This is a genomic window from Streptomyces sp. NPDC001515, assembly GCF_053597115.1.
On record NZ_JBSFHN010000040.1, the window covers coordinates 1 to 56,684 of the forward strand.

56 protein-coding genes and 1 pseudogene are annotated in these 56,684 nt (G+C 69.8%); 11 read left to right on the forward strand and 46 right to left on the reverse strand.

Annotated features, from left to right (window positions below; all coding sequences use genetic code 11):
- Positions 1-455: pseudogene (locus tag ACWCXC_RS31915) on the reverse strand (hypothetical protein); the annotation flags it as partial.
- A gap of 44 nt (positions 456-499) precedes the next feature.
- Here ACWCXC_RS31915 and ACWCXC_RS31920 point away from each other — a divergent pair.
- A complete protein-coding gene (locus ACWCXC_RS31920) occupies positions 500-928 on the forward strand; it encodes an NUDIX domain-containing protein (RefSeq protein WP_450891305.1) in 429 nt (142 codons plus the stop codon).
- Here the strand turns inward: ACWCXC_RS31920 and ACWCXC_RS31925 are convergent.
- Together ACWCXC_RS31925 and ACWCXC_RS31930 are read right to left on the reverse strand one after the other, a co-directional pair.
- The gene (locus ACWCXC_RS31925; protein WP_450891306.1) at positions 923-2,800 is read right to left on the reverse strand and encodes a hypothetical protein; all 1,878 of its coding nucleotides are present in this window, start codon (positions 2,798-2,800) and stop codon (positions 923-925) included. The genes ACWCXC_RS31920 and ACWCXC_RS31925 overlap by 6 nt on opposite strands.
- A gap of 4 nt (positions 2,801-2,804) precedes the next feature.
- Positions 2,805-3,293, reverse strand: coding sequence for an ATP-binding protein (locus ACWCXC_RS31930; protein WP_450891307.1), 489 nt, complete (start codon positions 3,291-3,293; stop codon positions 2,805-2,807).
- A gap of 200 nt (positions 3,294-3,493) precedes the next feature.
- On the opposite strand from ACWCXC_RS31930, the gene ACWCXC_RS31935 reads away from it, so the two are divergent.
- Together ACWCXC_RS31935 and ACWCXC_RS31940 are read left to right on the forward strand one after the other, a co-directional pair.
- Positions 3,494-4,426 carry a helix-turn-helix domain-containing protein gene (locus ACWCXC_RS31935; RefSeq protein WP_450891308.1) on the forward strand — a complete coding sequence of 311 codons (933 nt, stop codon included), beginning with the start codon at positions 3,494-3,496 and terminating at the stop codon, positions 4,424-4,426.
- Positions 4,423-4,644 (forward strand): DUF397 domain-containing protein, encoded by a 222-nt coding sequence (locus ACWCXC_RS31940; RefSeq protein ID WP_383651149.1) that lies wholly within the window; start codon positions 4,423-4,425, stop codon positions 4,642-4,644. The genes ACWCXC_RS31935 and ACWCXC_RS31940 overlap by 4 nt, the downstream gene beginning before the upstream one ends.
- A gap of 106 nt (positions 4,645-4,750) precedes the next feature.
- Here ACWCXC_RS31940 and ACWCXC_RS31945 read toward each other — a convergent pair whose 3' ends face one another.
- Complete coding sequence (locus tag ACWCXC_RS31945) at positions 4,751-5,446, reverse strand: HNH endonuclease family protein (RefSeq protein ID WP_383651157.1); 696 nt, start codon at positions 5,444-5,446, stop codon at positions 4,751-4,753.
- Between the two features lie 466 nt (positions 5,447-5,912).
- On the opposite strand from ACWCXC_RS31945, the gene ACWCXC_RS31950 reads away from it, so the two are divergent.
- The 3 genes from ACWCXC_RS31950 (at position 5,913) to ACWCXC_RS31960 (ending at position 7,821) form a co-directional block, all read left to right on the forward strand.
- On the forward strand, positions 5,913-6,173 hold the full coding sequence (locus ACWCXC_RS31950; protein ID WP_450891309.1) for a hypothetical protein: 261 nt from the start codon (positions 5,913-5,915) through the stop codon (positions 6,171-6,173).
- A gap of 163 nt (positions 6,174-6,336) precedes the next feature.
- Positions 6,337-6,816, forward strand: a complete 480-nt coding sequence (locus ACWCXC_RS31955) for a hypothetical protein (RefSeq protein ID WP_383651147.1) — start codon at positions 6,337-6,339, stop codon at positions 6,814-6,816.
- 198 nt (positions 6,817-7,014) lie between these two features.
- The gene (locus ACWCXC_RS31960; RefSeq protein WP_383651146.1) at positions 7,015-7,821 is read left to right on the forward strand and encodes an SAM-dependent methyltransferase; all 807 of its coding nucleotides are present in this window, start codon (positions 7,015-7,017) and stop codon (positions 7,819-7,821) included.
- A gap of 1 nt (position 7,822) precedes the next feature.
- Here ACWCXC_RS31960 and ACWCXC_RS31965 read toward each other — a convergent pair whose 3' ends face one another.
- The 15 genes from ACWCXC_RS31965 to ACWCXC_RS32035 all read right to left on the reverse strand — a co-directional run bounded on the left by ACWCXC_RS31965 (position 7,823) and on the right by ACWCXC_RS32035 (position 24,286).
- Complete coding sequence (locus tag ACWCXC_RS31965; protein WP_383651145.1) at positions 7,823-8,809, reverse strand: helix-turn-helix domain-containing protein; 987 nt, start codon at positions 8,807-8,809, stop codon at positions 7,823-7,825.
- An 88-nt stretch (positions 8,810-8,897) separates the two neighbouring features.
- On the reverse strand, positions 8,898-9,134 hold the full coding sequence (locus ACWCXC_RS31970) for a DUF397 domain-containing protein (protein ID WP_383651144.1): 237 nt from the start codon (positions 9,132-9,134) through the stop codon (positions 8,898-8,900).
- Between the two features lie 366 nt (positions 9,135-9,500).
- Positions 9,501-10,658: a DUF317 domain-containing protein gene (locus ACWCXC_RS31975; RefSeq protein ID WP_450891310.1), complete on the reverse strand. Its 1,158-nt coding sequence runs from the start codon at positions 10,656-10,658 to the stop codon at positions 9,501-9,503.
- A 240-nt stretch (positions 10,659-10,898) separates the two neighbouring features.
- Complete coding sequence (locus ACWCXC_RS31980) at positions 10,899-12,017, reverse strand: DnaB-like helicase N-terminal domain-containing protein (RefSeq protein WP_383651142.1); 1,119 nt, start codon at positions 12,015-12,017, stop codon at positions 10,899-10,901.
- Positions 12,017-13,210, reverse strand: coding sequence for a DNA cytosine methyltransferase (locus ACWCXC_RS31985; RefSeq protein WP_383651141.1), 1,194 nt, complete (start codon positions 13,208-13,210; stop codon positions 12,017-12,019). The genes ACWCXC_RS31980 and ACWCXC_RS31985 overlap by 1 nt, the downstream gene beginning before the upstream one ends.
- Positions 13,211-13,389: 179 nt before the next feature.
- Complete coding sequence (locus tag ACWCXC_RS31990) at positions 13,390-13,974, reverse strand: hypothetical protein (RefSeq protein WP_450891311.1); 585 nt, start codon at positions 13,972-13,974, stop codon at positions 13,390-13,392.
- A 115-nt stretch (positions 13,975-14,089) separates the two neighbouring features.
- On the reverse strand, positions 14,090-14,728 hold the full coding sequence (locus ACWCXC_RS31995) for a 2'-5' RNA ligase family protein (RefSeq protein WP_450891312.1): 639 nt from the start codon (positions 14,726-14,728) through the stop codon (positions 14,090-14,092).
- Between the two features lie 148 nt (positions 14,729-14,876).
- Complete coding sequence (locus tag ACWCXC_RS32000; protein WP_450891352.1) at positions 14,877-15,749, reverse strand: hypothetical protein; 873 nt, start codon at positions 15,747-15,749, stop codon at positions 14,877-14,879.
- 560 nt (positions 15,750-16,309) lie between these two features.
- Positions 16,310-17,023 (reverse strand): DUF317 domain-containing protein, encoded by a 714-nt coding sequence (locus ACWCXC_RS32005; protein WP_383651138.1) that lies wholly within the window; start codon positions 17,021-17,023, stop codon positions 16,310-16,312.
- 207 nt (positions 17,024-17,230) lie between these two features.
- Positions 17,231-18,007, reverse strand: a complete 777-nt coding sequence (locus ACWCXC_RS32010) for a hypothetical protein (RefSeq protein ID WP_450891313.1) — start codon at positions 18,005-18,007, stop codon at positions 17,231-17,233.
- A gap of 181 nt (positions 18,008-18,188) precedes the next feature.
- A complete protein-coding gene (locus ACWCXC_RS32015; protein ID WP_450891314.1) occupies positions 18,189-19,976 on the reverse strand; it encodes a type IV secretory system conjugative DNA transfer family protein in 1,788 nt (595 codons plus the stop codon).
- Positions 19,977-20,016: 40 nt separating this feature from the next.
- On the reverse strand, positions 20,017-20,775 hold the full coding sequence (locus ACWCXC_RS32020) for a DUF317 domain-containing protein (RefSeq protein WP_450891315.1): 759 nt from the start codon (positions 20,773-20,775) through the stop codon (positions 20,017-20,019).
- Positions 20,776-21,347: 572 nt separating this feature from the next.
- Positions 21,348-22,184, reverse strand: a complete 837-nt coding sequence (locus ACWCXC_RS32025; protein WP_450891316.1) for a DUF317 domain-containing protein — start codon at positions 22,182-22,184, stop codon at positions 21,348-21,350.
- 90 nt (positions 22,185-22,274) lie between these two features.
- Complete coding sequence (locus ACWCXC_RS32030) at positions 22,275-23,000, reverse strand: recombinase family protein (protein WP_450891317.1); 726 nt, start codon at positions 22,998-23,000, stop codon at positions 22,275-22,277.
- A gap of 395 nt (positions 23,001-23,395) precedes the next feature.
- Complete coding sequence (locus ACWCXC_RS32035) at positions 23,396-24,286, reverse strand: helix-turn-helix transcriptional regulator (protein ID WP_450891318.1); 891 nt, start codon at positions 24,284-24,286, stop codon at positions 23,396-23,398.
- A gap of 213 nt (positions 24,287-24,499) precedes the next feature.
- Here ACWCXC_RS32035 and ACWCXC_RS32040 point away from each other — a divergent pair, with 213 nt between their 5' ends.
- The 4 genes from ACWCXC_RS32040 to ACWCXC_RS32055 all read left to right on the forward strand — a co-directional run bounded on the left by ACWCXC_RS32040 (position 24,500) and on the right by ACWCXC_RS32055 (position 27,348).
- Positions 24,500-25,516 (forward strand): zinc-dependent alcohol dehydrogenase family protein, encoded by a 1,017-nt coding sequence (locus ACWCXC_RS32040; RefSeq protein ID WP_423524912.1) that lies wholly within the window; start codon positions 24,500-24,502, stop codon positions 25,514-25,516.
- Between the two features lie 33 nt (positions 25,517-25,549).
- Positions 25,550-25,957: a (R)-mandelonitrile lyase gene (locus tag ACWCXC_RS32045; RefSeq protein ID WP_351730953.1), complete on the forward strand. Its 408-nt coding sequence runs from the start codon at positions 25,550-25,552 to the stop codon at positions 25,955-25,957.
- 67 nt (positions 25,958-26,024) lie between these two features.
- The gene (locus tag ACWCXC_RS32050) at positions 26,025-26,543 is read left to right on the forward strand and encodes a cyclophilin-like fold protein (RefSeq protein ID WP_450891319.1); all 519 of its coding nucleotides are present in this window, start codon (positions 26,025-26,027) and stop codon (positions 26,541-26,543) included.
- Positions 26,544-26,580: 37 nt separating this feature from the next.
- Positions 26,581-27,348, forward strand: a complete 768-nt coding sequence (locus ACWCXC_RS32055) for an SDR family NAD(P)-dependent oxidoreductase (RefSeq protein WP_351730947.1) — start codon at positions 26,581-26,583, stop codon at positions 27,346-27,348.
- 55 nt (positions 27,349-27,403) lie between these two features.
- On the opposite strand, the gene ACWCXC_RS32060 is transcribed toward ACWCXC_RS32055, so the two are convergent.
- The 5 genes from ACWCXC_RS32060 to ACWCXC_RS32080 form a co-directional block, all read right to left on the reverse strand.
- Complete coding sequence (locus ACWCXC_RS32060; RefSeq protein ID WP_376250057.1) at positions 27,404-28,519, reverse strand: MBL fold metallo-hydrolase; 1,116 nt, start codon at positions 28,517-28,519, stop codon at positions 27,404-27,406.
- 60 nt (positions 28,520-28,579) lie between these two features.
- The gene (locus tag ACWCXC_RS32065; protein WP_450891320.1) at positions 28,580-29,596 is read right to left on the reverse strand and encodes an alpha/beta hydrolase; all 1,017 of its coding nucleotides are present in this window, start codon (positions 29,594-29,596) and stop codon (positions 28,580-28,582) included.
- Positions 29,597-29,697: 101 nt separating this feature from the next.
- Complete coding sequence (locus ACWCXC_RS32070; RefSeq protein WP_376250058.1) at positions 29,698-30,375, reverse strand: NAD-dependent epimerase/dehydratase family protein; 678 nt, start codon at positions 30,373-30,375, stop codon at positions 29,698-29,700.
- Positions 30,376-30,437: 62 nt separating this feature from the next.
- Positions 30,438-31,364 (reverse strand): SDR family NAD(P)-dependent oxidoreductase, encoded by a 927-nt coding sequence (locus ACWCXC_RS32075; protein ID WP_376250059.1) that lies wholly within the window; start codon positions 31,362-31,364, stop codon positions 30,438-30,440.
- 108 nt (positions 31,365-31,472) lie between these two features.
- Positions 31,473-32,288, reverse strand: a complete 816-nt coding sequence (locus tag ACWCXC_RS32080) for an SDR family oxidoreductase (RefSeq protein ID WP_351730932.1) — start codon at positions 32,286-32,288, stop codon at positions 31,473-31,475.
- 122 nt (positions 32,289-32,410) lie between these two features.
- Between ACWCXC_RS32080 and ACWCXC_RS32085 the strand changes: the two genes are divergently transcribed.
- Positions 32,411-32,989, forward strand: a complete 579-nt coding sequence (locus tag ACWCXC_RS32085) for a TetR/AcrR family transcriptional regulator (RefSeq protein ID WP_376250061.1) — start codon at positions 32,411-32,413, stop codon at positions 32,987-32,989.
- 42 nt (positions 32,990-33,031) lie between these two features.
- Here ACWCXC_RS32085 and ACWCXC_RS32090 read toward each other — a convergent pair whose 3' ends face one another.
- The 22 genes from ACWCXC_RS32090 to ACWCXC_RS32195 form a co-directional block, all read right to left on the reverse strand.
- Positions 33,032-36,169: a Tn3 family transposase gene (locus ACWCXC_RS32090; RefSeq protein WP_450891321.1), complete on the reverse strand. Its 3,138-nt coding sequence runs from the start codon at positions 36,167-36,169 to the stop codon at positions 33,032-33,034.
- 226 nt (positions 36,170-36,395) lie between these two features.
- On the reverse strand, positions 36,396-37,199 hold the full coding sequence (locus ACWCXC_RS32095; protein ID WP_450891322.1) for a DUF317 domain-containing protein: 804 nt from the start codon (positions 37,197-37,199) through the stop codon (positions 36,396-36,398).
- The gene (locus tag ACWCXC_RS32100; protein WP_450891323.1) at positions 37,196-37,579 is read right to left on the reverse strand and encodes a hypothetical protein; all 384 of its coding nucleotides are present in this window, start codon (positions 37,577-37,579) and stop codon (positions 37,196-37,198) included. Before ACWCXC_RS32100 ends, ACWCXC_RS32095 begins: the two co-directional genes overlap by 4 nt.
- Positions 37,580-37,855: 276 nt before the next feature.
- Positions 37,856-38,608, reverse strand: coding sequence for a hypothetical protein (locus ACWCXC_RS32105; protein ID WP_450891324.1), 753 nt, complete (start codon positions 38,606-38,608; stop codon positions 37,856-37,858).
- A gap of 189 nt (positions 38,609-38,797) precedes the next feature.
- Entirely contained in the window at positions 38,798-39,637 is an 840-nt protein-coding gene (locus ACWCXC_RS32110; RefSeq protein WP_450891325.1) for a relaxase/mobilization nuclease, read from the reverse strand.
- The gene (locus tag ACWCXC_RS32115; protein ID WP_450891326.1) at positions 39,634-40,068 is read right to left on the reverse strand and encodes a hypothetical protein; all 435 of its coding nucleotides are present in this window, start codon (positions 40,066-40,068) and stop codon (positions 39,634-39,636) included. Before ACWCXC_RS32115 ends, ACWCXC_RS32110 begins: the two co-directional genes overlap by 4 nt.
- 92 nt (positions 40,069-40,160) lie before the next feature.
- Entirely contained in the window at positions 40,161-40,658 is a 498-nt protein-coding gene (locus ACWCXC_RS32120) for a hypothetical protein (RefSeq protein ID WP_450891327.1), read from the reverse strand.
- A gap of 34 nt (positions 40,659-40,692) precedes the next feature.
- Positions 40,693-42,492 carry a hypothetical protein gene (locus ACWCXC_RS32125; RefSeq protein WP_450891328.1) on the reverse strand — a complete coding sequence of 600 codons (1,800 nt, stop codon included), beginning with the start codon at positions 42,490-42,492 and terminating at the stop codon, positions 40,693-40,695.
- Positions 42,489-43,631: an AAA family ATPase gene (locus tag ACWCXC_RS32130; RefSeq protein ID WP_450891353.1), complete on the reverse strand. Its 1,143-nt coding sequence runs from the start codon at positions 43,629-43,631 to the stop codon at positions 42,489-42,491. The genes ACWCXC_RS32125 and ACWCXC_RS32130 overlap by 4 nt, the downstream gene beginning before the upstream one ends.
- Positions 43,632-43,825: 194 nt before the next feature.
- Positions 43,826-44,047 (reverse strand): hypothetical protein, encoded by a 222-nt coding sequence (locus tag ACWCXC_RS32135; protein ID WP_450891329.1) that lies wholly within the window; start codon positions 44,045-44,047, stop codon positions 43,826-43,828.
- Between the two features lie 36 nt (positions 44,048-44,083).
- Complete coding sequence (locus ACWCXC_RS32140; RefSeq protein ID WP_450891330.1) at positions 44,084-45,397, reverse strand: MFS transporter; 1,314 nt, start codon at positions 45,395-45,397, stop codon at positions 44,084-44,086.
- An 18-nt stretch (positions 45,398-45,415) separates the two neighbouring features.
- Complete coding sequence (locus ACWCXC_RS32145; RefSeq protein ID WP_450891331.1) at positions 45,416-46,600, reverse strand: hypothetical protein; 1,185 nt, start codon at positions 46,598-46,600, stop codon at positions 45,416-45,418.
- 516 nt (positions 46,601-47,116) lie between these two features.
- Complete coding sequence (locus tag ACWCXC_RS32150; RefSeq protein ID WP_450891332.1) at positions 47,117-47,704, reverse strand: hypothetical protein; 588 nt, start codon at positions 47,702-47,704, stop codon at positions 47,117-47,119.
- Positions 47,705-47,727: 23 nt separating this feature from the next.
- Positions 47,728-48,312: a hypothetical protein gene (locus tag ACWCXC_RS32155; RefSeq protein ID WP_450891333.1), complete on the reverse strand. Its 585-nt coding sequence runs from the start codon at positions 48,310-48,312 to the stop codon at positions 47,728-47,730.
- A gap of 27 nt (positions 48,313-48,339) precedes the next feature.
- Positions 48,340-48,906 (reverse strand): hypothetical protein, encoded by a 567-nt coding sequence (locus ACWCXC_RS32160; RefSeq protein WP_450891334.1) that lies wholly within the window; start codon positions 48,904-48,906, stop codon positions 48,340-48,342.
- A 28-nt stretch (positions 48,907-48,934) separates the two neighbouring features.
- Positions 48,935-50,449, reverse strand: a complete 1,515-nt coding sequence (locus ACWCXC_RS32165) for an ATP-binding protein (RefSeq protein WP_450891335.1) — start codon at positions 50,447-50,449, stop codon at positions 48,935-48,937.
- A 28-nt stretch (positions 50,450-50,477) separates the two neighbouring features.
- Positions 50,478-50,939 (reverse strand): DUF6238 family protein, encoded by a 462-nt coding sequence (locus tag ACWCXC_RS32170; protein WP_383651119.1) that lies wholly within the window; start codon positions 50,937-50,939, stop codon positions 50,478-50,480.
- 58 nt (positions 50,940-50,997) lie between these two features.
- Positions 50,998-52,470 (reverse strand): SCO6880 family protein, encoded by a 1,473-nt coding sequence (locus tag ACWCXC_RS32175; RefSeq protein ID WP_383651154.1) that lies wholly within the window; start codon positions 52,468-52,470, stop codon positions 50,998-51,000.
- Positions 52,471-52,545: 75 nt separating this feature from the next.
- Positions 52,546-53,919 carry an SCO6881 family protein gene (locus tag ACWCXC_RS32180; RefSeq protein ID WP_450891336.1) on the reverse strand — a complete coding sequence of 458 codons (1,374 nt, stop codon included), beginning with the start codon at positions 53,917-53,919 and terminating at the stop codon, positions 52,546-52,548.
- 38 nt (positions 53,920-53,957) lie between these two features.
- Positions 53,958-54,644: a hypothetical protein gene (locus ACWCXC_RS32185; protein ID WP_383651117.1), complete on the reverse strand. Its 687-nt coding sequence runs from the start codon at positions 54,642-54,644 to the stop codon at positions 53,958-53,960.
- Entirely contained in the window at positions 54,644-54,958 is a 315-nt protein-coding gene (locus tag ACWCXC_RS32190; protein WP_383651116.1) for a DUF6112 family protein, read from the reverse strand. The genes ACWCXC_RS32185 and ACWCXC_RS32190 overlap by 1 nt, the downstream gene beginning before the upstream one ends.
- 138 nt (positions 54,959-55,096) lie before the next feature.
- Entirely contained in the window at positions 55,097-56,212 is a 1,116-nt protein-coding gene (locus tag ACWCXC_RS32195) for a C40 family peptidase (protein WP_450891337.1), read from the reverse strand.
- Positions 56,213-56,684: the final 472 nt, after the last annotated feature.

A 56,684-nucleotide genomic window follows, 5' to 3' on the forward strand; every position in this document is an offset into this window, starting at 1 on the left:
ACATCCTGAAAGATCTCCCACAGCCTGTCCGGCACCAGACGCAGAACTATGTCCATGCCGGGAGCAACGATCCAGCACCAATCGAGACACCGTCTTAGTACGGAGGTGACGTCCGCGTAGCGCCCGTGCTGGGCGATGAAGTCGAGCTGGAGGTCCTCGCCGGGCACCGGTGATGGAGGGGTCTGGTCGGTGAGTCGATGGTATTGAGCGAGAGCGCCGGGTATGAGGACCTGACGGGTCCACCCGATCAGCGCTGTGTAGTAGGGGTGATGGACTACCACGGCCTGCTTGCTGCCGAGAGTGGTCACCTCGTCCACGATGTGTGCCAGACCGGGCCGTCCGTGAACGGGGCGCAGTTCCTTGGGCAGGTACGGGGACCAGGAGCCCACCCTGGTGCCGAGTCCTCCGGCGGCGATTACCACCGGAGCTGCGGCTGGGACTGAGGTCTGTTTCACCGTTGTGTCCTTCGGGTGCGGCTTGCGCGCGATAGCGTCGACGGATGCATGTACGTGTGACGGGCATCGTCATTGAGGACGGCCAGATTCTGCTGTTGGACCAGGACACCGACGGCCCCCGGAGTTGGTCTCTGCCGGGGGGCAAGGTCGAGGACGGTGAGGGCCTGGACGAGGCGCTGGTCAGGGAAATGAAGGAGGAGACCGGCGTCGAGGTCGAGGTCGGCCGGCTGCTGTATCTGTGTGACAACCAGAAGGCTCATGTCACTCACATCACCTTCGAGGCCCGCCGAGTCGGCGGGCATCTGGGGGCGGTCAAGGAGGGCGCCGATACGAGGCCGATTCGCAGCGTCGAGTTCGTGCCCCTCGACGATCTGCCGGGCCGGGGCTTCAGCGAGACGTTCATGAAGCTCGCCCGGGACGGATTCCCGGGCGCAGGGTCCTATATGGGACCGAAGTCCGCGATCGGACTATGACCCCACGGTCAGGGCGCTGAGGATCATCCGGTCGAGGGAGCCCGGCGTGGTGGGTGCGGAACTGTCGGCGACGTCGACCCACTGGTTGAGGCGGTGCGCGAGTTCCCACGCTCCGAGCCGGGCCGCGTCGGTGGTGCCGGCGTCGCGGACCAGGCGGACACCGACGCCCCGCGAGGAACCCAGAAGGTAGCGCGATCGGATGGCAGTGACAGCCTGCTTGGTTCCAGGGGTGTTCCAGGCGGCACCGAACAAGTATCGCTGCACCGGCTGCGAGGCCGGCTGGTCGGGGCCGTCACTGCACCAGATCTGCACGTTGCCGATCAGGTGATGCACGGTACGCCCGCCGAGACCGGGTTCGGCTACCGGGCAGCTGTCTCCGAGGAGGTAGTCGCTGTTGTGCGCCCGTGCGCCCTGGGTCGCGTGGAGCGCCTCGGCGCGGGTGGGCAGGCGGGCACCGCACCATGCGGCCATGAGAGCCGCTCCGATCCACGTGACCCAGTACGCCGGGTGCAACTCGTATCCCGGGCTGATCCGCCAGCGCCGCTCGGTCGGCATGTAGTGGAGCCGCCCGCCGCGTTCGTGCGGCATGGGGCACACCAGCAGGTGAGTGCCCAGCCGGGAGTTCGCAGCGCCACCCTCGTGGAGCAGGTTCAGCATCTCGGCCATTTCGGCATTGCTGACGAGTACGTTGCGCCACATGGCGTTCGCGGTGGGGACGTACTGAGGTTTCGGAGCGCACTCCGAGACCGGCACGGTCCGGACTCGACGTACGGGGAGGGCCATCGGGGGACGAACCTCGTACAGGTCGCCGCCGGAGAGCCATTCGGACGCCGCGGCCGTGGTCTTCGGCGGCAGGAGCTGGCGGGCCCGCAGCAGGGTCTGGCCGACCGACTGTGTCAGCAACTCTACGTATGGAGACGCCAGTTCGGCCACCAGGGCGTCCTTGCGCGCCGTGGTCGCGAACGTCGGGTCGGCAGACGGTGCGCTCGGGCCGGTGGCCCGCGCCGCCTCTTCGGGCTTCTGGGCGGGGATCCCGAGGAAGCCGTTCAGCCGCGACTGTACCTGGGCAGGGTCGGTGACGTGCTGCTCGTACGGGACGACCAGGAGAGGCCGGGGTCCGGCTTCCGGGTCGTGAAGGGCGCGGGCCAGTAGCACCGTGTTCACGACGATTAGGCGACCTAGGGCGGTTGACGGGTCGGGGTCGTCCTGAGGAAGCAGGGGAGCGAAGACGGAGCGCCAGCGTGGGGCGCGGGCGGTGGCTGCGACCTGTGCGTAGCGGTCGCTGTAGTGCCACCGGGACCACAGGGAGCCGCGGACGAACGAGGACAGGACGCCGACCGGAGCACGGGTCAGGACGATGGCCGGAGAGTGCGGCAGCATTCCCAGGACGGTGTCGGCGGCGAAGAAGAGGTTGGTCTCCTTGACCAAGTGCCGCGGCCGGCCGTGCAGGTCGCTCAGTGCGCATAACAGGTGGTGCCAGCCCAGGCCGCTGAGTCCGGTCCCGTGAAGGCTGGGCGGGACTCGGTTGCCGGGCGAGAGCGGGTGCTCGCGTCCTAACTGCTGGCGGAAGGGCTCGTTGTGCTGCGGCATCACGTCTCGTACGGAGTCGGAGAACCAGTTCGATCCGACACGCTCGAAGATGCCCAGGGCCAGGACGGGCGGCATGGCGGATCCTCCGGACTGCTTGGTGAGGCGGGCCAGCCGTGCGGCGACGCTCGCGATCGTGCCGTCCAGCGGAATGCCGGCCTGCGGTAATCCGCCACGTGCGGGCGTCGAGAGGGCGAGGCTGTAGTCGTTCTCGTCGGCTCGTGAGTGGTTGCCGGCGGCCGGTGAAGTGCTGTGCCCGGTCGGATCGGATGGAGAGGTGGTCACTGGGTCACTCCTTGATGGTGGTGGCGTTGGTGGTGCAGGGGTCGGTCGCGGGAACACGGCAGATGATCTGTTTGCCGACAGGGGTGATGCGTGTCTGCCAGCCAGGCGAGAGCAGGTCGATCAGGCCGAGACCTCGACCGGTTTCCGCGTCCTCGTCGTCCAGGGCGGTCAAGCGCCGCCTGGGCATACGGTTCGGCTCAGGATCGTGGACCTTGACCGAGACGCAGGTTTTCTCGGCACCGATCTCCACGACCAGCGGGACCAGGTCACCGCAAGCACGTACCGCGTTGCCTACCAGTTCGGAGGCCACCAGTTGCGCGCTCTCCACCGCTTCCTGCCCGACGCCGGCCAGCTTGAGCGTTGTGCCGGTCATGTCGCGCAACCGTTGTAGATGCTCCGCGCAGGCGCACATGTGCACGACGAATCCGCGGTCTGTCGTCATCAGGTAGAACCCGGGGGCGGTCTCCGTCACCGTCTCCGCCATGAGCGTCATGGCTTCCTCCGTGGTGCAGCATGCGGCCACACGTCGAGATCTCGCGCACACCGTGTTCCCGCCAGCTTGAGTACGGTGACGCGTCCTTGGGGAGGAGCATGCACCGTTTGAAGCTCAACTCGCAATATTGTCACCCGAGTTTGCGTTTTAGGCTCGGTGTTCTATCGACTTGCGCCCTGGAGCGGTGAAAGACTGCGCCCATGCCGAACGCGCGACCCGTACCCACCGTGCGCCGCCGTCGCCTGGGTGAGGCGCTGCGGCAGTTCCGCATCCAGGCAGGGCCCGGAGCCAAAGGGCTCACCCTTGAGGAGGCCGTCGAGGAGGTCATCCGGCGAGACAAGCAAGCCGGCGGCGACGGCGGCACGTGGGCCCCGTCGAAGCTGTCTCGGATCGAAACCGCCAAGGCCCGCATCCGCCCGGCCGAGGTCACCCAGCTCCTCACGGCATACGGCCTGGACGCCAAGCAGGACGATGGCATCTTCACGGCCCTGGAAGGCCTGGCCAAGCATGCCAGCCAGCAGGGTTGGTGGCAGACCTACAGAGGGGTCGTCTCCCCGGCCTATGCCGACTACATCTCTCTCGAGTCCGACGCGGAAGGCATCAGGATCTGGTCGCCGCAGCTCATACCCGGGCTGCTGCAGACCGCGGCGTACGCCCGCGAGACGATCACCGTGAACGCCACGACCCGCACCCCGGAGGAGGTCGTGGCTCTGGCCGAGGTTCGTATGGCGCGCCAGGCCGTACTCTCCCGGCCGGAACGGCCCCTGAAACTACGGGCGATCATCGACGAGCGTGTTCTCCACCAGCGGGTCGCGACCCGGCCCACACTCATGCGAGACCAGTTGCGGCGCCTGCTCGATGCCGCCGACCTGCCGAACGTCACGCTTCAGATCATGCCGCTGACCTCATCCCTGCATCCGGGCACCAGCGGTGGCTTCAGCCTGGTCGGATTCCCCGACCCCATGCCCGACGTCGTCCTGCTGGAGAACCTGGTCGGAGCGTCCTATGTTGAGGCTGACGGGGAGGCCCGGATCTATTCCGATGCCTTCGAGCAGGTCGTTGCCTCTGCCCTCCCCAGCGACATGTCGCTGGCGCTGATCACCCGCATACTGGAAGAAGGAAACGGCAAGTGAACAATGAAAAGGGCGAGTTGCGTGCTCCCGATCTCGCCACCGCCCACTGGATGAAGTCCAGCTACAGCGCCGGAGAGAACGACTGCGTGGAGATCGCCATCCTGCCCGGCGGCGCCAGGGCCGTACGCGACTCCAAGCACCCCGAGCGCGAACCTTTGTGCTCCACCGCGTCCGCGTGGGCAGCCTTCGTTCAAGGCGTACTCGGCGGAGAGGTCTAGGCAGCCCTGGCCCCGTCGTGAGTGATCGCGAGAGCCCTGCCGCACGTGTAGCGGCAGGGCTCTCGGCATCAGGAAAGGGTTCTAGCAGGCCCGGTGGGGTTTGCCGTTACACGGATGCTGGCACGTAGCGGACATGGGTTGCAGGGCATTCCTGGGCGAGCGCGAGGAGGGCGTCGCGCTCAGTTTCGTCGGCGGCGAGGTCCCAGCGGAGCTTCGTGCCGACCCAGGTGGCGGCGTAGGTGCAGTGGTATGAGGTATCCGAGGGCAGCCACTCGGCTGGGTCCTTGTCGGCCTTGGACCGGTTGGAGGCCGCGGTGACGGCGATCAGGGTGTCGGGGCTGTCCTGGTCATTCGCGTACGCCTCACGCCGGGCCGCGCTCCACGGAACCTGCTCGGAGTCGTAGACCTCGGCGAGCGGGACGAAGTGGTCAACGTCGAGACGGGCCGCATCGGTGACCACGACGTTGTCGTACCTGCTGAGCCAGGAACCGCCCGTCAGCGCGCACCGCTCGCCGACCTGGGGCGCTTCGACGGCCTCGGCGAGGATGGTCTCCTTGCGGGTATTGCAGCCGTCGGTGCTGTTCAGACCCTTGTTCCAGTGCTTGTAGAGAGACCGGCTGTATCCCGCCCGGTGTTCGGCGGCGATGGGCAGGTGGTCGATGGCCTCGGCGAGCGGCATCAGTACCGCGGGTGACGGGCCGGGTGCCGCCGGCCGTGAGCGAGCTGCTTCGGCAGGCAGGGATGTCGCGAGGACGGTCAGGGCGGCGAGAGCGAGGGCGGGCAGGGTGCGCCGCATCGTCATGGTGATCACGAATGGCGTTCTAGAGCGAATCCCAGCAACCGGGAAGCGCCCACCAGGGATGATCACCCGGATGGCGGGTGCTTTTCACCGCAGAGAGGCGCTGAGTCGAATTCCATCGCCGATTACGCCCAGCGGCATCAGTTCGCTCGAACAGGTGACGTTGTCAACCGATGGTGCTCCCGGTTTTCATTGGCTGCCGCTGATTACTACCCCGATTCGGTCATATGCGATCAGTTAGTGATCGGGCGTGACTGCGGTGTGACGGAGATGGATTGTTGTGGCGAATGTGACTGCATGCTTTCCGGATTTTTGCCGTCCGTTTTCATCGGTCTCATCCGGCCCGGCGAGGGGCGGGGCTGGGCTAGCTTCCGGGGGAAGGCGCGGAAAAGGGGCTCCGAAGTTGAGTGGTGTCGGCGTCGGAGCCCCTCTCGCCGTGCCGGATCAACAACACGCAAGGAGCAGGTAATTGATTCAGCACGTCCGCCGGGTGATCGATTGGGTCATTCCGGCAAATACTGAGGCTAGCATTCCGCTCGCGGCCCTCGTGCAAACTTCCATCAGCGGTGCCTTCCAGGCGACGCTCCGCCTCGGCTCACTCCTCCAGGTGGGACTCGTCTCGGCGGCCCTTCACGCCGATCCGCTTCACCCGCAGGCGCTCATGATGCTCGCGGCGACCGCCTGGGCCGACCGCAGCACCGTGTCGTACCTCAAGGTGTGGCACGGCTGAGATCGGTGAACCGGACGCCGGCCACCTCCTGTTCGGGTGGCGGCCGGCGTAACCGGCCTCGCGGGCCGGGCCGTTCCTCCCGAACGGCGCCACACCCTCGCTGGGTTGCCGCCGCCGGGGCGGCATCGCTCCACGACTGCTTCGCGTATGGAAGGCAAGCATCATGCCGACGCGCGCCGAATGCGCCCTGGCTCAAGCGGTTCACCCCGTCCACGCCCCCGACGAAGCGGCTCGGGCGGGTAGAGGGCTGCGATTCCTCGCCTACGAGGCGTTCTGCCGGGACCACTGGACCGCATACCGGGCCTTCGGGGCGGCGGCGGCCGGATCCGCCCGCCTCGGCGCAGACATAGCCCGCAGCGCGCTGCGCGACCTGGCCGCTCAGTGGGACGCGACTCTCCAGGCCGCCGCCCCGGCCGCATTGGCGTGGGGCCTGCTCTCAGCCAAGTGTGATCCGCACCACAGGCCCTCCGTGCGGCGTCTGCGCAGTGTCCTTGCGCCGCGCGAGGTTGACGCCCTCCTGCTGCACTATCGCGTCGGGCTGTCTGCTCCCGAATCCGCCCGCACCATGGGGTTGGACGGTCCCGGATTCGAGTTGCTCCGCACTCGCGCGCTGCGCGGCATCACCCGGTCGAAGTGCTGGTGAATATGCCGCTGGTGAATTCGTGACCGGTTGCGCCGGGAGTGCGCCGGGGTGTGGATACGGTTTGGCCTGGCTGATTCGCGTTGGCATGTTTCGCCCGTTCGTGGATGCGGGTAGCCCCCGTGTCGGCGGCCCTCCTAGCATGGGCGATCCGCCGTCAGGGAGCTGTGACGCCTCCCGGGAGGTACGTGCGGCCGGAACGTGAGGAGCGAGTCGATCGTCGACATCAGCAAACCCAGTGTTGCCAGAATGTACGACCATTTATTGGGTGGCACTGACAATTATAAAGTGGACCGCGATGCCTGTGACGAACTGCTGCGTATGGCACCCAGCACTCGGACGCTCGCGCTGGCCAACCGGGCATTCCTGGTGCGCGCAGTGAAATACCTTTCCGGCGAATGCGGTGTCCGTCATTTCCTCGACCACGGATCCGGTCTGCCGACACGCCCGAACGTTCACCAGGTCGCCCAGGAAATCAACCCCGACAGTCATGTCGTCTACATCGACAACGACCCGATGGTCGTCGCGCACGGGCGCACGATGCTGGCCGAGGACCCCAGAACCACTGCGGTGCTCGACGCGGACTTCCGCAACACCGAGGGCATCTTCGCGAGTTCGGAAGTGCGCCGGCTCACCCGTGACGGTAGCCCCGTCGCGGCACTCTTTGTATCGGTACTCCATTGCATTCCCCGCCAGGACGATCCGTGGTCGCTGATCGCCGCGGTCGCAGAACGCCTGCCGCCCGGCAGCTACATGGTGATCTCCCAGCTCACCAGCCCGGACCCCGCACTGCGGGCGGAGATCACGGACTTCATGCACAGGGTGACCGATGGGCGCTGGGGCGAGGTCCGGGCGCCCGACGAGGTCGACCGCTTCTTCGACGGCCTGGAGTTCGTCGGCACCACCGCCCCCGTCGAGGTCTCCCGCTGGCTCCCCGACAGCGATCTCGCCCCGAGACAGACGACCGACGAGTGGATCGAGTACGGCGCGGTCGCCCGCGTCCGCTGACCTAGATGTCCGTCGCGGGCTCGGTCCCTGTCGGCTCTTCGGGCTCGGTCGCCAGCTGGTCGATGTACATCTGGATCCGCGCCAGCGTCTGCTGCTTGTCCAGCGCCCGTCCCCACCAGTCGTCCATCGACGCCTGAAAGGTCTCGACTTCGGCGGGGTCGACGAGGAACTCGCCGCCGCGGTTCTTGTTCTCCAGGTAGACCGCCTTGCCGGTTTCACTTTCGTGCGGTTTGAACAGCGTCATGGCCGGGTGCAGCGGGGATCCCTGGCGCAACGCCTTCCCGGGCAGCACGTAGATGTGGACGTTCGGCTTGTTCTCCGCGAGGTTGAACAGGTGCCGGAGCTGTTCACGCATCACCTGGGTGCCGCCCAGCTCCTTGGCGAGCACGGACTCGGCGATGATGATGTGCATGATCGGGGCGTCCTCCTGGTCGAGGAGCATCTGGCGCATCTGGCGCATCTCCAGCCGCCGGTCGATCAGTTCCAGGTTGCGACGCCGCACTTCCGGGTCGTGCTGTGCACGGGCATAGTCGGCCATCAGCGCCCGCGCGTAGCCGGCCGTCTGCAGGACACCCGGAATGTTGATCTCCTGGTAGATCCTGATCACCTTGGACGTGGCCTCCATGGCGAGCACGCTGGCGAACAGGTCACCGACCACGTCCGAGTAGTTCGACCACCACTGCTGCTGTCGCCCCTGGGACTGCCAGAGCAGGAGCGCGACCTCATCTATGACGTCCTGGGGAGCGTTGTAGAAGGTGAGCAGCGCGAGAACGCGGTCCTCGTTGAGCTGGTCGCCGCGAGCTCGTTCTATCCGGCTCAGCGTGGCCGCTGACCCGAGGCCGGGCCTGCCGGCCACGTCCGCGAGGTTGAGGTGCTGCTGGGTACGCAGATACCGCAGCAGGGCTCCGATGAGCCTTGCTGCGGCCTTCGGGGTCGAGGGCGGCCCCTGCTCCTGCTGGCCCACTAGGGCCAGAATCCGACCGGACATGGTGAACTCCTCGCGTCGACGCAGTTTCCCGCCGCGCGCTCAGAATGGACAACCCGCCACGCCCGGAGCAACCTGTGGCCGGTGCTTTTCAGACAGTCAGCCCGCCCAGATCTCCCCTGCCCGCGCCCGCGAAGAATGCCTCCATGGCGCTGCGGCCGATCACCAGCGCGGGGCCGTCCGGTGCCTTGGAGTCCCGGACCGCAAGGCGAGTTCCATCCCCGATGAAAACCTCGACACAGTTGATCGCGTCATCGCTCGCCGAAGACTTCTTCCACCGCGCCCCCGTAATCGAACTCGCGGTCATTCCGTTGAAGAGATGCTGCATGTATCACTGCCCCTTCCCTGTCTGAGCTGCACCGATGGTCGGGCTGCAGCTCAGGTTGAACCTGGCGACCCTGCTGATTTCACAGCCCGATGAAAATTGCATCGACTCGTGACAACGAGGGAAATCCTAGATCCTTCGCGGCGTCCGTGGAGTCCCCCGAAAGGGCGGTGTCGGCGAGATGCAAAGCATTAGTATGTTTATGTATTTGGTCGGGAGTGGGGCTGTTCCGGCGGTGCAGAGAATGGCCGGACTCGGGTGGTGACGGAAACGGTCCTGCCGGTTCTTGCTCGGTTCACGGAAATGATTCGAAATTCAATCGAGGTGCGTGGCCGGTATGCCGGTTTTTCGCGAAGGGCCTGCTGCCCATCAGCGCGAGCGGCCGGCGGGACGCATGACCGTCGGCGTCGGCGCGGGCGTGACCAGGCCTCTCGCGCGTTCGCGGCCCAGCGGGTACTGACGGACGACGGTCTCGTTGGCGAGGGCGTCGCAGAGACCTGTGATCAGGGAAGTCGGGGTGCGGGGGGATGCGCTGATCGCCCAGGTGGGCTGGTCCGGGTCGGTCCCGGCCCAGATGGTCCATGTGGCCGGGTTCTGGGGGTGCTGCGAGGTGAGGGGGTCGAACTGAACGCCGGCTTCCCCGTCGGGGGATATCCAGCGGAGCCCGCGGGTCGTCAGCGAGTGCTCCCATCCGGCCTCAGTCAGGGGCCGGGTGGCCGCGGTAGCTGTCTGCTCGTCGACCGGGCCGTCGATGCGGGTGTCCCTGCCCTCGCCGTCGGCGAGGTGGGTCAAGAGAACCTGCAGCGCCGGGGCGGGCGTAGCGCCCGTCGCGGTGAGGACCCACATGCGGTCGGAGACAGGGGTTTCGTACGCGGCCACGGTCCACACCGTTTCGTGTGCGTCGGCTTCGTGGACGTGCTCGATACGCAGGGTCTGAGACTCATGGATGGCGTGGGTCGTCTCGTCCGACCAGGTCCGCCACTTCTGGAACTCGCCGTGCTTGTCGAGGAAGCGATCGAGGAGTGCGTCGTGGTCGCCGGGGTCCGCCAGGTAGACGGGGACCGTCTTGTGCCCCGGGTGGGAAGGGCCAGCCTCGCTGGTGGTGACGTTGACGGAGCGTGCTGCGATGGCGGCGCGTTCGGTGTCGGTCAGAGACGCCGGACCCAGGCGCATCTCGGATGCGTGGACCCGTTTGAAGGCCGTCATCGCCTCCGCGAGCGAGTCGAAGGTGTCGGCGACCTGGCGCAGGTGGTTTTCGCCGTGGAGGTACACGGACTTGCCGCCTTGGTGCAGGTAGGTGCCGACTGCGACGGTCGTGTGGCCGTCCCGGGCGTGGGCGTGGATGAGGAGACGACCGTGCTGGATGTCGTCGTGGATCTTCTGCGCCTGGTCGGAGACCCAGCGGACCTCGCCTCGGGTGCACCAGGGCATGGGGTAGTCGGCCCAGGCCCATTCCTCGTCGATGGCCTCCTGGAGCTGAGGAGTGATTTCGACGGCGATGCCCTCGGCCGCCAGAGCCTTCGCCATGTGGTCGGCGTAGTACGGCTCCTCGTGATCAATGCGGGCCAGGACCAGAACGGAAGGGGAAGCAGCACTCCACCCGGCGGACTCCAACGCCGCGGTCGCGATGTGGGCCTGCGAGCCGGTCAAAATGGCCCGTACGGCGTTGGGGTGAGTGGGGTGGGTGGTGAAGAGGACGTGAGCGTCGATAGGGGAGTCACCTGGGGTTTTGTGTTTCGTGCCGACGGCGGGTCCGGGTCTTGGGGGCTACCGGGTTGCGCGTGCGGAGCGGGCGGCGTGAGCGGCCGTGGTGGTCGGCGGGCCGGCACGGGTCGTTGGAGCGGGGCGTTGCCGCGGTGGCGGCGCGGCTCCGGTGGCGCGTTGCCAGCGGGCCCGGACGGCTGAGAAGTCGCCGAGGGCACGACGGGAGCCGACGACGAGCTGGCCGGGGGTGTTCGCGCAGTCATGGGCGTAGGCCTGGATGCGCTGACCGGTGTGCTCGGCTGTCGCGAGGAGCGAGCGCTCCAGGGCCCGGTCGGCCCAGTGCTCGACGGATCCTTCGGGTTCGGCGAGTACGTGCAGGATGTCGGCAGGCCGGCTCCCACTGTCCAGCAGTCCGCGCTGCTGTGCTTCCCACAGGACTGTGACGGGGTCGACGGGCTCCTTGCGGCGGGCCAGGGCGATCAGGCACTCCCACAGGCCGGCGTGCAGCGGCAGAATCAGATCGTCGGGGAGCAGCCACCGGACGGAGCCTATGTCGGCGGGCCGGGCAGTGGCGGTGGCAAGAAGAAGTTGTTCCTCCTCGACGGCTTCCGCGAGGTTGGGTACGGCGGAGGGCGGCGGTGCCGCGGTGCGGGGACGTACCCCTGTGCGTGTGGGGAATCGCTGGCCGATGTCGGCCACGACCGCAGTGAGCGTGTCGGCTTCGGCGAGCACCTTCTCGACGACGTGCGGCAAGGAGGTGTCGTGGACGGTGTGGACAAGGCCTTCGGCGGCCGACTGCAGGCGGCGGCGCGCATGTTCCGCCTCCACCATCCGGGCATACGCGGGGGCATGGCTCGGCCACAAGCAGGCCTGTACCAGTGTGTGCAGGTGTATGGCGGTCAGCCCGCGAGTCAGCCCCTGGGCGGTGCTGAGCACGCGGTTGAGCCATCGGGTGGTCCTCCTGTGCTCGGCGGGGTCGGGCCGCGGCAGAGTACTGATCGCCGTAAACAGCGCGGCGTGTGCGGAGGTGGAGAAGGAGTCTGCGGCGATGCCGCTCACATCGTCCAGACGGTGTGGTTCGCGAAGGAGGGCCCCGAGGAGAGCCTGCTCGGCATGGAACACCGGCGGGGGCGGTGGGATGGAGGCGACATCGTCCTCGCTGGGTTCGGGGGCGTGGGACATCAGGCGGCCAGGGTGAAGTCGTCGGGGCAAAGAGCGACGCCGAGGTGGGGGGCGAGGAGGTGCCCGGCGAGCAGCGGGGGCATCGCGTTCCCAATCTGTGAGAACTGCTGGCCCTTGTTCCCGGCCCACGGGTAGTCGGCGGGGAACGTCTGCAGCAGGCCGGCCTCGCGGGCGGTGATCCTGATCGGCTCCGGAACAGCCGGGACGTCGGCACCCGCGGACAAGGGCGCAGCGGGCTCGGCGACCCACGTGCACTCGTTCGCACGGTGACCGAAGAACATGGTGCCGGCTGGCTCGGACAAGGGGCGGACGGTGGCGTGGGCCTGGTTGTTGCTGCGCAGGGACCATGACCACTGGTGGGTCTCGGCGGTGAACGCCCGTGCCGCAGCGTTCGTCCGGGGCGTCCAGGTGCCGCGCTCCCGGGCGTCGGACAGCGCCTTACGGGAACCCGACGGGAACGGCTCGGGCCCACCGCCGTCTCCGCCGCCCGCGCAGACGGTGGGGACCGGCCGGTCGGTCGCACCCCACCCCAGAGCTTCGGCCATGCTGACCCACTCGGCCCGGCCGGGACCGAACAGTGAATCCGGCTCGGCGAGTCGGGCGTGCGTGGGAGGAGGCGGCAGAGCAGTCCGAACACGGGAGGCCAGGAGGATCGCTCGTCTCCGCGTCTGCGGGACACCGAAGTCGGCCGCGTTCAGGATCCCGTACCAGACGGAGAATCCCCACCCGCGCAGGACAGCAGCGTATTGCTTCCACAGAGGCAATACCGCCGGCACTTCCTCCATGGCGACCCAGTCGGGCTCGCCGACCGCGTTTAGCGCGTACAGGTAGCGCATCGGCTCCGCGGCGAGCAGGGAGCGCTCGTCACGGCACGCGGTGAGGAGGCGCTTGCGGGTGTCGCGGCCCGCGGCCAGGTCCTCGACGACCGTGTGCACCAGCGGCTGGTCGAGGAGCCCCAAGCGCTTGCCCGCCAGGCTCCACGCCTGGCACGGTGGCGAGGCAATCAGACCGCGCGTGCGGCCGACGAACGGCCGCGTCGGATAGGCCGCTACGTCGGTTTGGACCGTCAACTGGCCAGCACGCGCCCGGGTCTTGCACGCCCAATGGTCCCATTCCAGCCCGACGTCGGCCAGACCGAGAACTTGGAGTGCTCTGCTCCAGCCACCCGGCCCCGCGAAAAGGTCGAGAATCAAAACCCGTAGCTCTCGTGCAGGGACGGGGAGTTCCCTGGAGGCAGATTAGTTATCAAGACGCTGACTGTGTCCTTCTTTCATTAATTATGGGTCTTCTGTAGCGAGCTGGAGGGATGAATTGCGCGCATGCTGTGAATTCCCTGCACCGGGAAGCTGAATCACCAAATTGGATCGGCGTGTCAGCGCATCTTCGATGCGTTCTTGAGCGGCGCTGGGGGTGGTGGTGCGGCAGGGGTGGATCGGTTCTGTTCGACGCCAGAAGCGTATGGCGAGGGTATTGCTCCCTGGAGCCTGCCTGCGGTGGGCGGTGCCAGTGTGGCTGCCTCCTCCCGGAGGCCGCTGACAACCATTTCGAGAATTCTGTCAGCCGTGTCACGGCTTTCAGAAACAACCTTGTTGGCCAGACCGGCCCGTCGTGCCAGCTCGACCCTATCGTTTTTGTGCTCGGGGTAGATGCTGAACTTGTACGTGGCGACTTCTGCTTGTATTCGACCGAGTTCAGTAGCGACCTCACCCAGCGGGGCGAGAGTTTTACTGTATGCCTGGACAGCTTCCGTTGAGCCCTGGGATGGTAGGTCGATAAGGCATTGATCGACCTTCTCGCAGACAGCTTTGGTGATCGCTGCCAAGATGTTGCTTCGCGCGGAGAGGGTTTCTACTCCCGGAAGGGGTGGCGGTGCAGGAAGGGCGCGTAGCTGAAATCGGAGACGGTCGATCAGGCTGGCCATGTCGTGCAAAGCCAGTGCCTGGGAGAAGTTGGTCATGCGTTTTCGATGCCTTTCTCTAGGACGTCGGCCTCGTCGGCGGCCCACTCGGCCGCCGGCACGTGGTCGATCGGCGCCCGACTCAGCGGTACGCGTGACCGAGAGCAGTACTCGCTCATATCTCAATGCCCCCCAGTGGAACGACCGCGACGGGCTCCCAGGTGATGTGGCGGCCGTCGTGCCACTGCTCGACGAGGTGGAGCCGGTCCGCGAGGACCGTTCCGGACAAAGGGCCGTCGATGGCCGAAAGCTCGGCCTTGAGTCCGGCCGCCTCCAGGAGCTCAGCACCGTCCGAGGTGTAGGCGACGGACATGTGCGGGTAACGGCTCGGCGCCGCCTTGAAGACGCTCCCGGCGCGGGTCATGGCCCCGGTGAGGTAGTCCACGATGCTCGCGAACGGGTTCTGCGGCCACCCGCTGATCTCGACGGCCACGTTGCCGATTGCTGGCCGGTCGAAGGTGAGGACGAAGGGCTCCACCGTACGCGCGAAGGCTCCCACGTTTTTGAGGAGTCCCTCCAGATCGACAGCGGTACGCGCCAGCCCGACGGCGTGCAGAAGCGTGCAGTGCATGCCCTCTACCGGTACGCCCGGAAGACCCGGCCGGGAGAACCCTGCGTACGGAGCCAGGAGATCGGCGGCCTCGTCGTAGGTTGGCAGGATGTGCCAGTGGAGATCGCGGCGGCCTGCAGGCCAGACGGCGCTCACCCGGTCAAAGAAGTTCTCCACGAGGCCGCGTTCAGAATCCCCGTCCACACCGAAAGGTCCGTGCGGATGGTCAATTGCCCGCTTGACGCGCGGGTCTTGCATGCCTACTCGTCCCATTTCAGGCCGATATCGTGTACGCCGAGAACGGTCAGGGCGTAGCTCCATCCGCCGGGGCCGACGAACAGATCGAGCACGATCATGTGGCCAGCCCGAAGTCGTCACGGGTCAGGGCGTCTGCCTCGCCCCGGCAAGCCCAGGGCGAGCATCCGTCGGTGACGCCCTCTTCCAGTGCGGCGGCGTCTTCATCGTCGCCGAGTTCCTGCTGCAGGGCGGCCCACTCAGCGGCGGTGACGTGGTCGATGGGGGCCTCGGCCAGCGGGATTCGTGAGCGGTGCAGGAAGGCTTGGCCGAGCAGGCGGTTGCCGCTGGCGTTGGCGCGGGCGTTGCCCTGCCGGATGGCAGCATCGAATTTGACTACGTCCGCCCACTCCTCGGGCGAGGTATCACGGATGTGGCGCCACTGCGCGTTGCCGTGGAACGGGCACCCCAAGCAGGAGGACTTCGGGGTGTTGGCGAGGTCAAGCGAGGACAGGTACCGGATGCAGTCGGTGCGCGACCAGCCCAGGTCGATGAGTGGGTGCCGGTTGCGCATGTACTTCACGTCCGCGTCCTTGGCGCGGTGGAACTCGTCGGTCGAGATGCCGACCCACTGCTCGACGAACACCTCCCGCGGGATCCGGGCGGGGTAGGGGTAACCGAGGAGGGCTCTGACCTGCTTTTTTATTGGTTTTATCTTATATTCGCCGGTGCACTGCCTCCGGGTCATCCCGGCCTTGCCGTTCTGGTTGAGGATGTAGAGCGGCATGGAGGCGAACCTGTGGTGTGGGTCGAGCGCGTCGTCGCGGATGTTCCCGGTGGACACGCGCAGGACGGGGATGCCGGCCGGGGCGGCTATCTCACGCTCCAGGCGGTCGAGGTGCTCATAGACGGCGCGGGGCTCCCAGCCGGTGTCGGCGAAGATCGCGTAGTCGACCTTGGGAAGGGCACCTGCGGCGGACAGGGCGAGCAGGGCACTGGACTGGACTCCGGCGCCGAGAGACAGGGCGCGAAACTGGGGCTGTTCGGTGATGGTGGGTCCTGGAGGGCGTGGGGGAGCGGAGGGGGATCTCGGCGCGTCGGCGGTACGGGTACGGCGGGCGACTGGGAGTGCTCTCGGCGCAGCGCGTGGCACAGCGCGAGGAGCCCGTCGAGCAGGTCGGCGGCCGAGGCGACGGTCGGCTCCGCAGCGCTCGTTCTCAACAGTGCGCGCCAGGGCGGCGGGAGGCGTTCCTCGTTCGTTGGCGGACCGTAGAGATGGGCGTGCAGGGCCTGGGCGTAGACCGCCACGGGGCCGCCGCGGGAGCGGTAGCCGTGCTGGGCTGCTGCTTGGCGCCGGACGGCGAAGTGCACGGTGACGTCGCGGAGAGTAGCGCCAGGTATCTGATTCGGCGAGCACACGGGCGAAGTCGAGCACGGAGGGGGAGCCGGGAGGTGTAGGAAGTTAAGGGACGAATGGTCAGTGCCCGTCTGAGCGATGAGGCTCAACGGGGAGGGCTTTCTGGGGCAGGGGTGGCTCCGTAACGGAAATGGCTAGCGACGGTGTGGGATGCCGAGCTGGGCGAGGGCGTGAGCGACCTGTGGGTTGATTGCAGCGCCGCGGACCGGGGTGATCAGGCTGCTGTGGTTTTGCTGGGTGTTGAGGGGGACGTCAGCGAAGTCACGCTCCACGGCGATCGGCGAGGCGAGATGCGTGAAGAAGTTGCCGACGAGGTGCTCGGGGGTGTCCCGCGTGAAGGTGGCCATCGTCGCCGTCCCCTCGAAGTGGACGTGCTCGACGCTCCAGCCATCGTCCGCGTCCGGCATCTTCTCGATTCGGCAGTAGCGGTCGGGCGAGACGAAGGAGTTGCCTTCGGCGGACCAGCCGTTGAGGGCGGCAACCTGGTCCAAGGGCTCTCGTGTGACCGGGATCCGCTCGGCGTGGCGGTCATCGCCGAGGAGCTGGGGCAGGGCCTGGGTGAACGCGGCCACTGCTTCCAGTGGGGCCTGTCGGCTGAACACCGCTTCCCAGTACGGCTCGTGGTGGGCGACCTTGATCCATCTTCCGAGCGGCTCCAGCAGAGCGATGTCGACCGCCACGCTGCCGTCGGGGCTGCCGACACTGACGTCCACGTAGCCGACATTCTGCTCGGCCTTCCAGCCGAAGAGGTGGGTAAGGGGGCCGATCACGTCGGCGATCCGGTCCCCGGCACCAGCCATGTACCGCGGGGAGACCAGAACCCGTTCGTCGGGAGCGTACGGGCTCATCGGCGAACCGCCCGCGCCGCTGCGGCCTTCGGAGCTGTGGACTCCGCCGTCGAGAGGGTGGAGCGAGGACGGGGCTTGCCGGGCGTGTACGACACGTCGTGCGGGCGCACCCGGAGGGCTTCAAAGTCGCGGGTCGACTGCCCTGTCTGGCGTACTTGTTTGTGGTGATCGATCGGGGTCGTGGGGATGGGTTGCTCCTGGGATGGTTCAGCGGGTTTGGGCGGGGGCCTGTGTGGTGGCCGGGAGGGGATGGGACGGGGACGTGGTGCTCGGCCTTGCGGGGGGCCGTCCGATGACCGAGGCGAGGGAGGTGATTCCTGGTGCGGTGAGGCGTACGCGGTTCTGGGGCGGGCCGCCGATGTAGGCGGCGTGCGCCGAGGCCGCGGTTCTCTCGGCCAGGCCCTTCGCCTCCAGCGCGCGCAGGGTGCTCATCAGCACCTTGGGTTCGCGGGAGCGTGTGAACTCCCGGCCCAGCGAACTGCCGGTCACGACGTGCCCGCGGGCGATCTCGGTCAGGGCGTTGTACTGGACGGCGGTCAGCCGTTGATCGGTGGCTGGGGCGGAGGACCAGCGGCGCCGACGGGTCTCGTCGGCCAGGGTCACTGCGCAGCTGACCGCCGCTTCCGGGGCCAGAGCGGTCAGTTCCCGGGCCGTCCCGGTAGGGAGGTCCGACGAGGCGGTGGCGAGGAAGGCAAGCTGCTGCAGGCGCATGACCGTCTCGGTCAGCTCCGCTCTCTCGTAGAGTCGTTCGTTCTTGATCGCCTTGATCGCGGACTGGGTGTCGGCTGCCAGGCGCAGCGCCGACTCGGCGTGGGTGTCCGGCCGAGGCGGGGCGGTGGAGGACAGGAGGAGATCGAGGGCGTCGTTGTGCTGGACGTACTGACCGGCCAGGTGGAGCAGTCGCTCGACGGGGGTCGGCGGCGGCGGAACCTCGAACAGTGTGGCGTCGGGATTCACGCGCGCGTACGAGGCGAGGCCGCGCATCCGGCGGACAGTGCTGGCCTGACGGTGAGCGGTGGCGCCTGCCGCACGGGCGCGTAGGAATCGACGATGCCGGCGACGTTCCAGTCGTCGGGAACTTCGTGGACGGGTATCAAAGGGCCGGACTCCAGGCGGGACGGAAGACGGGCAAAGCAGGTGCGGTGGAGAGGTGAGGGGTGGTGGGTCAGGCGGCGGTGTCGAAGTCGGACTGCTTCGGAGCCGCCTTGGCGACGGCGCGGGCGGTGATGCCCTGGGATGCGCGGGCAGAGGCGGCGGACAGCTCCTCCGCCCCGGGTTCGAGGTACCACGGCCGAAGATCGAGCACGGCGACGCGCATCCCGGTCGCGAAGCAGAGCGCGGTGCCCTTGGGTAGTGCGCGGATCGCGTCGGCGGGCAGGATCCGCTCCTGCCGCATCGACACCGACGTGCTCTTGCCGGACTCGGAGTGCGAGGTGGAGGTGGTCTCCACGTCGTGGTCGCCGATCAGGCGGCTCAGCTTGTCGGCGAAGTCGGGATCGTCGATTCCGGAGCCGATGACCTTGACGGTGGAGGCGGACCACATCGCGTCCATGCCCGCGTCCCCCCAGACCTTCTGGCCCTGGCGGTAGGACTGGAGAATGGTGATGGGAATGATCCCGCGGCTGCCGAGGTGGGAGTACAGGTCCGGCAAGTCGCTGATCTTGCACACGTTGGCGGCCTCGTCGAGGATCGCCAGCATGGGCGGGTCGAGGCGCCCGCCGGCGCGTTCGGCCTGTGCGGTCGCGGCTCGCATGACCGAGTCCGCGCACGCGGCGATCAACGCCGAGGCCCCGCCTCCGCCGTCCTTGCTGAGCAGGAACAGCGTGTCGGTGGACGTGACGAACAGTTCGGGGCGGAATTCGGGGACGTCCTTCTGCGGGGTGACCCACGCGGCGATCTCCGCGTTCAGGAGGGCGGAGGCGTACTGCCGGGCGGTCTCGTAGATGCCGTCGCGGGTCTCGGGCGGCCCTTCGACGGTGCCCTTGAGCTGGGCGGCGACGGCGGCGAAGCCGTGGTCGCGCAGGATGTCGAGCGGGGTGCGGTCCGCGGGGAAGGCGAGCCACTGCATGATGTCGGTGATCGGGCGCTCGTCGAGTGCTGCGGCCAGCAGTAGTTGGGACAGGATGTTGCTGCCGGCCTTCGACCAGAAGTCGCCCTGCTGGGAGGCGTCCACCGACGCGGCGAGGAAGTGCCCCGCGAGCCGGTTCGCGCCGTCCAGGGTTTTCGCCGAGGCGAGGGGGTTCCACCACATCTCGCGGGCGGCGTGCGCGATCTGCTGCGGGTCCATGGTCCACACCGTCCCCGCCCGCGCCCGCATCTCGTGGGTGGCGGTGACCGCGTCCCCGGCGGCCTTGTTCGACGTCAGCAGGACCGGTCCGGGGGCGCCGAGTATGGACGGGATGGCGAGCGAGGTGGTTTTGCCGGAGCGCGGGGCCATGATCGCGACGGCGACATCCTCGAATCCCATGCGGACCTCGTGACGGGTGCCCTTGAGGTTGCCGAGTAGGACACCGGTGTCCTTGGCCGCGATGTGCTTGGAGTCCTTGAGGCTGGGGCGCAGGGAGCGGGCTTTCGCGGTGATCGCTTTGGCCATCAGCGGTTCGATGTCCTGGGCCTTGGCCATGTCGGTGATCTTCTTTCGGCCGCCCCGGCTTCGGCGCCGGGTCCATAGAACGCCTGCCGTAGCCCCGAGGACGAGGAACACGACAACGGGGACGACGCGGGCGCCGATCAGCAGGGACGTCTCTCCGGCGGTGGGCCAGACCTGGTGGGGGTGGAGGAGGGCAGCTGTCGGCTCGTATCGGGCAGGGGTGGCGCCGGTGAGGTAGGCGGTGACGTTTCCGGACAGCCAGGCCAGATGGGTGAGAGGGACGAGAACCGCGATCGCGCCGAGCAGGAGGCGCAGGACGAGGTCGTATCCGTCGGTGTTGCTGCTGGAGGAGGGAGGGGGCAACGACTACGTACTTCCGGGGGAGAGACAGTGAGTGCGAAGGTCAGCGGCTGCGGCCATACTTCGGTGGGCTGTGCCGAGAGGGGACCGGCACCACCGCGGGGGCGGTGTACCGGGAGGCGAGTGACCGGATCCGGTCCTCCAGCGCGCCGGCGACATCTGCGGCGGGCACTCGTCGGGTCTCGCGGACCGAATGGTTCGGCGTCCTTCCGCTGTCCCTACGGAGCAGAGGTTCCGGGGAGGCGAGCCCAGCGGTGAAAGCGGCCACGAGGTGGCGCGGGGTATGAGCACCGAAGTATGCACTCCAGCCCCCGTCTCGGGGGCCGACTGCGATGGTGGTGACTGCCCAGGCTCCGGTTTCGGCCGGTGGCGCAAGGCGCTCGATGTACGACGTGTTGTCGAAGGAGACGAGTCCGTCGTCGAAGTACCGGGTCCAGCCCGCCTGTCGGAGCGATGAGTACGGGTCGCACGATGAGTCGTGGGTGGATGCCGGGTCGGTGAGGGCGTCGGTGACGGCGGCGATCAACTCGACCGGTGTGCGCGCACCGAAGGTCGCGGTCCACGCGGGTCGGTCCGGTGCGGCGGCGTGCCGGAGCGTCCACCACGGACGGTCGGGGCGGGGCTCCAGGCGCAGAAGGGCCGCCTGGTCGGGGCTTGCGAGCAGCACGCGCGGCATCAACGGGTCGTTGCCGTGGCTCCAGCCACATGCGCGGTGGAGGGGAATGGTGATCCAGGCGGGATCGCCCCCGCTGGCGAGGTGGCGCGGGGTGATGAAGTCGACCTCGACGGTGTCCGTGGTCACTTTCGTGCCGCCGTTCGCCGGACGGGTGCGAGGGCCGGGGTGGGGGCCAGTAGGGAGGGTGCTGTGCGGGCCGCGGTGTTGATTTCCAGGATCGCGGTGCCGTGGGTGGCCCAGTCGTCGAGGTAGCTCCACGATTCGGCGTGGTGGCCGGCGAGGGCGTCGTCGTAGTCCGGTGTGCCGGGCTGGGCGGTGGTGGGGAGGGCATCGAGGGTGAGGAGCCACTGCTCGTGCAGTTCGTCGAGGCGGTCGAGGGCGTTGCGCAGGACGCCGAGGTGGTAGACCCAGCGGCTCTGGACCGTGCTTGCCGGAAGCCGGGTCAGCTGTGCCTCGGCTGTGGCCAGCAGGTGCCGGGCGCCGTGGCGAAGCGACTCGAACGCTTCTGCCGTCTCGGCGTCGCGTTGGCTTGCGCGCAGGCCGTAGGCGTGGTCGTCGTGGGGCCATCCGTCGAGGTCGGTGTGCTCCTCGGAGTAGGCGTCCCAGGTGGCGAGGATCTTCTTGCTGTCGCGCAGGTAGTCGTCGAGGCGGCGCAGGGAATGGTGGTGGTCTCGGGAGATGGGAGGGGTCCTGTCGGTTCAGTGGCGGGCCGGGGGAACGGGCTTGGGCGGGACCGTTGCGGTCGCGGAGTGGGTCTGCCGGCGGTGTGCCGAGCGGGCCCTTGCACGGATTGCTTTGATCCGGCGGGTGTACGCGTCGGCTGTCTGCTCCGCAGTGAGCGGGCTGCGGTCCTGCGTCACGCCGTAGGTGGCCGTGGGGTCGACCAGTCCGCGCTGCAGAGGTGCGGTGTCGACGAGTGCGGTGAAGAACGCGGCGACGAGGTGCTCGGGCGTACCGCGGTGAAAGGTGGCGTGCCATAGATGGGTGCCACTGCTGCCGATGTCGGGCGGGAGGTCGCGCACACTGATGTACCAGGCAACGGGGCCCTGTTGATCCCACGGAACGGTTCTGGGGCCTTGTCCGGAGTGGCGCTCCACCGTGCAGTTGTCCGTGTAGGCCATGCCCCGGCCGTCGATGAGCCAGCCCGCCGCGTCCAGTTCGGACAGCGGGCTCGGTGACCTGACATGTGTGCGGGCGACGAGCGCGTCGGTGAGGCCGGCGAGGACCTCGGCAGGCACGTGCGCTCCGAACTCGGCGTGCCAGCCGGGCTTGCTGTGGGCCGGTTCTGCCCGGAGCCGCCACCGTGCAGAGGAGCGGGGCTGGGGATCGAACTGGAGGTGGTGGCGGCGATCGGGACTCACCAGGATGACCTTGGGGCTCAGGGGGTCGGAGACCGTGTCCCAGCCGGCGGCGGCCAGACCGTGGGTGACGTGGCGGGCATCGCCGGGGCCGGCGAGGTGGCGGGGGCCGGTGTCGTACGGGACCTGCGTGGCGAGTTCGTCGGCGAAGGCGGTGACCTGTTGTGAACTCAGCACCGGCGGGCAACCGACTCGCTCGTGGAAGAACTGCCGTACAGCGGCCTCGGGGAACATCGGTACAGCGGTTGGCGCTGAGAACGATCATGGTCAGGGTGTGAGTGCGCTGACCCGGTTCTCGTACTCGCGGCGGGCCTTGCGCTGAGCCGGTACCGCTGGGATGCCCTGGGCGCCGTCGAGCGGCTGACAGCGGGCGAGGAGCTGGTGGTGCACCGCAGGGACGGCGGTCACACGCAGGGTGTAGCCCTGGCCGCGCCGTACGATCGCCCCCTGGTCGAGCGCCGCGCGCTCGGCGGGCTCCAGCTCGGTGGTGCGGAGGTAGTCGGCGACCTTGCCTGGCATGTCGAGGGTGACCGGCAGCTCCGGTGCGGGGGCGTCCTCCTCGATTGCGGTGTGGTCGGGCAGGAGGTCGGCGACGGCGGTGCGGATGGCGCCGCGGCTGACCCGGTGGTCGCGGGCGAGGGCGGCGATCGAGCGGCCTTCCAGATATGCGGTGCGCACGTCGGCGGTCTTCGCGGCCGCCACGGCGGGGCGGCGTCCGCCCTTGCTGCCCTTGGCCTCGGCGGCGCGGAGCCCGTCGTACGTCAGCTCGCGCTGGAGGTCGCGCTGGAGTTCGCCGGCGGCGGCGAGGGTCTGCACCATGAACTTCACGGTGGACAGCAGTTCTCCGGTGCGAGGGTGGCGGGCGGTGAGGTCCATCGCGGAGAACGCGCCGTCGTGGATGCGCAGGGCGACTTGGTCGCGGTGGAGGACGTCGAGCACGTCGAGGATGTGCCCGGTGCCGCGCACGAGGCGAAACATCTCGGAGATGTGCACGGTGTCGCCCGGCCGCGCGTACGTGAGCAGCTCGCTGAACTTCGGCCGCTGAAGGGGGTGGAGGCGGCTGGAGGTGGCCCGGGTCCTCTTCGAAGACGACCGGGTCCTCGATCCCGGCCTCGTCCAGGACGAGGTTCTGCCGGGCGGTCGACTGCTGGTCGGTCGAGACCCGCTTGTAGACCAGGTTCGCCACCGTGGGGCCCCTTCCGTACGGAGGATCGGACCCTATCTGTCGTCAAACCCTGTCAGCAATCACCATCGGATCTGATTGGATTCGAGCCGCCGCGGCCCCCCGGATTTCACGGGTTCATTGGGCGCATCGCCTGCCTGTCGTCAAACGATCGTTTGGCGACAGAATCGGCGTGATGACTCCGCCCTCCTTCGCTCGCAAATCCTCAGTCGCTGGTGTGTGGTCCGGGTTCGGGGGGCTGGGGCGTGGCGGCCCAGGAGGCGAGCAGACGCAGGCTCTGTTCGGAGGGGGAGGCGGGTTCGGCGGTGTAGATGGTGAGGGTGAGGCCGGGTTCGGCGGCCATCTCCAGCCCTTCGTAGGCGAGGGTGAGGTCGCCGACGGCCGGGTGGTGGTAGCGCTTGGAGCCGGTGCCGTGGTGACGGACGTCGTGGGCGCCCCAGCGGGTGCGGAAGGCGTCGCTGCGGGTGGACAGCTCGCCGACGAGGTCGTGAAGTTCCTTGTCGTGGGGGTTGCGGCCGGCTTCGGTGCGCAGGATGGCGACGGAGATGTCGGCGGCCTGGTCCCAGTCGGGGTAGAAGCGGCGGGCGTCGGGGCTGAGGAAGGTGAAGCGGGCGAGGTTCTCCTGGTTGTGGGGGTCGGCGTAGACGTCGGCGTAGAAGGCGCGGGCGAGCCGGTTGACGGCCAGGAGATCCATGCGGCCGTTGCGGACGAACGCCGGGCCTTCGGTGACCGCGTCCAGGGTCCACTGCAGGCTGGGGTGCGGCTTCCACCGCCGTGTGGTGGCGCGGCGGCGGGGGCGGGCGAGGGCGTCGGAGCCGTCGGCGGCCTGGGCCAGGTGGAGCAGATGGGCGCGTTCGGCGTCGTCGAGCCGCAGTGCGCGGGCGACGGCCTCCAGGACGGCCGGTGAGACGCCGGCGAGGTTGCCGCGCTCCAGCTTGGCGTAGTACTCGACGCTCACGTCGGCCAGGGCCGCGACCTCGCTGCGGCGCAGTCCGGGGACCCGGCGCCGCGTGCCTGCGGGGAGCCCGGCCTGCTCGGGGGTGATCTTCGCTCGCCGCGAGGTCAGGAACTCGCGGACCTCTGCCTGGTTGTCCACACCATCGACGGTACGTCCCGCGCACGGCCATAGGGATGTACTGGCAGTACACCTCTCGATGGTGCCTCGCTCCGGGCGTCGGGAGCGGGTTACCTGGATGACGTGGTGCTTTCCGCCCGCCGTCACGACGGGCAGGCACCCGGCCCAGCACATCGCGACGGCCCCCGGGATCCCGGGGGACCGCCTGCCACGGCACGTAAAGGAACCTTTCCCATGCGCGGAGCAGTGATCCACGCCCCCGGCGACGTCCGCTTCGAGACCCTGGACGAGCCGAAGATCCTTCACCCCAACGACGCGATCATCCGCACGGCTGTGACGTGCGTGTGCGGCTCGGACCTGTGGCCCTACCGAGGTGCGGAGCCGATCGGCGACCCGCACCCGATGGGACACGAGTACGTCGGCTTCGTCGAGGAGGTCGGAAGCGAGGTCACCTCGGTCCGGCCCGGACAGTTCGTCGTCGGCTCGTTCGCGACCTCGGACAACACCTGCGCGAACTGCCGCAACGGGTTCCCGTCGAACTGTCTGAACCGCGAGTTCATGTCGACCTGCCAGGCGGAGTACGTCCGCATCCCGAACGCTCAGGGCACCCTGGTCGCGACCGACGAGGTGCCGGGCGAGGAGTTCTGGCCTGGCCTGCTGGCCGTGTCCGACGTGATGGGCACCGGCTGGTGGGCCGCGGACGCCGCCGAGGTGCGCCCCGGCTCCACCGCCGTGGTCGTCGGCGACGGCGCGGTCGGGCTGTGCGGCGTGATCGCTGCGAAGGAGATGGGCGCGGAGCGCATCATCGCCATGTCCCGCCACGAGTCCCGCCAGAAGCTCGCCCTGGCCTTCGGTGCCACCGACATCGTCACCGAGCGCGGCGAGGAAGGTGTCGAACGGATCAAGGAGATGACCGGCGGCATCGGTGCCGACAGCGTGCTGGAGTGCGTCGGCACCGCCCAGGCCATGAGCCAGGCGCTGCACTCGGCCCGCCCCGGCGGGAACGTCGGCTTCGTCGGCGTCCCCCACGACGTCGCGGTCGACGGGCAGGAGCTTTTCTTCTCCCACGTCGGCCTGCGCGGCGGGCCCGCCCCCGTACGCCGCTACCTCCCCGACCTCATCGACCGCGTCCTGACCCGCCGCATCGACCCGGGCAAGGTCTTCGACCTCACCCTGCCCCTGGAGCAGGTCGCCGAGGGCTACAAGGCGATGGACGAGCGCCGCGCCATCAAGACCCTCCTCAAGCCCTGACCCCTCCCGCCACCCCGTATAAGGAGCACCCCCGTGCAGATCACCCGCAGCTCGATCGACACCGCCAAGGGCCCGGCCGACTGGTTCACCGGCGATGTCTACATCGATGCCGTCGCCGCCGCGCCCGCCCCGTCCCGGGTCACCGCGAACCTGGTGCACTTCATGCCCGGCGCCCGCACCCACTGGCACCGCCACCCGCTGGGCCAGACCGTCTTCGTCACCGAAGGTGTCGGCCTGTGCCAGCGCCGTGGCGGGCCGGTGGAGGTCATCCGGCCCGGTGACCGCGTCCTGTTCGAGGCTGGCGAGGAGCACTGGCACGGCGCCGCTGCGAACCGGCTGATGGTGCACCTGGCCATCAACGAGGGCGATGCCGACCACGATGTCGTGCACTGGCTGACTCCCGTCACCGATGACGAGTACGCCGCCGCTCCGGCCGTCTGATCCAGCCCGCAGGACGGCCCCGGAGGTCCTCCCCGTGCACTTCGCACTCTTTCGCCATCCCGTCCGCATGGCTTCCGGGGCTGCTCTGCTGCTGGCCGTGGCCGCCTGCTCCGGCGCCCCGCGGGAGGCCACGCCGGCCGCCACCACGGCTTCCGTCTCGGAGCCCGCCGGACGGCAGCGGACGGCAACCCCCACCGCGCCACCGTCCCCGTCGACCACCACCGGCAGGAACAGCGCCATGGACATCCGCGTCACCCTCGACGGCCGCCCGGTGAGGGCCACCTTGAACGACAGCCCGGGCGCGCGCGACTTCGCCGAGCTGCTGCCGCTCGCCCTGGACCTCACGGACTTCCACGGCATCGAGCGGGTCGCCGACCTGCCCCGCAAACTGGACACCGCCAGCGCCCCCGAACCGACCGCGGCCACGACCGGTGACATCGCCTACTACGCCCCCTGGGGCAACCTGGCGCTTTTCTATCGGGACGGACCTGCCGCCTCCGCCGATCTGCTCATCCTCGGCCATCTCGACGTGAGCGCCGCCCAGCTCGGCCGAGCCGGGCGCATCACCATCGACGCCGCCCCCTGACCTCCCCACCCTCACTTCCCGACGGGACGGCAACGGTATGAACCCCACCTACGACTTCACCGGCCAGGTCGCCTTCGTCACCGGCGCCTCCTCCGGGATGGGCCTCGCCGCCGCCCGCGCCTTCGCCGAAGCCGGCGCGGCCGTCGGCCTTGCCGACATCGACGAGGACGCCGTCACCAAGGCGGTGAACGACCTCACTGACGCCGGCCACCGGGCCCTCGCTCTGGTCTGCGACGTGTCCGACGAGGGCCAGGTCGCCGTGGCCGTCGACCGCACGGTGGAGACCTTCGGACGCCTCGACATGGCGTACAACAACGCCGGCATCATGCCGCCGCCCACAGACGCCGCCGACGAGAGCGCCGAGCAGTTCGACCGCGTCCAGAACATCAACCTGCGCGGCATCTGGGCGAGCATGAAGCACGAACTGCGCCACATGCGCGACCAGGGAGCAGGAGCGATCGTCAACTGCTCCTCCCTCGGCGGTCTCGTCGGCAACCCCGGCCGCGCCGCCTACCACGCCACCAAGCACGGCGTGATCGGCCTGACCAAGAGCGCCGCCCTCGAATACGGCTCGCGCGGCGTACGCATCAACGCCGTCTGCCCCGGCACCATCGCCACCCCCATGGTCGACGCCATGGCCGCCAAGGGCGAACTCGACCGCGACCAGGCCGAAGCCGGACAGGCCATCGACCGGCTGGGTACCGCCGAGGAGATCGCCCAGGCCGTGCTGTGGCTGTGCAGCGACGGCGCGAGCTACGTCACCGGCGTCGCCCTGCCCGTCGACGGCGGCTACACCGCCCAGTAGAGCCACCCGGACCCGTCCAGCGCCGGCACGGCTTCGTGACGGCGCGGGCCCGGTCTCATGCGAGGTGCTGCCACCAGCCGTCCACTTCGGGTGGGGCGTCGGCGTCGACGCGCTGACCGGGCCGGGGTACGGCCAGTGGTGTGCCGGCGGCCCGGGTGGCGTCCCAGATGCGGTCGGCGGGCTCGGCCCAGGGGTGCAGGGCGAGGTCGAAGGTGGCCCAGTGCAGCGGGATGAGGAGGTCGCCGCGGACGTCGTGGTGGGCGGTGAGGGCTTGTTCCGGTGTCATGTGGATGTCTGCCCAGGCGTCGCCGTAGGCGCCGATCTGCATGAGGGTGACGTCGAAGGGGCCGTGGGCGGTTCCGATGTCGGCGTAGCCGGGGAAGTAGCCGGAGTCGCCGCTGTAGAAGACGCGCCGCCTCTCGCCCGTCAGGACCCAGGAGGCCCACAGGGTCTTGTCGGTGGTGAGGCCGCGGCCGGAGTAGTGCCGGGCTTCGGCGGCGGTCAGCCGTACGCCGTTGACGGTGACGCTCTGGTCCCAGTCGAGTTCGATGATGCGGGCGGCGGGGACGTTCCAGCGTTGAAGGTGCGCGCCGACGCCGAGCGGCACCACGAACGGTGCGCTCTGCAGGCGGGTGAGTGCGCGCACGGTGGGTGCGTCGAGGTGGTCGTAGTGGTCGTGCGAGATGACGACGGCGTCCAGGGGCGGCAGTTCCGCCACGGGCAGCGGGCTGGGGTGCAGGCGGCTCGGGCCGGGCAGTGGGGCGGGTGAGCAGCGGTCGCTGAAGACGGGGTCGGTCAGGATCCGGGCGCTTTCGATCTCCACCAGGGCGGTGGAATGGCCGTACCAGGTGATACGCAGACCTCCCGGGGTCAGCTTCTCGATGGCGGGCGGGGTGGTGACGGGGACCGGGCCCGGGGGGCGGCGCCGGCGGCGGCCCGTCGCCCAGGCGCGGGTCGAGGCCAGGGTGGTGCCGGGCTCCAGCGTGCGGGTGGGGATCCGGTTGTGAAATTGCCCGTCGCGGTACTGCGGGGAGCGGCGGACCTGTTCGGCGCGTTCCCCGGTCGGGGTCGCGCTGAGGGCGCGGTGCAGGTCCCTGACGGCCGGGGCGAGGGCGAGGGCGGCGGCCAGTGCCACGGCTGCCCGTATGTGCTGTCGGGTGGGGGGTGTCATCGGCCGCTTCTCGCCTCCGGCGCTGGGGTTGGTTCCTTCAGGTGGTGGTGGCCTGGTGCGTCACCGCTGGGCGGACAGGATCCGGCGCAGCCACGGGCCGCGGGCGGCGCGGGCGTCCTGGGAGACGGCTGCCTGGGGGGCCATGAGGTCGAAGCCGTGGAAGGCGCCGGGCCAGACGTGGAGTTCGGCGTGGCCTCCGGCCTGCCAGATGCGGCCGGCGTAGGTGACGACCTCGTCGCGGAAGGTCTCGGCGGAGCCGACGTCGAGGAAGGCGGGCGGCAGGCCGGACAGGTCGGTGGCGCGGGCGGGCGCGGCGTAGGGCGAGACGGTGTCGGTTCCGCGTGCCTGGCCCAGCAGGGCGTCCCAGCCCGCCTGGTTGGAGGCGCGGTCCCAGACGCCGAGGCCGGCCATCTGGTGGGCGGAGGGGGTGTCGTTGCGGTCGTCGAGCATCGGGTACATCAGCATCTGGGCGAGCAGGGCGGGGCCGCGGCGGTCGCGGGCCATCAGGGCGAGGGCGGCCGCGAGACCGCCGCCGGCGCTGGCTCCGGCGACGATGATCCGGGCCGGGTCGATGCCGAGTTCCACTGCGTGGCCCGCGGTCCACACCAGACCGGCGTAGCAGTCCTCGACGGGGCCGGGGTGCGGGGTCTCGGGGGCGAGCCGGTACTCGACGGACACCAGGGCTATGCCCATGCCGTCGATCAGCTCCAGAAGTTCGGGCACACCGCCCCGCTTGTCGCCGGTGATCATGCCGCCGCCGTGGGTGTGGTAGATGACCGGGGTGGGGGCGGTGGCCCCGGTGGGTCGGCAGATGAGCAGGGAGATGTCCGGCGCGCCTTCGGGCCCGGGCACGGTGCGCTCCTCGACGGCGAAGGCGCCGCCGCGGGTGAACGCGTCCCGGGGCGGCTCTTCCCCGCCCCGCATGCCTTCCCGCAGCTGAGACAGGGTGGCGGGGTCGGCGAACGCGTCAGGCGGCAGGACCTCGTTGATCGCGGCCAGGGCAGGAGCCAGCTCCGGATCGAACGGCACGGGAGGCCCGACCGGGGCGGCGGTGGCGGGGACGGGGGTGGCGGTCATGTCGGCTCCTTCGGGTTCGGTCCAGGCCCGGTCCTCCGGGACGGGAGGGCCGGGACGGCACTGCGGCACGACGCCGTACGGGCGTCGGGGGCGGGGCGGGGTCAGGGGGTTGTGTGGGCGGCGGCGAGGTGGTTGATGTCGGCCGTCTCCAGCACACGGCGCGGGGAGCCGTGGCGGGTGGCTTGGAGCATGGCCTGGCCCAGTTGCAGGCTGGTGGTGACGTAGCGGGGGATCAGGCGCCGCAGGAGCGGGTAGAGCGGTGTGACGATGCGGTAGAGCAGGACGTAGGACTTCGTCTTCGCCTTCGTCCCGGGCAGGGGGACGATGAACGCGGGGCGGAACATGTAGGCGCGGGGGCTCAGCTCCAGCAGGGCGTTCTCGGCCTGCCCCTTGACCCGGGCCCACATCATGCGAGTCTTGCCGGTGCCGTCCGTGCCGGCGCCGGTGACGTAGCAGAAGGCGGCGCCGGGGGCGGCGGCCAGCAGGGCGCGGGCGGCGGCGAGCGGGAAGTCGAAGGAGACGACCCGGTAGTCGGCCTCGCTCATGCCGACGGCGGAGGTACCCAGGCAGTAGAAGCAGGCGTCGTAGCCGGCCAACTGGTCCTTCACGGCGGTGAAGTCGGTGAAGTCCTCGTGGTGGAGCTCGCGGAGCTTGGGGTGGGAGCGCCCGGTGGGAGTGCGGCCGACGACGAGGACCTCGGTGACCTCCTCCTCGCGCAGGCAGGCTTCCAGTACTCCCTGGCCCACCATGCCGGTGGCGCCGAAAACGATGATGCGCACGCTGTTCCTGTTCGGTCGGTCGGCCTGACTCCGCCGGATCCCCCGGCCGGAGCGCCAGAGGGTCAGACGGGGAAGGTAACGTCGGTGAGCTGCTCGGACACCGCCCACAGCCGCTGCTGGACCGCGGTGTCGTGGGACTTTCCGCTGGAGGCGACCACCTGGGGGTAGCCGCGGGTTCCGCCCATGCCGGCAGGGCCGTAGTACTGGCCTCCGGTGACCTGCGGGTCGGTGGCCGCGCGCAGGGTCGGCAGCGCGCCCATGGCGGCGTCCTGGGTGACCAGCGGGAGCATCAGGTCGGCCGCCTTGCGCAGCGGGCGCGGCAGGTTCTGCTGCAGCTCGGTGGCCGCCGCCCCAGGATGCGCGGCGGCCGCGATGGTGGTGCCGTGCGCGGCGAGACGGCGCTGGAGCTCGTAGGTGAACATCAGGTTGGCGAGCTTGGCCTGGCCGTAGGCGGCGACACGGTTGTAGGAGCGGTCGAACTGCAGGTCGTCGAAGTGGATGCCGGCCCGGATGCGGTGCCCGAAGCTGCTGACGGTCACCACCCGCGACCCGGCGACCGGCAGCAGCGCCTCCAGCAGCAGACCGGTGAGCGCGAAGTGCCCGAGGTGGTTGACGCCGAACTGCATGTCGAAGCCGTCCCGTGTCTTCTGCCGGGGGGTGTACATCACCCCGGCGTTGTTGATCAGCAGGTCGATCCTCGGGTGCGCCTCGCGCAGCTCACCGGCCGCCGTACGCACCGAAGCCAGGGACGCCAGGTCCAGCTGCTGCAGACCGAGCCGGGCCCCGGGAACGCGGTCAGAGATCTGGGCGGCGGCCCGGCGGCCCTTGTCGAGGTCGCGGACGGCGAGGACGACGTGCGCGCCGCGGGCGGCCAGGGCCCGGGCGGTCTGCAGACCGAGTCCGCTGTTGGCGCCGGTGACGACGGCAACGCGGCCCTCCTGCGACGGGATGTCGTTCTCGGTCCACCGGACGGCGGTCGTGCGGGCCATGATCATGCCTTTCCGTGCTGGCGAGAGGGGCGGTACGGGGATTCTCGGCCCGCCCGGCGGCTCACAGGTCCAGGGACGCGGCGTGAGACGCCGGGCGGTATAACGTGGTCAGCCCTGGGCGGCCTGGGAGACGGGAGCCCATGCGGTCCACGCGTCGATGCGCTGGGCGTAGACGTTCTGGACGTGGTCGACCATGTGGCTGCCGAAGAGCACGCGCAGCGGCGGGTTCTCGGCGTCCACGATCTGCAGCAGCGCCTGGCCGGCGGCCTCGGGGCTGCCGTACTGGGTGTGGGCGAGCTGCTCGGCCAGCGCCTCGCGCAGCGGCTGGTATGCGGGGTTCGGCTCGGCGTGCACGGCCGAGGAGGTGCCCCAGTCGGTGGCGTAGCCGCCGGGCTCCACCAGGGTCACCTTGATCCCGAAGCCCGCGACCTCGGCCGCGAGGGACTCCGACAGGCCCTCGACCGCCCACTTCGAGGCGTGGTAGGCGCCGGTGTGGGGGAAGGCGGTGACGCCGCCGACGCTGGAGACCTGGACGATGTGGCCGGATCCCTGCCCCCGCAAGATCGGCAGGACGGCCTGGGTGACGTGGAAGACACCGAACACGTTGGTCTCGAACTGGTCGCGCAGCTGCTGCTCGCTGACCTCCTCGACCGCGCCGAACTGGCCGTAGCCGGCGTTGTTGACGACTATGTCGAGCCGGCCGAACCTCTCGTGCGCGGCGGACACCGCCTGCCGCACCCCGGCACGGTCGGTGACGTCCAGGGCCAGCGGCAGCACGGCGTCGCCGTACTTCGCCACCAGGTCGTCGAGCGTGCCGACGGTACGGGCGGTCGCCGCGACCCTGTCGCCGCGGCCGAGCGCCGCCTCGGCGAAGGAACGGCCGAAGCCACGCGACGCACCCGTGATGAACCAGACCTTGCTCATGAAAATCCCTTCACGTTCCAAAGGCGGAACGCCGGGGGAAGCGTCCCACCACTGCGACCAGAATACTAGACTCGTCTAAAAATCGACGAGTCCAGCAAGTATGATTCCGGGAGGGAGGATCCATGAGCCTGCGGGAACGCAAAAAACTGGCCGCGTGGCGTGCCATCAGCGAGGCGGCCCTGCGCCTGTTCGAGGTGCAGGGCTTCGAGGCGACCACGATCGAGCAGATCGCAGCCGCCGCCAACGTGTCCCGCGCCACCTTCTTCAACTACTTCGCCAGCAAGGAAGCCGTCGTCTTCGACCAGGACCCCGAAGCCCGCGACCGCTGGCGCACCCTCCTGGAAGCACGGAGCCCCGGCGAACCGCTCTGGGACTCGCTGGCCGCGATCATGATCGAGGTCAACACCGGACTCCGCGACCGCATGCCGCTCATGCGCCGCCTCAAGGCACAGTCCCCGGCCCTCGCCCGGGCCAGCCAGGCATCCGGAGAACAACTGCGCACCGACCTGCAGACCTGGATCCTGGCCCAGACCCCCGGTGAGGACGCGATGATCGGGATCCTCCAGCTCAACATGGCCCTCGCCGCCGCCGGCACCGCCTACCAGAGCTGGAAGACCGACGAGGACTTCGACACCTACATCGAACGCCTGCGCACCTGCCTGGCCGCTGCCGGCACCGGCGCCGCGGCCCCCGCTCCGTGATCAAGCGGAACGGACCGCACCATCACCCCTGGTCGGCCACGGTCAGTCCTGCCCGCTCCCGTCATCGTCCTCGTCCAGCTCTGGCGCCTCCGGGTCTCGCAGCGGACGCAAGGCGCCAGCGGCCGGAGTCGACGGCGTGAAGGTGTAGCGGCCGAGAAGGTTGAGGTTGCGGTGCTTGAGCGGGGACAGCCGGGCGATGTCCTCGTCCCGGATCTCGTGGCCCTCGGCGCGGAGCTGTTGGACGGCGGCGTCGATGTACTTCGTCGTCCACAGCACGATGGCGTTGAGGACCAGGCCGAGCGCGCCGAGCTGGTCCTCCATCCCGTCGCGGTACGCCTGGTGGATGGTGCCGCGCTTGCCATGGCACACGTCCCTCGCCAGCTTGTGGCGGGACTCCTGCACGGTGAGCTGCCGGTTCATCTGCCGCCGGTAAGTGTCGTCCACCGGGTCGACCACCCGCAGCAGATGCTCGGTCTTCGCGATCCGCCCGTACTCCGCGAACGCCGACCCAAGCGGCGTCGGGCGCCCGTCGCGGCCGAACATCCGCAGCAGGTCGTAGGCGCGAACCTGGTTGGTGACCAGGGAACCGGCGACCTTCAGCATGTCCGGCCAGTGCGTGATCACCTTGTTCAGGTTCACGCGGTTGCGGGCCAGATCCTCCACCGCACCGTACGTGCCGGTCTCGACGCCGGGCATCGTGGCCCGCCAGAACCGCTGGTCGTCCAGGTCGCGGAACCGCGGGCTGAAGTTGTAGCCGAGGATCTTGAACAGACCGAACACCATGTCGGAGTACGAGGCGTTGTCGGTCGCCACCATCTCCGGCTTCACCCCGCCGTCCAGATTCAGCAGCGCGTCCAGGGTGTGCAGGGAATCGCGCGGGGTGCCGGGCACGACCATCTGCCCGATGCCCGCGACCTGGTCGTTGACCGCGTTGAGCCAGGTGATCCCCCGCTTGAACCCGAAGTACTTCGGCGACGGCGCGGCGCTGATGGTGCGCACCGGCACCTGGAAGCGCAGCCCGTCCACCGAGGCCAGCAACCCGTCGCCCCAGTAGCGCACGATCGAGATGCCGGCCTGGGCGGCGATCAGCCGTGCGTTCGCCGCGGCGATGGTGTCGGCGCGCAGGTAGTACTGGTCGACGTGCACGAGCCGGGCCCGGGTCAGCGCCTCGTATCCGGGGTTGACCACCGGGGCCAGGCCGATGTTGCACGCCTCGGAGACCAGCAGCGCGACCACCGAGGTGGGCAGGTCTTTCATCCGGGTAGTGCCGTCGCCGAGGTGGACGAAGGCGTCGAGGAACCCTGTCCAGGCGTTCACCTCGAACAGCAGGTCCGGCAGGTCGATCTTCGGGAGCATCTTCTCGATCCGCCGGCGCAGCCAGGTCAGGGACTTCGGCTCGCCGAGCGCGCCGAGCTTGTCGACGTTCAGCTTCACCCGCCCGTCGCCGGCCACCTCGATGGAGACCTTCGCCGCCGGCCCCGCCTCCTCCAGACGTGTCGCGAGCTGCTTCCACCCGGCGTCCAGGCCCCGCACCAGCTCCGCCAGATGCTCCTCCACGGGCATGTCCAGGCTCAGGGCCGCCAGGACATCCTCCTCGACCGCCTCCCAGTCGGGCCCGTCCAGCAGGCGGGCCCGCGGGTTGGACCAGCGGTGCGACGGTGCGGCGAAGACGTCGCGGTTGTTCAGGGCCCGATGCAGCTGCTCCAGCACGCACACCACGTACGCGTCCCGGTCCACCGCGCCCTGCGGCAGATCGGGGTTGGCATACACCGCCTTGCGCCACGCCAGCGGCACCAGCTTGTCGTCCACCTCACGCGGCAGCAGTGGCTTGACCCCCACCTTCCGCCGCGCCAGCGCCGGAAGACCCCGCACCCCCGCCAGGACCCGCTTCCCCGCGCTCGCCGCGTCCAGCGCCTTCGACTCGCCCAGCAACGCGAGGAACGGGCGCACCGTCGCGTAACGGTTCGCGAGCGCGGCCCGCATCGCGACCTCGGCCGAGTTCTCATCCTCGGGCACCAGGGTCACCACAGTGGCCGCCGCGCTCATCACGGCGGCGCGCGGCGCGACCTCCTCCACCGCCGCCCACAGCGCGGCCACGTCCAAGTCCGCCTCCTGCTCCTCGACCAGCTCCAGCTCCTGAAGCAGCACCTTCGCCGCCCGCGCGAGCACCCGTGACGCCTTCTCCAGCTGCGGCAGCGTCGACAGCCGCTCCTTCTCCGTCTTCCGCTTCGCCGTGTTCAGCAGCCGGGTGGCCATCAGGACCTGGAACAAGTCCAGGGCCTCATCGATCGCCTTCGCCTCCAGGTGCCGCATCACCGCGGTCAGCATCGCCGTGCGCTTGGGCTCCGTCGCCCGCTCCAGCAGCGCCGCCTTCGACCCCAGTGCGTACCGGGCCAGCGCCGCCATCCGGTTCGGCGGGATCTGCGACAGCCTCAACCTGCCGAGCCGGTACGCGCCGATCTCGTCCACCCGCTCCAGCGCGCGGGCGAACGCCGTGCCCGTCGTCCGCGTCGGCGGCCGGCGCAGCCGCTCCAGCTCCGAGAACCGGGAACCCTCCGGCGTCTTCAGCGTCGCCACCAGATCCCCGGGCAGCGCCGGGTCCGCGCGGCGGGCCGCGCCCGCGACCGTGGCGTGCAGCCGCTTGTCCGCGACCTTCCGTACCTCCGACACCTGCCGGGCCAGTACCGAGACGCCTGGCAGCAGTACGCGATTGCGGCGCAGCCAGCCCACCGCGTGGTCGAACAGCGCCTTCGGACCCTCGGCGTGCGTCCAGGCCCGGCCATGGAGGAAGGTACGGAACCTCCGGGACCACTCCGCATCGTCGTACTCGTGGTACTCGTAGGCGTCCCGGATCTCCCACGCGTGCTCGTACGCCGTCTTCGGCCGCTCGGTGTACCGCTTCACCACCGACGCGTCCTCGATGCCGAGCTGCACGGCCAGGTGCTCGACCACCCGCCACGGCGCGTCCAGCGGGTCGTCCGGGAGGAACCGGCCGATATAGCGCACCGTGCACATCTGGAGGGCGAAGCCGAGCTGGTGATGCGCGGAGCGTCGCCGGGCGATCAGATCGCGGTCGACGTCGTCCAGGAAGAAGAACCGCTCCAACTCGGGGCGGGTCGGCTCCTCGGCGAACTTCCCGTACGCCTCGGCCTGCTCATCAGTCAGAAACTCCACCGGCACGAACGGACCGTAGCCAGCCCCGGCACCCGCCCGGCGATCTTTCCACGAACCCCAGCGGAGCCCGCAGCCGGTGTGCTATCCGACCATGATCAATCTCAGCGCCAACCGCTGTACCGATGTTCCCCGAGGCCGTACAGGGCGGTGAGGTCAGCGAGCGTGTCGGTCAAGGTGCGGTGGGCGTCCGGGGGGATGCCGGGCATCGGACTCCTCGGGGTGGGTGTGGAGGTCAGCGGCGGGTGCGTGTGCCGCCGGCCGGGGTGTACGGGCGGGTGCTGGTGCGCGGCCGGGTGCCGCGTGGGCTGTTGCGGGCCCAGGCTGCGGCTCGGGCGGCGGTGATCCGGGCCTGCTGCCATGTGTTGAGCTGGGAGGGCGTCACGGACACCGACCAGGTGCGGATCCGGGCGCTCGCCGGGACGCGTCCGCGGGGGCGCATCACGGGGTCCGGGCTGGCGAGTTCTGTGGCGAAGGCCTGTACGAGGTGCAATGGGGTGGTCGGCGTGAAGTGCGCTGTCCAGCTGTTGCCCTGTGTGTCCCGGGCCCCGGTCCACCACATCGCCGCCCCGTCGGGGCCATGCCGGAATTGCATCCATGCGGTGCCGCCCGGGCTCGCGGCCGTGTGGTCCGGGCCCTCGACGCCCGTACTCCAGCCCTGCTCGGCAAGGGGCGCCCAGACGTTGGGGGCGTGGGCGGACCGGGGGCGGGTGAGCGCGTCGGTGAGTCCGGCGACGATCTCCACCGGCGTCTGGCGGCCCAGGTGGGCCGACCACTCGGCGCCGGCCCCTTCTGCCCGGCCGTGGACGGTCCACCCGCCGGGCAGGATGTACGGGTCGTAGGCGACACGCACGGTGCGGTCCGGACTCTCCATGAACAGCGGGCCACCCGTTCTGGACCTGTCGCGCCAGCCAGAGGCGCGCAAGTACTCCGAGACGTGCCTGATGTCGCCGCCGCCGGCCAGGGCACGGGGCCGGACGAGGTAGTGCTGCTCCGCCTGCTCGCTGGGGCCCCAGCCCCGCCGCTGCTTTTTCCTCACCGGCGCCGCCGTACGACGAGCGGCGCTGGTGCCGGGCGCCGTGCCGCCGTGGCAGCGGGCTGGGCACCGACGCGCTGGAGGGTGTCGGTGTGCTCGTCCAGGTCGAGGGCGATGTCGCCGAGCTCGTTCGAGGCACGGCCCAGGGCGAGCCACACTTCCGCCGGCAGCGCGCCGCGCTCGGCCTGGTCCTTGGCGAACAGACTGCCAGTTGCGACGAGGTGGGTGACACCGCCCAGGACTCCGTTGTCCGGGTTGAGCACGAGGGCGATGACCTGTGCGGCCTGCGGCGGGGGGAGCTGGGACAGATGGTCGGCCAGGTGACCGAGCAGGCGGGTGATTTCGTGGGTCAGCCGCACCGCGTACGTGGTTGGGTGGGACATGGGCCTCCAGAACGGGGGCGGTCGGGGGCCGCGGCGTTCTCCGGCGAGCTGGGCCCGGCGCGTTCGGGCGCACCTGTGCTCGGCGCGGAGAAGTCGGGTCCTGTCGGAATGCAGGCGCGCAGATACCGGCGGAAGAGGGCCGTGGCGAGTCGAGGCTTGAGCCGGGTACTGATCGGCGGGGGTGTGCGGGCTGCTACTGGTTTCTCCGGAGTTCGGGTGGGGAGGAGGCGCTCCTGGGGCGGCGCCGGGCCACCCCGGGTTCCCGCGGGCGCCGTCTTACCGCGACCGGGTGACCTGAGTTCGGGGGCCGGCCGGGACGGGCGGAACGGACGTGGGTGCGGAGGGGGCGGTCCGGCCCACCGAGTGCTGGAGAGCGAGGCCGATGCCGAGCGCGTCGAGGCGCGAGCTGATCTCTCGAAGGGCACGGGCCTGGACCTGGGAGTCGTCACCACTCAGGCGGTAGATGCCGCTCTGGGGGTCTTGGACGAAGCCGTGGGAGATCAGGACAGTGCCTGCGCGGTCGTCGATGACGGCCGTGGCGATGCTCCCGTCCTTCTGCCAGGTCAGTACGATCCGGTCGGCCTGCGACGGCTGGACTCCGCCCAGGGAATTGGCGCGGACCTGAGCGAGGGCGCTGTCGTAACGGGCGAGGAGATCGTCGGCGACCTCCTCGGCACCCAGGAACGGGTCGTCGCCCAGGGCGATCCCGTTGGGCTCGGGAACCGCACGGTATGCCTCGTCGGGCAAGGCGGACGGGGCGATGGCGGCGATGAGAAAGCCGTCGCGTTCGTGCCGGTCCAGAAGGACGAGCTGCGCGCCGTCAGGCCGGCTCAGGACCGCGGCGTGCTGCAGGGGCTGCTCGGCAAGGGCGGCGGCGACCAGATCCAGGTCCCAGACGCGGTCGGCAAGTTCAGCGAGGTCGTCCTTCGCATGGTCCGGCAGGTACGTGCTGGTCCAGGTGTCGGGGAGTTCACCGGCCAGTACGTCGGCGTAGGAGGCGAGGCGCTCGGAGTCAGTGATGTTGGGCATGGGGTCCTTGGGCGAAGTGGGAGTCAGCGGCGCAGCCCGTGGCCAGCGGGGGCGGCGGAGCGGTGAAGGCGCGCGGCGGGGGCGGACCGGCACACACGGCGGACCGCTCGTGCTCGGTCGGCGGAATCTCCGCGGGGCAGGTGCTGCGACACGGGGGTCGGCCGTCTGGCCGAGCCTGATGTGGAAGCTCTACGGCGTGCGTCGGTTCGGGCGCCGAAGGCCGGCCGAAGAGGGGGCTGCGGGAGGCTGGGTCAGGTGAGCGACCGTGCCGTCTAGGTCCTGCTGGATGCTATGGATGCGACGGCCGATCAGCTCCAGCCGATGGGCAGCCCCGGGGTTTGCGGGCTGCTGGGCAAGCTGATGCGCGGTGTGCTCGACGATCCTGCGGACAGTGGCCAGCGGACCGCCCTGCTCGTCAGCGAGAAGGACGAGGGTGTTACCGAGCCTCGTCGATGCCGAGGACACGGTGCGACGGGTCTGATCCTGGGCGGTCCTGGCGGAGGCGGGGACCAGACGCAGATCTCTCTCAAGACGACGGGCCTCGTCTGACAGCCGCTGCATGTAGTCACGGGGCAGTACCCGCCACGAGCCGTCGAGAAGGATCAGGCTGGCTACCAGCTCCATACGTCCTGGTTCTGCGTGCACGGCTACCCACCGGCAGCCGTGGGCGTCGTCGCCGGGCACATCGAGGCCGGTGGCCCGGGCGAGGCGCATGGCGACCTCGGCCCATTCCGGCTTCGTCAGCTCCCGGTCCGTCGGCGCGAGGCACACGGACAGCCGAACGATCGCACGCTCGCACTGCTCCGGCGCGACGGCGAACGCGCGCTCCAGACAGGCGTCTTCGAGGTGCTCGGCCCAATCCGCGGAAGTCCAGTCCGCCCGACGACAGCCCAGGGTGTAGCGATCCAGGCCAGGCCAGTGCGCGACGACCGTGCGCTCGGGCCCGTCGTTCGAGGCAACCGGCCGGTCCAACGCCGCTTCCAGCGCATCGTGCGGCAGACGGGTCCGCCCATGAAAGCGGACAATCACCGGCCGCCCCCGACATCGGCGACATGTACGAGCTGACCAAGGGCGGTGGTGGTGTACCAGCCGCAGTCGACCAGCTCGTCGCGGCCGACAAATCGCGCGAGGAGAGCCTTCTCCATGGCCCGCACGTGGATCACACAGTCCGGACACCTGCGGGAGAGGTGTACGAGATAGCGAGGATGGGCGGTGACGTAGGACTGAGCACCGCCGGTTGCATCCCGCAGCCGCCACCCGTTCTCGTCGGTCGATGTGTGCCAGGAGGGAGCGACTACTCTCTTCACATCTCCCCAGAGTTCCCCGCCGACCACGCCTTTCAGAACGATGACGGTGTCGCCGACCCGGAAGTGGGCGTGGGTGATGTCCCGAGTGGCAGTGGATGGATCGGGAACGACAGTGACGGGAGTGGGCTGACGGTCCCGGGGCGGAGGATGCAAGCGATTCCTTTCTGGGTGACGGGGCGGGAGCATCAATACTCCGGAGGAACGCCGGTTTGGCTAACCGGCGGTCACCGGCTATGTTGCCGCCGTCAGCGGAACGGATTCTCCGTTCCGTGGTCCGCCGCCTCGGCCGCGTCGAGAAGTTCGGGCAGGTCAGAGCCCTCGGTATCCCTCTGGTCGATCCACCATCCAGCGCGGGCGACGGTGCGAATCTTGTCTTCGAGGACGGCCCAGTCGGCTTCGTCCCAGGTGCCCTCGCTCACCAGCGCGCTGTACGCGGCAGTGACGAGCTGGTGCCGGGAGCGCTCGCCCCAGGCGAGCGCTTTCTCGGGCCCTTCGAGCGGCGGCATGTCGAACCGCTCCGTCCACTCTGCGGCGGCCTGCTGTTCTTCGGCACGCTTGGTGGCGAGCCATACCGCCCGGGACTCCGCGTCAGAATTCCGGGAAGCGTTCCAGCAGTCGGTGCAGTCGCGTCCTTCGAGCCAGCGCGCGAAACCTGCACGCCGGTCAGCGGGACGGTTGGACAGGTCGTGCGTCGCTTCGTGTCCGCAATTATGAATAACGTTCCAGGCTTTGCGAATTGCCACGTGTTTGTTCCTGCTTTCTCTCTTCTGGGGCGTCTCAGCGGGTCCTGCGGATGGCGTCTGTGGCTGCCTTGGAGATGGCTGCGGGAGCGCTGGACGGTTTGGGGAGGTGCAGCAAAGTGGTCCCCGGCAAGTGCTGGGACTTCGCGGTGAGGGTGAGTTGGAGTACGGCGCAGCCGGCGGTCGTGAGCTGTTTGACGCGGGTGACGGCTTGGGCTGTTTCGTCGCTGCCGTAGTGGGCGTCGGTGACGATCACGAGGAGGCGGCCGGTGCCGGGGCGGGTGAGTTCGAGGCCGTGGTCGAGTGCGTCGATGGCTGCGGCCAGGTTGTGGCTGCCGCCGGTGGCATCGAACGTCGTCACGCGTTCTGGTGCGCGGTGGGTGGGGCGGGTCAGTGCGGTCAGGTGCCTGTCATAGGCGATGGTGGCGGTGAGGGAGTCGGGGTCGGTCAGGGCTGCTGCGCGTGCCACGATCCAGGCGGCGGAGGCGACGGGTTTGCAGGCGTCACTCATGGAGCCGGAGACGTCGACGGCGATCCCCACGCGCAGTGGTGGGGTGGGGGAGTTGCGGCGGCGGGTGTGGGTGAACGGTTCTGCGGTGGGGACCGATCCGGCGGCGCGCTGGGCGTCGCGGGCGAGGGCACGGCCCATGTTGAGGCGGCCGGGCGGGGTGGGGCTGGTGGTCCGTTCCTGGGTCCGTTCGCGGTAGGCGGCGGCACGCAGGGCGCGGCTCAGGCGTGCGGCGGCACTCTGCTCGGCGGCGGTGGGCCTGCGGGTGCCGGTCACCGGGGTCTTGTGGGGCGCCGGCGTACCGTCGGGGGCGACAGTGGCGCCACGGGTGTTGAAGACGCTCTTGGCGGTGGCGGCGGCCTTGCGTCGCTGGCCGGCCCGCTGAGCGCGGTCCTGAGCCTGCGCCTCGGCCTTCGCGGCCATGGCGCTGGATGCCGCGGCCTGCGCTGCGAGGTCGGCGGCGTCGGTGGCGGCCGTGCTGTCCATGACGACCCCCACGGCGCCCGACAGCAGATCGGTGAGGCCTTCCGGCACGGGCAGGACGGGGCCCGCCGCGTCCAGAGCGTCGCACCACTCTTGACCGAGCGCGAGCATCGTCGTGGCGTCGTCGTCGGCACACTGATGGGCCCCGGTCCAGACGCGGGTGAGCGTGGCCAGCAGGTCTGCGCCCAGCACCTTCTCGCACAGGTCGGCGACGGCCCGGGTCTCGCCGGCGTCCAGGACGCCGGCGTCACGGCGGCCGAGGATCAGGGCCGCCGCGGCGGCGGCCTGCTCGATGCCCTGGACGGTGGGGTGTGCGATATCGGGCATGACCAGGGTCCGGGCACTGGTGCGCAGGTACGTGCGGTCCGTGGGCCGCGTGACCAGGTGCGCGCCCTCGATGCGGCTCTCCTCCAGCAGCAGCGCGGCCTCGACGACACGAGGGTCCGCTCCGGCCGGAGCCGTCCAGACGGAGTGGGCCGCGTGCGCGGCCTCATGGACGAACACTCCCCAGACGGCGGGATACCGCTCCTCGTCGCCCACGATCCGCGGATGGATCTCGTGGGGCTTCAGCGGGGCGAACAAGCGGGAGTCGACCTCGATCTCGCCCAGCGTGGGGAAGTAGGCGGCGGGTGCGCCGCTGCGTGTGCCGGGGCGGCAGGTGACGAGGAGGTCCTGGCGGCCGGAGAGGGCGACCAGCCGGTCGCCGAGTTCGGCACCCACGCGCAGCCACGCGGCCGGGGAGGTGCGGGGCTGCGCGGGCGGGGCGCCGTCGTCGTCCCAGCGCGCGAAGTCGAGGTCGTCGTGCCGGGTGGTGGCGGGGGACTGGACGTGGTGGTGGGCGCTCATCGCGTGCGGCCCCGGTTCGCGGAAGCGGTGCTGCCCGGAGGCTGCCGGGTGGCTGAGGCGGGGATCTGCTTACCGAGGGTGAGGGGCGCTACCTTCTTGACGCCGACGGTCTTGATGACGGCGTCGGCGACGGCGTCGCGATCCTCCACAGGAGCGATACCGACCAGGTTCGCGAGCGCGGCCTTGGTGCCCAGGACGGCCTCGGTGCGCTGGTAGCTGAGCAGTTCTCGCAGCTGGGGTGCCCAGCCCAGCTCGCCCAATTCGACCTGGTGGGCCAGATGCCGGGCAACCCGGACCACCCGGGCATCGATCCTCAAGGCCAGGGCGAGGTCGTAGTCCGTGCCGATCTGGATCTGCACGCTGAACCGGGACGACAACGCCTCCGTCAACACCGCCCCGTGGACGCCGGGATTGTGGCCCGCCACCACGTAGAAGCCCGGCTCGGCCTTGATGGTCTCGCCCTTGTGCGCCTTGACCTGGATCTGCCTGCGCCCGTCCATCGCCGGATACAGCGCCGCCAGGACCATCGGTGAGATCAGGGTCGCGTCGTCGATCAGCAGGGCGCGGCCCTCGGTCATCGCGGTGACCAGCGGACCGTACTGGAAGACGTAGCCCCCGCTGTCGGCCTGTGTGTACTCGCCGATCAGGTCGCCGACCGTGGTGTCGCCGTCCCCGGCGACGGTGAGCAGGTCCGGGAAAGCCGCCTCCACCAGCGACGTTTTGCCGGTGCCCGGTGGGCCGTAGAGCAGCACCGGCACGTCCGCGTCCCGCAGCCGGTTCAACGCCTCGACGTCGGGCAGATCGGCCAGCTCCCGGGGGTGGTAGAGCTGGCCGCCCGCACGGCGGATCGGCCCGGTCTGCTTGGGCGCGGCTGCCGCGGGAACGGTCGTGCGCGCCGTGGCCGCCTCGGCACGGGGAGAGTGCGTGCCCGGCCGGCTGATCACAGCCGTCTGCGCGGCGGCAGCGGTCTTCGCGTTCGCGCGGAACTGCGGCTGCCCCCTTCCGTCTTGGTCGGCCTCGCCGCGCCGCACCAGGGTGAGAGCGGCGTTGCGGACGGCGCCGTGGGAGTGGCCCAGCTGCCTGGCCATGTTCCCGATGGTGAGCGTGTCCGCCGGCCGGTCGGCCAGCAGACGGGCCACCTTGGCCCGAAGCTCACCGCCCTTGGTCCGCGCTGGACTCGTGGTCGGTGCAGGTGTGGTCACAACGAGACCCCTTCAACAGGTGCGGGTGCGGGCGGGGTTGGCGATGCGCCGGAGAGGCCGGCCGCTCTCGGAGCGGATCCCGGACCGCACCGACACCGGCGGCCGGCCAGCCGGGCGCGTATCGCTGGCGCTCATCGGTCGACCGAGGGCTCGGTGCAGGTGCACGGGACGGTCGGTGACGAGCAGCCCGTCGGCTGTCGCGCAGCCCCGTGCGTCCGCTCCGTACCGGGCTCCGCCGCCCGGCAGACGCAGACCGGCGCCTCTTCGAAGCCGTCCTGGAGCAGGATCCGCCGGGCGGCGGCGTTGTAGCCGGTGGTGGTGACCTCACCGGTAATGGCGTGCCGGATCGTCATGAATGGCTCTTCAGGTGTGTTGGGCAATGGGATCCACTACTTCTGGATGAGGGGGACGGTGGGAGTGCCCCCTGATCGGGGCACCTTCAGCCGGGTTCGTCGGGGGCGGCGGTGACGGGCGATCGGCCAGTTCTCGGCGGAGCGGAGGTATCGGCGCGCGGCGAGAAGGACAGCGAGGGCGATGGCCGCGCCTGCGGCGGGGAGCGACGCGCTGGCGAGCGGCTGCTCGGCGAGGCGCCCGGCCAAGGCGGTACCGGCGGATTGCCCGACACCGATCGAGAGGATCAGCCACGCGTACGCTTCGCTGGTCCGGGCTGCCGGGGTGAGGACGTCGGTGGTCACGTAGGCGCAGGCGACCACGACGGTCAGGAATGCCCCAGGCACGGCGACAGCGACGGTGTCCACTGCGGGTGCGTCCAGGAGGACCGTTAGCGGCAGCCATCCGGCGAGGAACGCGGCGGCGGCGGTGATCAGACGGTCTGTGGTGGACGCCCTCCAGGTGCGGCGGCCGTAGACGAGGCCGCCCAGGAAGCTACCGGCGGAAAATGCGGCAGGGATGATGCCCGAGAGCATGTCCTGTCCGTGGCGCTCGGCCATGGCGATCGACCACACGTTCATGGCCCCGATCGCGCACCCGATGCCCGCAAGCGCGATGAACATCAGCACCAGTCCGGTGCCGGGGCTTGTTGGCGCGCTGGTGCTGGCCATCGGCGCTTGAGACGGCGCCGGGCGCCAGCGCCGTGAGGGCGGAGCGAGCACGACCACAGCGGTTCCGAAGAGGCCGAGCACTGCGGCGACGGCCAGTGCGACGGCGGGGTCGTACGTTGAGGCGAGGGCGGCGACGAGCAGCGGGCCGACGATGTACAACAGCCCCTGCGTGCCAGTGTCGAGGGCGAGGGCGGCATGCCGCAGCCGGGGTTCGGGCAGCACGCTCGGCCACAGGGCCCGCAGGCCAGCCTCCAGAGAAGGGGTGGTCAGACCGCCCGCGACCACGATGGCTGTGGCGAGACCCGGCCCGCCGTACGGTCCGGCCAGCGGAAGAGCCGCCAGGAACGTGGAGTTCAGAACAGCGGCCGGGACGTGCACCGCGGTCTGGCCGTGGCGGTCCATGAGGCGCCCCTTGACCGGCTGCACCAGCGAGGAGGACAGCCCGTACAGGGCGCTGAGCAGTCCGCCGAAGGCGATGCCGCTGCCGCTCGTGGTGGCCCACATCGTGATCGCGACGGGTGCCATGCCGTTGGGGAGCCGGCCGGTAAGGGTGCCGCCGAGAAGGCGGGCGACGTACGGGGTGCCCAGTACCGCGCCGTAGGTGATACGCGGTGCCGGGGTCTGGAAGACGGTCGGAGGCAACGGAACTTTCTCGGGGCGCTACGGGTGTCGGACTGTCGTGGTTGCGCGGTGCGGCGGTGCGGCCGGTGTGGTCTCGACGGCCGGGCGCGGGCGGACGCGCAGAACGGGAGTGCGGTGCGGGGGCAGGACGCCAACGGTCGCGCCCAGGTCCTGCGCCGCATCTGCGACTTCACCGGCGAGGAACCCGATCTGGCGGCTCAGCGCTGTGAGGCGGGCCCCGATCTGGCGGCCCTGTGCAGTCTCCAGTGCCAGGGCGAACTGGGCGCTGATCTGCAGCAGATTCTGCAACTGGACCATGGGGCCGACGGGATAGCTGTGTTGAACGGCGTCAAGGAGCGCATCCGACGCGTCACCGGCACTGCGGCCTTCGACGACATCCCGGATGAGGTCCTGCAAGGACAGAGCCGGAGCCGGTTCCGGACGGTTGAACCGCGAGACGTCCGCGCGCAGCACGCCTGCCGGGACTGCCGGGGGCAGGGCCTGCCCCGCTTCCAGCTCGTGGGCGTAGTGACCGATTACCTGCCAACCAGGTGCCCCTGGGTCACCACGCAGGGCGACCACCGTGGAGTCGTCGTCCTCGACCAGGTTTGCGAGGGTGATGAGCTGGCCGTCGGCGGCGTACCACGACTCGGTCAGCTCCAGATCCCCCCAGCGTTGCGCGGCGTGGGCCCTCTCGGTCCACATTCGCTGTTCCTCGTCGGTCAGCGGAGCCTCGTGGTGGGCTTTCTGGTCGGCGAGATCGCTGGCAATGGAACCGTGGTCAGCCCATACCGTGATGTATAGCCACAGAGCGGCATGTTCGGCGCGTTCGTCCCGGGAACCGGGGACAGTCGGCCGGTCGAGGCTCCGTCGGATCTCGGCCGAGGAGGTGGCCAGGTTGTCCAGGACGGCCCGCCAGCCCGCAAGGTGCCGGGCCGGGGGCAGTCCGTCGAGCACGAGGCGGGCGGCGTCGAGGAGAGCCTCGGCGTGCGGAGCGAGGTGCGCGGCGTATGCCTCGACCGCCGCGCTGTCACGGTGGGCTCGTGCGGCTGCTGCGGCGGTGGGGTGGACGGTGCGGCCGTATCGGTCCCGTGTCGCATGGAGGGCGGCTTCCGCCTCGTTGCCGATGATGTCCATCTTCGAATAGAACTCGCGTGCCGCATTGCCGAGTTCGGATGAGCTCAGCTGTTGGTCTTCGCGTGCCGGACGGTTCGGGGCTGTCATCGGGACCGCCCCCCGACGGTGGCCGTCACATGGGCGGATGGAGCGTAGGTGGGGCGCGGCGGGACGGGCCGGGCGGCAGGGGCGGACGTGGTGGGTGGTGTGAAGCGGCGTTGCGTTGTCCGGGCGGCTGCGGCCTGGGCGAGACGGGCGCGACGCTCCAGGAGCCCGTTCTGCCGGCTCGGTCGCGCGGGGCCGGCGGAGACGGCCGGGTCGAGGCGGACGTCGGCGTGCACGGTGCAGCCCTGGCGCCGCAGGTTGTGGACGGCCTGTCGGGTCCGGCGGGGACCGTCGCGTTCGGGCTCGCTCAGCCGGTAGAGGCCGGGCTCGCCGGGAACCGGGTGAAATGCTTCGCGTGTCAGGTACCAGTGAGCCACGGTCGTGGGCATCGAGGCCGAGGCCGAAGCGACGAATCCGTGCTCCGTGTGGTCTCCGAAGGAGAAGTGGGGACTTGGGGGCAAGAAGGCGGGGTCTCCTGTGCTGTCGAAGGGGGACTGCGCGTTGGTGTGACCGGGCGGACTAGCGGTGTGGGACGGTTCGCGCCGGAGCCGGACTCCGCGGGACGGCTGTCGGGGCGTGTGGGGCCGGGGCGGTTCGCGGCGCACGGACAGGTGCTGCGGCAAGTGAGGACCAGGCCGCAGGGTCGTCGCTGAATGCGGAGCGAGGGTCGGTGGACCAGCGGACCATGGGGCCGAGGTCCTCGTTCATGAGAGAGATCACCTCGATACCCGACCCGTGCAGCACATACCCCCACTGCATGTCCTGGTCCTCGACGGTTGCGTCGGTGACGGACATGCGTTCCGGCGGAGAGCCGTCGGGCGTGACCAGGTGGTCAAGGGTGCGGCTGGGCCACCGCTCGTCGCCGACCAGCGAGGACACGAGAGCGGGTGGGGCGCCGTCCAGGAGATCGGTGCCGAGTTCGTCCCACCCGACCGTCACGTCGTCGACGAGGTGGCGGGTCATGGCCTCAACGGATCGTGCCCAGCGGTACTGGTAGGCGGTCAGGAGTAGCGGGAGGTGGTGGCTGGGCTGGCCGTCGAGCTGGACTTGAATGCCGCTGTAGCCAGTGCCGTTGACGGGGCGTGCGATGAAGGAGCGTGTGGACAAGGGCGGTTCTCCGTGTGGATGGGTCAGCGTGTCGGCCAGGGCTGGACTGTCGCCGCCATGCGTGGGGGAGGGGACGGCTGAGTGCGGCCCACGGCGACGGGGGCAGCGCGAGGAGGGGTGGTGATGTGCTGATCGCGCGCCGATGCCGGCGGTCTCCGGGGCGGGCCGTCCGGCAGCAGCCCGAGGTCCTCCAGGCGCTGGTCGATGGCCTGGATGAGGGGTACTGCGGCGCCGCCGTTCCGGGCTTCCGGGCGTGGGGGGACACCGGGGTCGCAGCCGGGAGTTGAGTCGTAGACGACTTCGAGCACGGTCGGATCGTCAGGGGATTCCCGCGTCACGATCCAGCCTTCCGGGTCGCCGGCCGGGCGGGCGGCGGACGACTCGTACGGGGGCGCGATGATCAGGTAACTGTCGTCGGGCAGCGCGACATAGACGACGTGGGAGTTGAGGCCGAACTCGATGTCGCATTCGAGCCCGCGCGTCCGCAGCGGCGTGGTGATGTGGGCATGGCGGCGCCACAACTCCTGCCACCCTGGATCAGTGGTGTATCGGTGGCTGGGAAGCGGGGCGGGTTCGGGGGCGGTAGCGGAAATGAAGTAGTGCTCCATCCGTGGGAACAGTGCAGAGGGTCGCGCTCAGTGCGGCCTTGGCGTGGATGCGTTGTGCCCGGCCGGGGTCGGCGGCGGGCCTGGAGGTACCGGCCCGGGGCCTGCTCGACGTGCGGGTTGTGCGGTGCGGTTTCCGAGGGCTGTGACACGCTGGTAGGCGTGGATGGCCTCCTTGAGGTGCTCCACGGCGTCGGCTCGGCGGGCAGCGAGGATGTCGATCAGCAGGCCCCGGGACTGCAGAACCCCCAGCGAGTTGATCGGCGACTTTCCAGTGGAGACTCGGTCGAGCATGGAAGCCACGCCCTGGGCGGCGTCGGTGAACTGCGCATGCACATAGTCGAGATGACTGGCAGCCCGGATCACGAGCCAGGCGACGATGTCCTCGGCGGAGTCCGCCGTGTGGGGCCTGGTCGGGCGCGGGGGCAATGCGCCGAGGGCCTCGACCACCATCTGTTTGCCGGTGGTGAGCTGCGAAGAAGGGGTGCCGGTTCGTACACCGGCGGATGTGGTCGAAGAGGGCGGTGTGGCGCCGTCCCGGGTGACGGGACGTGGAGACGAGGCCTCCGCCGGGGCAGGCTCTGGAGCGGTGGTCACGCGGATTCCGTTCGGTGGATCGATGCTCTCAGCGCATGCGGACGTCTGTGTCGAAGAGGTTGAACTCAAGGCTGTGCAGCAGGTGTTGGACGACGAAGGATCGGCCGGCTACCTTCCACAGCCCGCGGCCTCGGATGAGGTGCTGGATGGCGCCTGTCTCGACGGAAGTGAGGCCGAGGAGGGAGGCTGCGGCGTGGAGCTGGTCGGTCTCCTGGCGGTAGATGATGCGAGTGCTGCAGTCGGCGAGAAGGCCCTCGGCCAGGGCGCGGCCTTGTGAGCCCGCGTCGCCGGCGGTGAGCAGGTCGCTGAGCCGGTGGATGATCATCAAGTTGGCGATGCCGAGACCGCGGCTGAGTTTCCACTGGGCCTGCATGCGCTGGAGCAGCCCGATGTGAGCCATCAGGCGCCATGCTTCGTCGTAGACGATCCAGCGTCGGCCTCCGTTCGGGTCGGAGAGCGCGGATTCCATCCAGGCGCTGGCGCAGGTCATGGCGAGGACGAGTGCGGTGTCGTCGCCCGAACCGCCGAGGCGGGACAGGTCGATGGTGAGCATCGGCGCGGTCGGGTCGAAGGCGACGGTGGAGGGTGCGTCGAACATGCCTGCCAGGTCTCCGTGGACCAGCCGGCGCATGGCGTGAGCGAGGTCGCGGGCGGCATCTCCGAGCTGGCCGAGCATCACGCCTGCGGCGTCGTCGAGTGCCAAGGGGTTGTTGAGGGCCGCGGCGATGTCGCCGAGGAGCGGGGTGCGGTGGGCATCGGCTGCGTGGGCGACGACGGTGTCGAGCGCGATGTCCAGAGCGGTGTGCTCCATGGGCCTCAGGTCCCTGCCCAGGACGGTGCGGGCCAGGGAGCCGAGAAGGAGAAGCCGGCGCTTGCGGATCTCGCCGCCCCAGTTGGCCTCGGACACGGACGCGGGGCGCGGGGCCGCGTCCAGAGGGTTCAGACGTCCTGACAGTCCGGGACCGAGGGCGACGGACCGTCCGCCGAGGGCTTCCGCGACCGGTGTCCATTCGCCCTTGGGGTCGCACGGCACGTAGACGCGGTATCCGAAGGCGACCGAACGCAGGGCGAAGGATTTGGCGAGGGCACTCTTGCCCTGGCCGATCACGCCGGCGAGCAGGATATTGGGGTTCGTGAACCCTTCGATCTTCCCGTACAGCGCGAACGGGTCGAACACGAAAGCCGCTTCGGCGTGGACGTCGCGGCCGATGTAGATGCCCTCGGCGCCGAGGCCGCCTTCGGCGAGGAAGGGGTAGGCACCGGCGGCCACGGCGGTGGTCATGCGGTGGGCGGGGAGCTTCAGCCGGCTTCCGCGAGCGGACGCGGGCCCGCTCCGTCCGCCGGGCGGATGAAGTGCGGCAGGCATCTGGGTTTCGGCGTCTATGCTGCCGCGTCCGTGAGCGACGGCTTCGGAGCGGGCCTTCGCGATGGCCTCGGCGAGCTGACGGCGGGCGGCCCTGCGGCTGGCGCGGTCGGTGGTGTGAGGGGTGAACAGCGCGGTCGCGGACGCGCGGCGGCCTCGGCGGGCGGACCGGTGGCTCATCGGCGGCCCTCGATTCGGCGGGTACTGCTCACCGCACACAGACCGTGGTGTATGGGTGGAGGTCGGTGGGCGTGGTTCTGCGGCGGACGACGTGGCCGGCGGCGAGGTGCCGTTGGCAGATCGTCAGCACGGGCGGGCCTTCCGGAAGCTGATCGGGACTGCAGGAGCGTGCCTGGCCGTCGGCCGGCCGCGTACCAGGCAGCAGGTGAAAGGCGGCGTGGACGTCGCTGGCGGCCTGCCAGAGCCTGGTGTGGGCGGATTCGAGACTGCGTCCGGCCGCCGGGTGCGGGGGCCGGGTCGTCTGGGCGAGCCGGTCCAGAATCGGCAGCAGGGCGGTGAGATGCGCGTGCAGCACGTCCAGGTGCGGACGATCCGCGGGCCTGGAGGGGACGATGCCCGAGGGAGCGATGGCCTGTGCGTGATGGCGGATCCCGGCGCTCGCGGCGCGGAGGTAGGGGTGCGCGTCGTCTAGGCGCGTAGGAGAGGTCAACGGTGGTCCTTCCGTCGCGGGTGAACTGGAGTGGTGGCCAGGACCGACTGGTTCCGGTTCACAGGGCGGTGCGGGCGAGAGGGAGGGCGGTCAGGGTGAACGCTTCCGGCTGCTGGTAGTTGAGCCGTCGCAGGTCGATTCCTGGGGTCACTGCGTGCGTTTCGATCTGTGCGCAGGCGGCGTCCAGGAGCGCGTCGGTTTCGGCGGTCACGGTGATCAGGCCGGTCAACGCGACGTCGGCGTGTCCCGCGATGAGCTGCCGTTCGCGGGTCTTGACGTCGGCGTACTCGACTGAGTCCTCCTCGGAGTCCACCTGTCCTCGGCGGGCACGCTCATTGGCGTCCGAGATGATGGCCGCCTTGCGGCGCTGGACGTCGCGCAGCGCCGATTCGAGACCCTGCGGCACGTAGATGAGGGAGAGGCTGCGACGCACCCCGGCGGTGAACATCAGCCCGTGCAGGAAACCGGCCCCTACGTCGGTCCGCGGCCAGTTCTCCACCCAGTACGTCGCGTGCCGCGCGCTGTCGGTGGCGAGGCGGTCGTACTCCTCGACCTGGACGACGGGGCCGGCGGCGGCGGGATCGGCTTCGGCGCGGCCGGTCTCGGACCAGTGCTGGAGGGCCGCGAGCGCCTTCGGGTCGTAGGCGGTGCGGATGACTGCGGCGATCTCCCGCGCGTTCAGCCAGCCGGTGACCTGGAGCCCCGCGGTGCGGGCGGCCTGGGCGATGGAGGAGGTGGTCTGTTCCATGACGGTGAACGCGCCGGGCAGTCCGCTGCCGGCCTGCGAGATCAGGCGACGGGCGGCCTTGAGGTCGAGCGAGATGGCGAGGTATGTCTCGTGCGGTGCCGCGGTGGGGCCGGCCGAGGCGACCAGCTCGGAATAGATCTGTCCGGCGACCGGGGCGTCGGGGTGACCGTGCTGGGCCCAGTGCCGGGCGAGGGTGTCGCCGGTGTCGGGGACGGTGCGCTCCAGTACCTGCACGCTGGAAACGTGACCGGTGCGGGCGATGCTGGCGAGGGCCCGTCCCCAACTGCCCACGTTGTGGTTCTGGGTGGCGGGGTCGAGAAGGGCGAAGGCCCGGGAGGTGACGCGGGCGACGGCCGTCAGAGTCTGCCGGTGAGGGTCGTGGACGGCCGCGGCGCCGTTGGCCGAGTCGCCGGGGGTGACGACCTTGAGGGAGGCGGCGCTGCCCGGCAGGTGGAGGACGCCGTCCTGACGCGGTCGGGTGACGGGCCGGGCGAGCCAGAGGGTCTGTCCGGTGCGGCGGCGGTACGCATACCGGATGACGGCCGGCGCCCAGTCGATCAGTGAGCGGCCGTTACGGCGGATCGCGACGAGCGCACCGGACCCGGCCCATAGCGGCGCCAGGGCGATGGCACCGAGCAGTCCGGTGGAGACGACGGTGACCAGCAGCAGCGCCAGTGTCGCGGCGACGAGTGCTAGTTGGGGCAGGGTAAGTCCGAGAAGGATGCCGCGACGGGACCGGTGCGGGAACTTCACCGTGACCGGGGCAACGGATACGTCAGTTATGGGCTGGTCCTGGGAGTGCGGGTGGAAGCCGGGGGCGGGAGGGGCGTGTCCCGCCCCCGGCAGTCGGTCAGGGGATCAGAGGCCGGCCGCAGGCGGCGGCGATCCGCCCGCACTGCTGGACGGGGTGTGCTGCGTACCGGAGGGCGGGGGAGCGCCCTGCGGCGGCGGAGTGGTGGTCGGCGGGGTGGACTGCCACCCGCCGCCGTGCCCCGGCCCGGTACTCACTCCGGAGCCGCCGGGGGCGGGGCTGCCTCCCATCTGACGGCTGGTGTCTGCGGTCACGCTCGTCGGCGCGGGCTGAACGGCCCTCTCCAGACCCGACTTGACCGCGGCGCCGCCGGACGAAGGACCCGTGCCGCCGCTCTGCGGCCCCTGCTTGCCTTCGCCGGGCGCGCCGCTCGGGTTGGCGGCGATGTCGCCGGGGAAGCCGCCACTGCCGTCGGGGCCCTGAGGTGCTGCGCCCGCTCCGGCGGTGGTGCCGCCGGTTGCGGCGCTGGTGGCGGCTGCGGCGGCCTTGCGCGCGGCCTTCTCAGCGTGCGCCTTGGCGATCTGCGCACCGGCGCCACCGGCGCGGTGGATCGTCTCTCCGTCGCTGCCTTCAGCGGCCCAGTGCACGAACTTGAAGACGGCGTACGGACACAGCAGCACCAGGACCATGATCACGATGCCGGACATGACGTCCGCGAGTGCGGAGATGCCGTCTTTTGCTTCGGTCTTGCCGAGGGCGGCGACGCCGAGGACGAAGATCACGGTCATCAGGAGTTTGGAGACCACGAGTGTTGCGGTGGCCTCGATCCAGCCGCGACGCCAGCGGCGGGCTGCTTCCCAGCCACCGCCGGCTCCGGCGAAGATCGCGAGGGTGACCATGACGAGGATTCCGACCTTGCGGACCATCATCACGCACCAGTACAGGATGGCGCCGACAGCCGCGCCGAGTCCGGCGACGACCGGGACGAGCCAGCCCATTCCAGTCAGGGCGGCGATCCCGTTGACCATCACCATGCGCCGCACCGCGGACTCGATACTCAGATGTGCAGATTTGAACAGGCCGTCGCTGATGGCGTCGACCACCTCGACGGCTACTGTCGTCAGGGCGATGGCGGAGAACGCGAACAGTACGCCTGAGGCGGTGCCGGTGCCCGCCTGGACGAGGGCCTGCCCGTCGCGCCGGATGGCGGCACGGATGAGCTGGGCGCAGAATGTTGCGACGAGCAGGGTCAGCCCGAGGGGCAGCAGCATCTCGTAGTTGTCGCGGAACCACGTGGCGTTCATATCGACGCGGGTGGTGGTGTTGACCGATGCGGCGGCCAGGTCGGCCGAGGCGGCGGCAAGCTCGCCCGCCGAGCGTGCCAGCCAGGCCCCGAGAGTAGCGACCGGGTTCGCGGCGAAGTGGATCGCGTCGCCCGTGTCGCACAACTTGTCGGCCACGGGGATGTCGCAGAATCCCACGAGCTACTCCTCCTTTCTGTCGGGACGGGGACGGGCGGTCACTGGTGGACGCTGGGAGCGATGGCGGCCAGCGCGCAGTCGTGGCCGGGCCGGCACTGAACGGCCAGGGTCATCGCTCGTTCCTCTGCGCCGCCTCCGCCGCCCTTCCAGCTGATCTCCTGCTTGCCGTTGACGGTGACGACGTAGACGTACGCCTCCGTGATCGCCGAAGGGTCCTCGGCGAGGACGTCCTTGAACGCGGTGGGGTAGTGGCCTTCGACGACGGTTCCCGTGGCGTGCTGGTCCTGGTCGGCCATCCGCGACCACAGCACCGGGTCGGGCATCTGCCCCGAGACCGAGGCCCAGTCGGCGTATTTGGCCTCGGTGGTCATCCACGAGCGCATGCCGCTGAGTTGCTGGTCGCGGGTGGTGTCACGGGTGTCGTAGGACCAGAGCATCTCGGCTGCCGCCCTGGCGTAGGCGACCGGTTCGGATTGCTGCGGAGGCCGGGTCACCGAACCGGATCCGGAGGACGACTTGGGAGTCGGTTCGGGGGAGGACGAGCTGTTGCTCGGGGCGGGCGGCGATGATGCCGTTCGGTGACCGTTCCCGCCTCCGCTCAGCAGGGCGACGGCTGAGGCCGCCACGAGCAGGGCGACACCGGCAGTGACCACGATCGCGATGCGACGGGTGGCCCACCGCCCCGAGCCGTACGAGGACAGTGCGAGGAAGGAGAGTCGCGGCATCAATGGACCTGGGCTCCGAGGTTGGAGAAGAAGGCGACGATTCCGTTCGCGGCGCCGAGTCCGAGGGCGGCGCCCGCGGCGACGACGGCGCCCTTCTTCCCGTTCGCTTCGGCCTGGTGGCCACCGGTGTGGTGGCCCCAGGCCCATACGCCGAGCGAGACGGCGAGGGCGCCGACGACGGCGATGATCCCGAACATGTTGATGCTGTTGACCACGTTCTTCAGCACGCTCAGGCCGGGCAGGCCACCGCCCTTGGGCGAGATTCCTGGGTCGTAGGCGAGGTGCAGGACACGGTCCGTGAGAGGGCTGGACATGAAAGTGGTGGCGCTCCTTGCATGCGCCGGACCGAGCGATGGCCGGCGGAAGGCGAAAACGGGGGGAGGGTTGCGCGAAGGGCGAGGCAATGACCGTGGGCCCCTGACCACCCGGGGTGTTGCCGGGCGGGCGTGGCGTCAGAGGACGCGACGGACGGCGAGAATCGACCAGTCCTTGATCGGAGTGATCCGAACCGGCTTCGTGGTGCGCGGTGCCTCTATGACCAGGCCCGCGCCCATGTACATGCCGACATGCTCGGGCCGTGCGGCGGTGCCGCGGGAGAAGAGCAGGTCACCGGGCTGAAGGTCCGAGGCAGAGACGGCCTTGCCTTCGCGGACCTGCGTGTACGTGGTGCGTGTGAGGGTGACGCCCGCGTGTGCGTACGCCTGGAGCATCAGGCTGGAGCAGTCGCAGCGCCCCATGGGGTCGGGGCCGTGCGCATCCGTGCAGGATCCGCCCCACTGGTAGAGCGTGCCGAGCTGCTGCATCGCCCAGGCGATGGCTTTGCGTGCCCGGGGGTCGGCGTCCTTGGGGATCACGTATCCGGCAGGGACGCTCCCCGCGGGGATGAAGCCGAAACCGGCGCCGGTCTGTCCCAGTGCGCAGCTGGCCGACGACTGCGTGCTCTGGGCCGTGTGCTTGTCGGCGGCGTCACCGGGGAACGTTTTGGCGATGGCGGACTGCAGCGCGGTGGCCAGCGGCTCCCACCGCGCGTATGCGTTGGGGAAGCCGGACTTCTGCACGGCCTGGGCGGCTTGGGTGATGGTCATCTGCTGCCACCCGTCGACCTTGAGCAGGTGCGTGTAGAACTGCTCGCTCGCGTGGATGGGGTCGCGGATCTGTTCGGCGGTGCCCCATCCCTGGGACGGGCGCTGTTGGAAGAGGCCGAGGGAGTCGCGGTCGCCGGTCGCGAGGTTGCGCAGCCGGCTTTCCTGCATCGCCGTGGCGAGCGCGATGACCTGACCCTTGGCGGGGATGTCGAGGGAGAGGCCTGCGGCCACGATCGTCTGGGCGTTGGGCACCTGCTCGTCGGGCAGGTCCAAGCCGTCCACGTGCACGTCCTTCCCGGACGCGCCGTCGAGGAGCTTGGCGACCTGATCGGCGACCTCGTCACTGTCGATGCCGTTCAGGCAGCTCGCGAACGAGCCGTTGCTCTGCATGGCGTCGGCCGAGGCGATCAGCATTATGCCGGTGCTGGCGATAAGGATCGGGGAGAGGACCACGACACCGATGCCGGCGGCGAGCGCCTTCAAACCGGGCGGACTGGTCGCCCAGCGGTTTCGGATAGGGGCGGGTTGCGCGATGTCATGAAGGGTTCCTTGGGGGTGTGGTGTCCGGTCGTGCCGCGAGCGCGAGGCAGCCGGAGGGCACGGCAGCCGGGGTGGGCGGTCACAGGCGGTCCGGCGCAGGGCGAGCTGCTGCCCGTTTTCGTGCGGCTGGGCTATGAGCCAGGTATGGCGGCCGGAACCCATATTCTCCCGTGAGGTGCGGCAAGGGGCGCCGGCACCGGAGTGCGTCCGGCCGTTGAAAAACAGTAGACGCGGATCGGCGGATGGCCAAAGAGGTGCCGGACACCGGTACCCCGCCCCCGCGTTTCTTGGCCGTCGGCGGGTTCACCCCTACAGTTTTTGAATCCCCTCGCCCTCCTCGGCCCGTGGCCCTGGGCTTCTGCATGCCCAATTCCGGCCCACGAGGACTCCTGCGCGAGGTGACAGATTCCCTCCG

Coding starts and splice junctions, on each gene's coding strand:
- ACWCXC_RS31920 (WP_450891305.1), top strand. CDS start 500: ATGCATGTACGTGTGACGGGCATCGTCATTGAGGACGGCCAGATTCTG.
- ACWCXC_RS31930 (WP_450891307.1), bottom strand. CDS start 3,293: ATGACGCTCATGGCGGAGACGGTGACGGAGACCGCCCCCGGGTTCTAC.
- ACWCXC_RS31935 (WP_450891308.1), top strand. CDS start 3,494: ATGCCGAACGCGCGACCCGTACCCACCGTGCGCCGCCGTCGCCTGGGT.
- ACWCXC_RS31945 (WP_383651157.1), bottom strand. CDS start 5,446: ATGACGATGCGGCGCACCCTGCCCGCCCTCGCTCTCGCCGCCCTGACC.
- ACWCXC_RS31955 (WP_383651147.1), top strand. CDS start 6,337: ATGCCGACGCGCGCCGAATGCGCCCTGGCTCAAGCGGTTCACCCCGTC.
- ACWCXC_RS31965 (WP_383651145.1), bottom strand. CDS start 8,809: ATGTCCGGTCGGATTCTGGCCCTAGTGGGCCAGCAGGAGCAGGGGCCG.
- ACWCXC_RS31970 (WP_383651144.1), bottom strand. CDS start 9,134: ATGCAGCATCTCTTCAACGGAATGACCGCGAGTTCGATTACGGGGGCG.
- ACWCXC_RS31975 (WP_450891310.1), bottom strand. CDS start 10,658: ATGGCGAAGGCTCTGGCGGCCGAGGGCATCGCCGTCGAAATCACTCCT.
- ACWCXC_RS31980 (WP_383651142.1), bottom strand. CDS start 12,017: ATGTCCCACGCCCCCGAACCCAGCGAGGACGATGTCGCCTCCATCCCA.
- ACWCXC_RS31990 (WP_450891311.1), bottom strand. CDS start 13,974: ATGACCAACTTCTCCCAGGCACTGGCTTTGCACGACATGGCCAGCCTG.
- ACWCXC_RS32005 (WP_383651138.1), bottom strand. CDS start 17,023: ATGAGCCCGTACGCTCCCGACGAACGGGTTCTGGTCTCCCCGCGGTAC.
- ACWCXC_RS32010 (WP_450891313.1), bottom strand. CDS start 18,007: ATGCGCGGCCTCGCCTCGTACGCGCGCGTGAATCCCGACGCCACACTG.
- ACWCXC_RS32040 (WP_423524912.1), top strand. CDS start 24,500: ATGCGCGGAGCAGTGATCCACGCCCCCGGCGACGTCCGCTTCGAGACC.
- ACWCXC_RS32050 (WP_450891319.1), top strand. CDS start 26,025: ATGGCTTCCGGGGCTGCTCTGCTGCTGGCCGTGGCCGCCTGCTCCGGC.
- ACWCXC_RS32055 (WP_351730947.1), top strand. CDS start 26,581: ATGAACCCCACCTACGACTTCACCGGCCAGGTCGCCTTCGTCACCGGC.
- ACWCXC_RS32060 (WP_376250057.1), bottom strand. CDS start 28,519: ATGACACCCCCCACCCGACAGCACATACGGGCAGCCGTGGCACTGGCC.
- ACWCXC_RS32065 (WP_450891320.1), bottom strand. CDS start 29,596: ATGACCGCCACCCCCGTCCCCGCCACCGCCGCCCCGGTCGGGCCTCCC.
- ACWCXC_RS32075 (WP_376250059.1), bottom strand. CDS start 31,364: ATGGCCCGCACGACCGCCGTCCGGTGGACCGAGAACGACATCCCGTCG.
- ACWCXC_RS32080 (WP_351730932.1), bottom strand. CDS start 32,288: ATGAGCAAGGTCTGGTTCATCACGGGTGCGTCGCGTGGCTTCGGCCGT.
- ACWCXC_RS32085 (WP_376250061.1), top strand. CDS start 32,411: ATGAGCCTGCGGGAACGCAAAAAACTGGCCGCGTGGCGTGCCATCAGC.
- ACWCXC_RS32100 (WP_450891323.1), bottom strand. CDS start 37,579: ATGTCCCACCCAACCACGTACGCGGTGCGGCTGACCCACGAAATCACC.
- ACWCXC_RS32105 (WP_450891324.1), bottom strand. CDS start 38,608: ATGCCCAACATCACTGACTCCGAGCGCCTCGCCTCCTACGCCGACGTA.
- ACWCXC_RS32125 (WP_450891328.1), bottom strand. CDS start 42,492: ATGAGCGCCCACCACCACGTCCAGTCCCCCGCCACCACCCGGCACGAC.
- ACWCXC_RS32135 (WP_450891329.1), bottom strand. CDS start 44,047: ATGACGATCCGGCACGCCATTACCGGTGAGGTCACCACCACCGGCTAC.
- ACWCXC_RS32145 (WP_450891331.1), bottom strand. CDS start 46,600: ATGACAGCCCCGAACCGTCCGGCACGCGAAGACCAACAGCTGAGCTCA.
- ACWCXC_RS32155 (WP_450891333.1), bottom strand. CDS start 48,312: ATGGAGCACTACTTCATTTCCGCTACCGCCCCCGAACCCGCCCCGCTT.
- ACWCXC_RS32165 (WP_450891335.1), bottom strand. CDS start 50,449: ATGAGCCACCGGTCCGCCCGCCGAGGCCGCCGCGCGTCCGCGACCGCG.
- ACWCXC_RS32185 (WP_383651117.1), bottom strand. CDS start 54,644: ATGCCGCGACTCTCCTTCCTCGCACTGTCCTCGTACGGCTCGGGGCGG.
- ACWCXC_RS32190 (WP_383651116.1), bottom strand. CDS start 54,958: ATGTCCAGCCCTCTCACGGACCGTGTCCTGCACCTCGCCTACGACCCA.